Annotated in this window: 41 protein-coding genes (2 of these 41 cut by a window edge); 30 read left to right on the top strand and 11 right to left on the bottom strand. The window is 35.7% G+C overall.

Annotated features, from left to right (window positions below; translation table 11 throughout):
• The 6 genes from FMM05_RS02675 to FMM05_RS02650 form a co-directional block, all read right to left on the bottom strand.
• Window positions 1–349, bottom strand: the start of a protein-coding gene (locus FMM05_RS02675) for an SDR family NAD(P)-dependent oxidoreductase (RefSeq protein WP_143371791.1). The gene continues 494 nt to the left of window position 1, outside the view; 349 of the gene's 843 nt are visible here — the first part of the coding sequence; its start codon is at window positions 347–349; its stop codon lies off the left edge, out of view.
• Between the two features lie 12 nt (window positions 350–361).
• The gene (locus tag FMM05_RS02670; protein ID WP_143371790.1) at window positions 362–1,006 is read right to left on the bottom strand and encodes a putative quinol monooxygenase; all 645 of its coding nucleotides are present in this window, start codon (window positions 1,004–1,006) and stop codon (window positions 362–364) included.
• A gap of 5 nt (window positions 1,007–1,011) precedes the next feature.
• Window positions 1,012–1,656 (bottom strand): SDR family NAD(P)-dependent oxidoreductase, encoded by a 645-nt coding sequence (locus FMM05_RS02665; RefSeq protein WP_143371789.1) that lies wholly within the window; start codon window positions 1,654–1,656, stop codon window positions 1,012–1,014.
• Between the two features lie 217 nt (window positions 1,657–1,873).
• Window positions 1,874–2,797: an AraC family transcriptional regulator gene (locus tag FMM05_RS02660; RefSeq protein WP_143371788.1), complete on the bottom strand. Its 924-nt coding sequence runs from the start codon at window positions 2,795–2,797 to the stop codon at window positions 1,874–1,876.
• A gap of 107 nt (window positions 2,798–2,904) precedes the next feature.
• On the bottom strand, window positions 2,905–3,714 hold the full coding sequence (locus FMM05_RS02655) for an SDR family oxidoreductase (protein ID WP_143371787.1): 810 nt from the start codon (window positions 3,712–3,714) through the stop codon (window positions 2,905–2,907).
• Between the two features lie 64 nt (window positions 3,715–3,778).
• Window positions 3,779–4,174, bottom strand: a complete 396-nt coding sequence (locus FMM05_RS02650) for a GlcG/HbpS family heme-binding protein (protein ID WP_143371786.1) — start codon at window positions 4,172–4,174, stop codon at window positions 3,779–3,781.
• A gap of 349 nt (window positions 4,175–4,523) precedes the next feature.
• Between FMM05_RS02650 and FMM05_RS02645 the strand changes: the two genes are divergently transcribed.
• A complete protein-coding gene (locus FMM05_RS02645; protein ID WP_143371785.1) occupies window positions 4,524–5,462 on the top strand; it encodes a helix-turn-helix domain-containing protein in 939 nt (312 codons plus the stop codon).
• 202 nt (window positions 5,463–5,664) lie between these two features.
• Here the strand turns inward: FMM05_RS02645 and FMM05_RS02640 are convergent, their stop codons facing one another.
• Window positions 5,665–6,231 (bottom strand): VOC family protein, encoded by a 567-nt coding sequence (locus tag FMM05_RS02640; RefSeq protein WP_221932239.1) that lies wholly within the window; start codon window positions 6,229–6,231, stop codon window positions 5,665–5,667.
• A 120-nt stretch (window positions 6,232–6,351) separates the two neighbouring features.
• Window positions 6,352–7,209 (bottom strand): oxidoreductase, encoded by an 858-nt coding sequence (locus FMM05_RS02635; RefSeq protein ID WP_143371783.1) that lies wholly within the window; start codon window positions 7,207–7,209, stop codon window positions 6,352–6,354.
• A gap of 975 nt (window positions 7,210–8,184) precedes the next feature.
• Here FMM05_RS02635 and FMM05_RS02630 point away from each other — a divergent pair.
• From FMM05_RS02630 to FMM05_RS02595, 8 genes are read left to right on the top strand one after another with little or no spacing between them, the layout of a single operon-like run.
• Entirely contained in the window at window positions 8,185–8,676 is a 492-nt protein-coding gene (locus tag FMM05_RS02630) for an OmpH family outer membrane protein (protein ID WP_143371782.1), read from the top strand.
• The gene (locus FMM05_RS02625) at window positions 8,660–9,262 is read left to right on the top strand and encodes a hypothetical protein (RefSeq protein WP_143371781.1); all 603 of its coding nucleotides are present in this window, start codon (window positions 8,660–8,662) and stop codon (window positions 9,260–9,262) included. Before FMM05_RS02630 ends, FMM05_RS02625 begins: the two co-directional genes overlap by 17 nt.
• On the top strand, window positions 9,259–14,865 hold the full coding sequence (locus tag FMM05_RS02620) for a hypothetical protein (RefSeq protein WP_143371780.1): 5,607 nt from the start codon (window positions 9,259–9,261) through the stop codon (window positions 14,863–14,865). The genes FMM05_RS02625 and FMM05_RS02620 overlap by 4 nt, the downstream gene beginning before the upstream one ends.
• 7 nt (window positions 14,866–14,872) lie before the next feature.
• Window positions 14,873–16,636 (top strand): carbohydrate binding domain-containing protein, encoded by a 1,764-nt coding sequence (locus FMM05_RS02615; RefSeq protein ID WP_143371779.1) that lies wholly within the window; start codon window positions 14,873–14,875, stop codon window positions 16,634–16,636.
• A gap of 20 nt (window positions 16,637–16,656) precedes the next feature.
• On the top strand, window positions 16,657–17,382 hold the full coding sequence (locus FMM05_RS02610) for a hypothetical protein (RefSeq protein WP_143371778.1): 726 nt from the start codon (window positions 16,657–16,659) through the stop codon (window positions 17,380–17,382).
• A 3-nt stretch (window positions 17,383–17,385) separates the two neighbouring features.
• The gene (locus FMM05_RS02605; RefSeq protein WP_143371777.1) at window positions 17,386–29,853 is read left to right on the top strand and encodes an RHS repeat-associated core domain-containing protein; all 12,468 of its coding nucleotides are present in this window, start codon (window positions 17,386–17,388) and stop codon (window positions 29,851–29,853) included.
• Between the two features lie 20 nt (window positions 29,854–29,873).
• Window positions 29,874–30,335, top strand: coding sequence for a hypothetical protein (locus FMM05_RS02600; protein WP_143371776.1), 462 nt, complete (start codon window positions 29,874–29,876; stop codon window positions 30,333–30,335).
• 52 nt (window positions 30,336–30,387) lie between these two features.
• Window positions 30,388–31,434: a tyrosine-type recombinase/integrase gene (locus tag FMM05_RS02595; protein WP_143371775.1), complete on the top strand. Its 1,047-nt coding sequence runs from the start codon at window positions 30,388–30,390 to the stop codon at window positions 31,432–31,434.
• A 25-nt stretch (window positions 31,435–31,459) separates the two neighbouring features.
• Here the strand turns inward: FMM05_RS02595 and FMM05_RS02590 are convergent, their stop codons facing one another.
• Together FMM05_RS02590 and FMM05_RS02585 are read right to left on the bottom strand one after the other, a co-directional pair.
• Window positions 31,460–32,143, bottom strand: a complete 684-nt coding sequence (locus FMM05_RS02590; protein ID WP_143371774.1) for a hypothetical protein — start codon at window positions 32,141–32,143, stop codon at window positions 31,460–31,462.
• Between the two features lies 1 nt (window position 32,144).
• The gene (locus FMM05_RS02585; protein WP_143371773.1) at window positions 32,145–33,017 is read right to left on the bottom strand and encodes a hypothetical protein; all 873 of its coding nucleotides are present in this window, start codon (window positions 33,015–33,017) and stop codon (window positions 32,145–32,147) included.
• Window positions 33,018–33,302: 285 nt separating this feature from the next.
• On the opposite strand from FMM05_RS02585, the gene FMM05_RS02580 reads away from it, so the two are divergent.
• The 16 genes from FMM05_RS02580 to FMM05_RS02500 all read left to right on the top strand — a co-directional run bounded on the left by FMM05_RS02580 (window position 33,303) and on the right by FMM05_RS02500 (window position 50,973).
• On the top strand, window positions 33,303–34,094 hold the full coding sequence (locus tag FMM05_RS02580; protein WP_143371772.1) for a toxin-antitoxin system YwqK family antitoxin: 792 nt from the start codon (window positions 33,303–33,305) through the stop codon (window positions 34,092–34,094).
• A gap of 172 nt (window positions 34,095–34,266) precedes the next feature.
• Entirely contained in the window at window positions 34,267–35,298 is a 1,032-nt protein-coding gene (locus FMM05_RS02575; RefSeq protein ID WP_143371771.1) for a polymer-forming cytoskeletal protein, read from the top strand.
• Window positions 35,273–35,614, top strand: coding sequence for a hypothetical protein (locus FMM05_RS02570; RefSeq protein ID WP_143371770.1), 342 nt, complete (start codon window positions 35,273–35,275; stop codon window positions 35,612–35,614). The genes FMM05_RS02575 and FMM05_RS02570 overlap by 26 nt, the downstream gene beginning before the upstream one ends.
• Window positions 35,607–36,107, top strand: coding sequence for a prepilin-type N-terminal cleavage/methylation domain-containing protein (locus tag FMM05_RS02565; protein ID WP_143371769.1), 501 nt, complete (start codon window positions 35,607–35,609; stop codon window positions 36,105–36,107). Before FMM05_RS02570 ends, FMM05_RS02565 begins: the two co-directional genes overlap by 8 nt.
• Window positions 36,097–37,212 (top strand): type II secretion system F family protein, encoded by a 1,116-nt coding sequence (locus tag FMM05_RS02560; RefSeq protein ID WP_143371768.1) that lies wholly within the window; start codon window positions 36,097–36,099, stop codon window positions 37,210–37,212. The genes FMM05_RS02565 and FMM05_RS02560 overlap by 11 nt, the downstream gene beginning before the upstream one ends.
• A 26-nt stretch (window positions 37,213–37,238) precedes the next feature.
• On the top strand, window positions 37,239–37,673 hold the full coding sequence (locus FMM05_RS02555; RefSeq protein WP_185965492.1) for a type IV pilin protein: 435 nt from the start codon (window positions 37,239–37,241) through the stop codon (window positions 37,671–37,673).
• A gap of 494 nt (window positions 37,674–38,167) precedes the next feature.
• A complete protein-coding gene (locus FMM05_RS02545) occupies window positions 38,168–39,565 on the top strand; it encodes a GspE/PulE family protein (protein WP_143371766.1) in 1,398 nt (465 codons plus the stop codon).
• Window positions 39,566–39,570: 5 nt separating this feature from the next.
• On the top strand, window positions 39,571–41,475 hold the full coding sequence (locus FMM05_RS02540) for a type II secretion system protein GspD (RefSeq protein ID WP_143371765.1): 1,905 nt from the start codon (window positions 39,571–39,573) through the stop codon (window positions 41,473–41,475).
• Window positions 41,475–42,656 (top strand): hypothetical protein, encoded by a 1,182-nt coding sequence (locus FMM05_RS02535; protein WP_143371764.1) that lies wholly within the window; start codon window positions 41,475–41,477, stop codon window positions 42,654–42,656. Before FMM05_RS02540 ends, FMM05_RS02535 begins: the two co-directional genes overlap by 1 nt.
• A complete protein-coding gene (locus FMM05_RS02530; RefSeq protein ID WP_143371763.1) occupies window positions 42,646–43,173 on the top strand; it encodes a hypothetical protein in 528 nt (175 codons plus the stop codon). The genes FMM05_RS02535 and FMM05_RS02530 overlap by 11 nt, the downstream gene beginning before the upstream one ends.
• Complete coding sequence (locus FMM05_RS02525; RefSeq protein ID WP_143371762.1) at window positions 43,157–44,122, top strand: hypothetical protein; 966 nt, start codon at window positions 43,157–43,159, stop codon at window positions 44,120–44,122. The genes FMM05_RS02530 and FMM05_RS02525 overlap by 17 nt, the downstream gene beginning before the upstream one ends.
• Window positions 44,123–44,125: 3 nt before the next feature.
• On the top strand, window positions 44,126–44,620 hold the full coding sequence (locus FMM05_RS02520; RefSeq protein ID WP_143371761.1) for a hypothetical protein: 495 nt from the start codon (window positions 44,126–44,128) through the stop codon (window positions 44,618–44,620).
• A gap of 1,230 nt (window positions 44,621–45,850) precedes the next feature.
• Window positions 45,851–46,870 carry a hypothetical protein gene (locus tag FMM05_RS20925; protein WP_185965490.1) on the top strand — a complete coding sequence of 340 codons (1,020 nt, stop codon included), beginning with the start codon at window positions 45,851–45,853 and terminating at the stop codon, window positions 46,868–46,870.
• 19 nt (window positions 46,871–46,889) lie between these two features.
• The gene (locus tag FMM05_RS02510) at window positions 46,890–48,152 is read left to right on the top strand and encodes a hypothetical protein (RefSeq protein WP_143371760.1); all 1,263 of its coding nucleotides are present in this window, start codon (window positions 46,890–46,892) and stop codon (window positions 48,150–48,152) included.
• A 26-nt stretch (window positions 48,153–48,178) separates the two neighbouring features.
• Window positions 48,179–49,732 carry a hypothetical protein gene (locus FMM05_RS02505; RefSeq protein WP_143371759.1) on the top strand — a complete coding sequence of 518 codons (1,554 nt, stop codon included), beginning with the start codon at window positions 48,179–48,181 and terminating at the stop codon, window positions 49,730–49,732.
• 14 nt (window positions 49,733–49,746) lie between these two features.
• Window positions 49,747–50,973 (top strand): hypothetical protein, encoded by a 1,227-nt coding sequence (locus tag FMM05_RS02500; RefSeq protein ID WP_143371758.1) that lies wholly within the window; start codon window positions 49,747–49,749, stop codon window positions 50,971–50,973.
• Window positions 50,974–51,204: 231 nt separating this feature from the next.
• Here the strand turns inward: FMM05_RS02500 and FMM05_RS02495 are convergent, their stop codons facing one another.
• Window positions 51,205–52,053, bottom strand: coding sequence for a helix-turn-helix domain-containing protein (locus tag FMM05_RS02495; RefSeq protein ID WP_143371757.1), 849 nt, complete (start codon window positions 52,051–52,053; stop codon window positions 51,205–51,207).
• Window positions 52,054–52,522: 469 nt separating this feature from the next.
• Between FMM05_RS02495 and FMM05_RS02490 the strand changes: the two genes are divergently transcribed.
• The 5 genes from FMM05_RS02490 to FMM05_RS02470 form a co-directional block, all read left to right on the top strand.
• Entirely contained in the window at window positions 52,523–53,017 is a 495-nt protein-coding gene (locus tag FMM05_RS02490) for a hypothetical protein (protein ID WP_143371756.1), read from the top strand.
• 216 nt (window positions 53,018–53,233) lie between these two features.
• A complete protein-coding gene (locus FMM05_RS02485) occupies window positions 53,234–54,217 on the top strand; it encodes an L-histidine N(alpha)-methyltransferase (RefSeq protein ID WP_143371755.1) in 984 nt (327 codons plus the stop codon).
• A gap of 11 nt (window positions 54,218–54,228) precedes the next feature.
• Window positions 54,229–55,413, top strand: coding sequence for an ergothioneine biosynthesis protein EgtB (egtB, locus tag FMM05_RS02480; RefSeq protein ID WP_235894343.1), 1,185 nt, complete (start codon window positions 54,229–54,231; stop codon window positions 55,411–55,413).
• Window positions 55,414–55,426: 13 nt separating this feature from the next.
• On the top strand, window positions 55,427–56,338 hold the full coding sequence (locus tag FMM05_RS02475) for an ABC transporter ATP-binding protein (protein ID WP_143371754.1): 912 nt from the start codon (window positions 55,427–55,429) through the stop codon (window positions 56,336–56,338).
• Window positions 56,335–57,671 carry the 5' portion of an ABC transporter permease/substrate-binding protein gene (locus tag FMM05_RS02470; RefSeq protein ID WP_143371753.1) on the top strand. Its footprint extends 232 nt past the window's final position, so 1,337 of the gene's 1,569 nt are visible here — the first part of the coding sequence; the start codon lies at window positions 56,335–56,337; the stop codon falls past the right edge of the window. The genes FMM05_RS02475 and FMM05_RS02470 overlap by 4 nt, the downstream gene beginning before the upstream one ends.

The raw sequence follows: 57,671 nt of genomic DNA, 5'->3' as shown, positions 1-57,671 counted from the left end.
GCGTCATCCGTATTGATGCCTCAAAATTAACAGCCATAACTTTAGCCACTTCTTCTTCGGCAGCTTCTTCAACAGCCCCTGCAAAGCCGTAGCCGGCATTGTTTATAAGCATATCTATACCGCCATATTTGGCAGCAATGTTTGCCACGGCATCCTTAACCGCCGTTTCGCTTGTCAGGTCAAGCGAGATGACTTCCAATAGTGGGTTGGTGCGTACTGTGCTATCAAACGCATCGGCGTTACGCGTGGTGGCAATTACAGTCTGCTGTCTGGACAGCAGGTATTTTACCGTGGCAAGGCCAAGCCCCTGCGAGGCTCCGGTTACAAGCCATATTTTATTATTTTTCATGATGAGATGTTTTTAGCTGATGTCTTTAGTGAACAATATAAAGTCTGTAACAGGCGCAGTAACCAGTTGGCTAACGTTTTGCACAAGCCTGGCAGTAGATGCCAACTGATTATGCGCATCAAGGTCTTGCTGGGTTTCCCAACGCTCGTACAATACAAACAGGTTGTCGTTACCCTTAACACTATGAAAGTGAAACTCTACATTACCCGGCTCCTGCCTTACCAGCGGCACAAACTCTTTAAATAGCGCTACAAGGGCATCGCCATTGCCGGGTTTTACCTCAAAAGTTACTATGAGCGTGGTTAACGGCTTATGATCCTGCTTTTTTAAACCTTCGGCTAAAGGCCAAAGATCGGTAAGGTAATTCATCGTAATCGGCTCGTTAAGGTCGGCTTTTTGAAGATCGAATGCTCCGGTAGTATAGGGTTGCTTAAAATGTTCCTCCAAGGCTGCCTGGTCCTGCCAGCGCTCAAAAAGGTAAAAAGCATCCGGTTTACCTTCGGCTTTATACAATTCCATTTTATAGTTGCCGGCTTCGGTACGTGCCCCATTAACATCGGCTAACAAAGCCTCTTTAGCTTTTTGGTTGCTTTGGGGTTTGGCGGCAACCTTAACAAATAAGGTTACCGCATTTAGGTTTTGATTATGTGTTGTCATGATTATTATTGTTGAAATTCTACGGCTGTTCTCTCATTGTACAGGTTCCAGAACAGATCAGCCAAAACAGCCGGCGAATGCGTTGGGCTTTCGGGTTTAATGAAGCCGGCAACGGTTAGGAGCCCTACATAAATGTTATCTTGTTTTAGGCGCTCGTGCAGTTGATAAGCCAGGCTGCGCAACCCTGCTTTACCGATGGAAAGCGACCCATAGTCGGCGCTTGGGTTAACGCTAAGGCCGCCGCCGGTAAGCAAAAAGGCACCCTGTTTTTGTTTAAGCCCCGGATAAGCCATTTGCAAAGAGTGCAATGCATTGGCTACATTGATGGTGAATTCTTCCGTAAGACTTGCTGATGTTTCTTCAAAAATGTCTTTTGCCTTAAGGACGGCTGCGTTGTAAAGCACTACATCAAACCCTGAATTAAATTCTGATAAATTTGTAATTGCTGTACTTAGCTGTTGCGCGTTGCCTGCATCGGCAGCTGCGTAAGTAACTTCTATACCCTTGGCATTTAGCTGTTGCTTGATGTTTTCAAGGTTTTGGGCGTTACGGCTAATAAGGCTTACTGTAAAACCCTGCGCGGCAAATTTTTCGGCTACGCCCTGGCTTAAGCCTGAACCTGTCCCAATAATTAATATTGACTTGCTCATTTTTTGTTATTATTTATGATTTATATATGGAGTTTAAACCTCCTATTTTGTTGATACAAAGTTCTATATAAACCGTGCCTTAGGCTTTACCAATAACAAAGCAGTACTTATGAATTTCAAAGATTCGGATATGCAGATGCGTTTTTTTTATCTGTGCCGGCACAAAAAAGCCCTCCGGTTTATCGGAAGGCTATAGGTATAAACAGGAATGTATAGGTTAAAAACTCTTCCTAAATTCAGCGGGTGTAATGCCGGTGTTTTTTTTGAAAAAGAAATTAAAATTAGGCTGCTCTGCAAAACCTATGCTGTAACTTATATCCTGAAGGCTCCAGTCAGTTTGTACTAACAGTGCTTTGGCTTCATCTAATATACGGTTACGAATGTGCGTACTGGCATTTTGGCCTGTATGTTTTTTAAGCAGCGCATTTAAGTAATTAGGGTGCATTTGCAAATCAGAGGCAAACTCCTTGGCGGTTTTAATACGTATGGGCGTTTCGTAATTAATGCCCGATGTTTCGCGCTCTAAAAGATTAAAAAAGTGGTGTATGTGCGAGAAATCCTCGGTAACCTCATCGGGTTTTGGGTAGCGCGCCACCTTCATGCTCTCTACCATTAACAGTTGCAAAAATGCCTGCATGGCATCTTCTTTATAGTCGGCATTATCGGTATCCTGTTCTTCGGCCTGCATTTTTTCAAAATACTGGGTTATGCGGGGCACTTCGTCTTCGGTAAGACGGATAACACTTTTAGCCTTATCTGAAAACAAAGCAAACTTGTCGATAATTGCTTTAAGCTGTAGATGGTGGCTTACAAACGATTTTTTAAACAACACATAGTAACCACCCGACTCTTCTGAAAGGTTCTTCCAGGAAATAATATCATTTGGGTGGATGAACAACAGCGTAGGTTCCTCTACATAATAGGTATTAAGCCCCATTGTAAATACCCCCGCCCCTTTGGTAATTAATAATATCTTGTAAAATTCCCTGCGGTTGGGCGAAAGGTAGTTGCGGCACTCGTGCTGCTGGCGGTTAAATACCCTGATGGTCCAGTCTTCAAAAAATTCGCGGAAAACCGGTATCATATCCGGCAGGTCGCGCAGGGTGTTTATCTCTTTACTGTCTAACGTATTACGTATCATTTGCATAGCTTATTGGTAGGATAAAGTTAATCAAAAAAGCACCAACTTTAATTAAGTTAGTGCTTTTCTTACAATGTATATTACAGCTGTTGCTGCTCCAATTTTATTTATATGGTAGCTTCCCACGCATTGCGCTGTGATTCTTTAAGCATATCCTCAATAGCCTGTGGCACTACATTACGGAATTTACCGGTGTCAGAAGGCACAATGGCAATCATCGCGTCTATCATTTCTTTAGGGTCAAGGCGGCCCTCCGGCACACCAAGCATAGCATCAAAAGTGGCTTTAAGCTCGGCACGTTTGGTAAAGTTTACGCTGTCATCCAACCAGCGGAAAGCAGTGTCGGCCATATTCTCATTATAACCGGTAAGGTATGGGCCGGGGTTAATGGTTTGCACTTTAATATCAAAAGGTTTAAGCTCCTGTTGCATGGCTTCGGCAACCGATTCTAAAGCATGTTTTGTAGCTACATACGTACCAAAACCTGCCGGGGTAAACAACCCGCCCATTGATGATGTAAACACGATTTTACCGCTGCGTTTCTCATCTATTAGTTTGCGGGCAAAGCGTTGTGCAAAGGCAAGTGGTGCAAAAACATTTATTTCGAAGTTTTTACGTACCAAATCTAATGGTATCTCACTAACCGGGCCGCTCTCGCCATAACCGGCATTGCTAAAAAAGATATCAAAATCCCATTTAAGCCCGTTCTCTACATCGTAATGGTCTAATATGTCCAGTTTTTCTACGCGAAGGTTGTTTAACCCGAGCGCTGCGGCTTTTTCCCTCAGGGCGTTTAATTGTGGTAATATTTGCACTGTGGCAATTACATTATGGCCTTGTTGTGCTAAGCCTATTGCTGCACCTTCGCCAAATCCTGAACCTGCTCCTGTAATAAGAATTGTTTTTGTTGCTGACATGATTTCTAAATTTTAATTTGTTAAAAAATGATTGATTGTTATTGTTTTGAAATTTGTTATTTAATTATTGTATCTCGCTTCCCGCGGTTGCTATTTCAAAGTCCTGATCCGGGCTGCCGCCCGATACGCCTATGTAGGCTATGATACCATTGGCAGATTTTACCGGCATACCACCCTTAAAACCTACCAGGCCACCGCTGGTATTTACCATACCGTAGGTTTTGTTTTCGGGGTTTAAGAATTCGCCCACAGCCTCTGAGTTCATCCTGAACAGCATGGCTGTTTTTGCCTTGCCCATTGCAATGTCAATTGATCCTATAAAAGCTTCATCCATCCTTATAAAGGCTTTAATATGCCCTGCGGTATCCAGCACGGTAATGTTAGCATTTACACCAATTTGGTTTGCTTTATCTATGGCCTGGCCTAAAGATTTAAATGCTTGTTTGTGAGTAGTTTCCATAATATTTTCTTTTTATAATTATGAGGTTGTTTAGTGATTTTCTCTGAAGCAAAGTTGCAACGAAACCAAGAGGTAGGTTATACGAATAACAAAGGCATGATTATGAAAATCAAAGATTAATAAAACGTAATATTTAAACATCTAAAAATCAAAGCTTTAAAAAATATAATATGTTTGATTTTTCAATAATATTTTATTTTTCTTTAGGATATAGGACTTCAAGTCAAAATTGTGTTTGGAAAAAGCTTAATTTTGAATTGGTTAAGGTTTAATTCGGTTATTATTTTATTAGCTTACAAAGGCTGTCTCGGTATGCATCAAACCTGGCCATCTAATTCATTTTAAAGACATGAAGGAGACCACAACGACTAAAACGATTGAAATGCTAAAGGACATCCAGGATATTGTCCCTATACTGCAGCTTCATTTTGAAGACTTTCCCATTAAAGTTGTTGACAGGCAAAAATTTCCCTGCCGCAATTATCTTTCGCCAAACAGGCGTGAGTTTTACATGATAATTATGTTTACTGATAGCAGAGGGATTTTTACCATTGGCTTAAACACCCATTACATAGACAAATCGATGATTTTCTTTGTACACCCAAATGATATTATTTCCTGGCAAAATCTTCAGGAGACACAGTCAGGATATTATGTACTGTTCAAAAAAGATTATATAGAGCAGCATCCTACTTTTAAGTCGACGATGGAAAAGATGGGCATATTTAATGACAAAGCCAAAAGAGGCATCGTACTTGATGATTTATTAGTGCCACGCCTAAATAATTTATGGAAGAGTTTGGAAGAAGAGGAGGGGCGTGTGGGAGGTTTTACCCATGAATCTATCCAGGCTTACCTGCAGCTGATTATTATCGAAAGCTGCCGGATTGCAAATTATTCTGAACCGGATGCTGTAACTGAGGATTTTACACACATCTATAGATTTTTTAATCTTTTGGAAGAGGAAACGGCTGGTATTAATTATGAAAATCCTATACGGCTAAAGACAGCTAAAGAATTTGCGCATTCTCTCTCATTACATCCCAATCACCTGAACAGCCTTGTGAAAAAGCAGACCGGTCAAAACCTGAGTACCCACATAAAAAACCGCATTCTGGAGGAGTCCAAAATAATGTTATTACAGACGCTATGGACCTTACAGGAAATTAGCTACTCTGTTGGATTTGCAGATCAGCCTAATTTTAATTTCTTTTTTAAAAAGAATACCGGCTTTACTCCGAATGAATTTCGAAGGGCATACACCCCTGCGTACAGTGATAAATTTTAATTTTAGAATAATATTCATAAATTGATAACATCTTTGCGGCTGAAGACAACAATTTAATGTGCCAATTGAAAGTGATCAATCTGCAAATGTGTACAGCTAAGCTAAAGATATAGCATTTCGTATCGTGTAGCAATATTGCATAATAACGATGCCTTTGGTTAGACCAAAGGCATCGTTATTATTTAAAATGTATCTGCGTTTTTTATTTCTTAACGAGTTCTGACAATTCGATCATATTTCCCCAGGGATCCTGGAAGAATGCCAATTTACGGCCAATAGCAGGCAGGTAAAATGTTTCGCCAATAATGGTCACACCTCTTTTTTTAAGTTCAGCGACTGTTTTGTCTACATTGGTCACATCCATACAGATGTGGTGAAAACCTGCTTTTTCCAGGCTTTTTCCTAAATCGTCATAAATTATAGGCTCGCTGAGCTTGCCACCGGCGAGGATCTCAATCCAGAATTCATTGGTATTTGGAGGTGCGAGGTAGGCTAATTTTTCATCCGCATAATCCCACTCATGGATAATACGAAAATCCAGTTTTTCAGTGTACCATTTTATAGCAGCCGCATAATCAGGTACCCTTATACCCACGTGGTTTCCACTTAATTCAGCCAGCGGGCTTTTTGGATTTAATGCAGGCATTTTAAATCCGTGTTCATGTTTGTGGTTTTGTGCATTGCTTGAAATTGCAGTAAATAGCGAAAATGCAATGATTGTAATTTTAATTAAATTATTCATGATTTTTAAATTTAAATTAATGATCATTCTTTTGTTTTACACTTCAAAGTGAATAAAACGTTTTTTGAAAGTAGGATGAACTAAAATTAAGAAAGCCTATTTTTTTAAAAGGGCTTTTGCTGTCGCTCTTTTTCTCTTAGCTTTAAACTATTTATTATTCTTAGTATCATCATGATCTGTGCCTATTACGGTATCATACCAATTAGCGATATCATTCTCAAATTTTTTCGTTTTTTCTCTAAACCTTTCCAGAGTATCTGTTCCCAGTGGAAGGTGAACAGGAGGGTTTTCGGAGGCAGCCAATTTTATAAATGCAGCTGCAAGTTTTTTAGGATTTCCAGGTTGTTTTTTATTGGCTGTAGTTGCAAATTTCCTCATTTTACCAACTGTTTCATTATAATCTTCGATTATATTTTCAGTTCTTGTTAATGAAGAATTATCCAAAAAGTCTGTTCTGAAAAATCCTGGTGCCACAACGGTAGCATGAATTCCAAGTGGGGCAAGTTCCATCGCAAGTCCTTCCGTAATTCCTTCGATTGCAAACTTAGTAGCCCCATAAACACCCCACCCGAAATATGCGCTTAAACCACCAATTGAGGAAATATTAATCAAGTGACCCGAACGTTTCTTACGCATATGTGGAAGAATAGCTCTTGTCACATTAAGAACACCAAATACGTTAACATTAAAATTACTAAAGACTTCTTTTGACGTAGCCTCTTCTACAGCTGAAAGTAAACCATAACCAGCATTATTTACCAGTACGTCAATTTGTCCAAATTTAGAAATTCCGGATGCCGCTGCTTCTTTAGCTTGCGTTTCATTGGTAGTGTCCAGCAAAACAACGTGAAGGTTTGGGTTATTGCCTAATTTAGTTGCTAAGGCTTCAGGGTTATTTCGTACAGTGGCTACAACATTATCACCTGATTTTAAAACAGCTTCTGTTATATCCAGTCCAAAGCCTCTCCCTGCGCCTGTAATGAACCATGTTTTTTGAGTTTTCATTATCTTAAATTTTATAAATTAATACTGATACAAAATTGCATCAAAAACACTGGTCACTTTATATGAATAGGAAAGCAATGATTATGAATATCAACTTTTAGAAAATAAGTTTATAAAGATTCCTTTTACCTGCATGTTTTGTCAATCTGAGTTCGATTAGCCCTCACACATTAAATGTGCATGATTTAAACCTAATTTTTAACAGTTAGTAAAACAAACCGCTATAAAATTATCTAAATAATATTTTCAAGTGTAAAGGCATATTTTTAATATAAAAACATGTAAATCAATAGTTTATAGCGCTAAAAACTCATTAAATAGAGTCAGAGCAGGCACAAGGTGTTCGACTGTGATCCTTGACAGCCAAGTTTGAGAGAGAACCGAACTTTAGAGGAATATACTTTCATCTGCATTGATATAGAGGTAAATTTTAAAATAGCGAGAGAAGCTATAAGGACAGGAAATATAAATAGTAGCGCATGCTATTACCCTCCCCGAATTTCTTGATTACAGCGCTCCAACCTTTGCCGACGAAGTGGTTACAGCGCAAGGGTAGATAAACCGGACTTGACTGACCCCTTACACCGATTAGAATTGACTACTATTCTATTGGTATACAGATAATGAGCATCGTCATTAAAACTGGTGGAGAGGGGGCAAAACTAATTAATTTATCCAATTAGCAATGTTATCATAGATGAGTTTATAATCCAAAATGCAATAAATTTTGGAATTATAGGAATAAACATATTTGATATCATTAACATTACGATTACTAACTGAATAATAAAATTAATTTAACTATGATTTTTGTAAGAATTTGTTTAAATAATTACGTTCCAAAACGTTACTGTTACGGTTTTTCCACACTTAACATTTCTTTAACAATTTTGACAACTGCTAATGTTAAAATTTTTAACTTAATTTGATGCATTATCTAATTGAAATATTATTACTCATTTAAGTTTCTGATTAATGAAAAGGAATGTTATTTTGTTAATAACAGGTTTTTTGCTTGTATTGGTTCTTGTTTTTTGCCTTTATATTAAAACTATAACAACTTCTGTTGTTTATGTAGATAATCAAAAAGTTTTTGATGGTTTTAACATGACTAAAGAATTAAAAGTAGTTGGCGAAAAAGAATTAGCAGCAAAGAAAAAAGCTGTAGATAGTTTGTATTTGTTACTTAATGATCCTAATAGTAAGGAAGCGAGTGAGCCTTTAATGAAATTATTTATAGCAGAAAGAGATAAGCTGGAATATTACAACACAGCTTATTCTAACGAACAATCATTAAAGATATGGAGCAGAATAGACAGTTATGGGAAAGATTTTTCTAAAGAAAATCATTACGATATCATACTGGGTGCACAGCCGGGACAAAATTTGATTTTTGGAGAGGATGGCAAAAATGTAACTTCAAAGTTTATTGAATTTATAAATAAAAAATATGAAGGTGCTCAGTAAATTGATGTTGATAATGCTATTGCCATTATTGTTATCTTGTAATAAAGAGGATAAAAAACCGGTAGATGACTCTGAAATAAGATATCGCTATTTTCAGCTTGAAAATAACGGTTGGAAATCCCTTTCGCATACACAAATGGTTGACGGTATAAGTTATACCGCTACAGAAGTACCACTGCCTTATTATATTTTGAAAGATATAGGTAGCGATGACCTTTTTAAAGTAGATTCTATTTATAAAGCAAATAATAAAGAGCGGCTAATAGAATTTGAATTTTTGCACAATGGCGAAAAAGATCTCTTGGGTAAGGAATTTACAAACCTTAATTATAAAGATGGAGTAGAATATATGTCTTTCAATATACAAAAGGATTTCGTTGTTGTTAACCAAAATAATGATACTATACAATGCTCAGGGGTAACCTTTGAAAGAAATTTTAAAGTAGCGCCTTATCATAAATTACTACTGTTTTTTACCGGTATAAATCCCGATGATAAAATACAGCTTGTTTATCGCGATAACCTTCTTAAAAAAGGTACTTTGAAGTTTACATTTAATGAAAAAATCACAAAATTATTATTATGATCCAAAAAATCAGGACTAGTAAAACATCTAAGTTTATTGCTACTTATCTGGCATTAATGATTTTGCTGGAAATTATCGCACCCATGCAGGCTTTTGCATTAACAGAAGGCCCTTCTCAGCCTGAGTTTAATTCTTTTACGCCTATTGGGACATCCGATATGGTTAATCTCGCAGGAGGAGATTTTAATTATAACATACCTATTATGGATGTTGGTGGATATCCTATAAACCTCGCCTATGATTCTGGTGTAACCATGGATCAGGAAGCTTCGTGGGTAGGCTTAGGGTGGAATTTAAATATCGGGCAGATAAACAGAGATGTTAGAGGCTTACCTGATGATTTTGATGGATCTGCAAGTAATGGGGATGCAGATGAGGTGGTATCTGAAAATACTATGAAAGATAACCTTACTGTCGGTGTTAGTGGGTATGTTAATTTCCAGTTAGTTGGTGCCTTTGATGCATTGGGCCTTGGGGCAGGTCTAAACCTGCAATATAATAATTACACGGGCATGACTGCCACGCCAAGTTATGGTGCATCTTTTGAGTTGTCAGACCACGTTTCTGTAGGGATGAAATTAAATACATCATCTACTGATGGGGTTACTATTACTCCAAGTGCCTCTTTGCACACAAAAAAGAGAGAAAAAGATGATATGAGCAAAAAATTTGATGCTTCAATTTCGCCAAGTGTGACGTATAACTCCAGGCAGGGGTTACAATCTTTCAATCTTTCATCATCGGTAACGTCAAGTAAAATTAACCAAAAGACTAATGATGATGGTACAACATCCAAATCTAAAAGCCAGTCAAGTTATGGCGGCAGCGGAAGTATTTCTTTTATAAATAACACTTTTACTCCTACAAAACGTCAGCCATATGAAAATGTGACGGGAGATATTAATGTATCTGTAGGGCCAGACATTTGGTCGGCACACTCAGAGTTTTCTTTTTCGGCATCCGTAGCCCTTCAAAAGTTAAAAGATAAAACGGTACATAATAAAGCGTTTGGTTATGAAAATACTGATAAAGCCTCGGCAGACGGATTGTTAGATTTCAACAGGGAAAAGGAGCAATCAACAGTAACTAAAAATACATTAGTGCTACCAATGACAAATTACACATACGATATATACTCTATACAGGGGCAAGGTATAGGAGGTATGTTTAGGCCTTACAGGGGTCAGGTTAGCAATGTATTTGATCCTAAAATTACAGATACCTCTAATTCATTAAGCTTAGGGGTAGAGATAGAAGCAGGTGGTGGTGTTCATGGTGGCGCAAGTGTTACGTCTTCGCCTACGGTTTCGTACACAGGTAACTGGAACACGGTTGTGTCTCCGTTTTTTAAAGAAAAAATTACAGGTAATCAATACAATTATGAAAAAGTATATTATAAAAGTATTGGCGAAAATCGTGTAGATCCGGAATATACGAGCTTGCTTAATAATCAGTTAGGAGGAACTAAGCCTATTACTTTAAAATTAGATTTTGGAAAAAATGCTACTAACTCTTATTATGTAAAAAATACCGTTGAAGCTTTTGAAAATCAAACTTTAAATTTTAACGGGCCAATTAAAAGAACTAATAGGGAGAAAAGGAATCAGGCTATACAAAAAGTACTTGCAAAGGATATTCAGACTAATTCGTTCTTCCCAACTTTATTTCAATTAAATTCAAATGCAAAACCACACCATACCGCCGGATATAGTGTAACAGATGAAAAGGGCAGCCGATACATTTACGGAATTACCGCCTACAATAAAAAGAAAAAAGAAGTTGCCTTTTCTACCAATAGCGTTGGTAACTGTAAAACCGGAATAGTAACTTACGGTAGTGGCGAAAATTCACTTTCAAACAGCAGCCAGAACGATCATTATTATAATAGTGAAACTACCAGCCCATATGCACATACATACCTTCTTTCTGCGGTTGTTACTCCTGACTACCAAGATTTAACAGGCAATGGTTTTTCTGACGATGATTTAGGAGGGTATACAAGATTTGATTATACCACCATAGACGATTATAAATGGAGAATACCTTATAACACTAACACGGCATCCTTTAACGAAGGGTTAAAAACTATTACAGGAGCTAAAGGAGATCAAAAAGCAAGCTACTTATATGGCGAAAAAGAATTAAAGTATGTACAGAAAATTGTAACAAAAACACATGTAGCATTTATAGACCTAAGTGATCGTAAAGACGGTTGTGGGGTTAGCGGCGAAGTAGGAGGTAACCCTAATAGCGGCACTAAAATGAAAAAAATAAATTCTATAAGGCTTTACTCCAAACCAAAAGTAACTAATGCCGCCGGTGTTATTGTAGATCCCGGAGCCGATAATGCCATAATAAAGCCTATAAAAACTGCGCACTTTATATATAATTATGAGTTGTGTAAAGGAATAGATAATAAAATTAGTGGGTTTACAGCTCCAAACGAAATTTCTAACAATGGGGGTAAACTTACATTAAATAAAGTGTATTTCACTTATGAAGGCTCTAATATGGGTAAATATACTCCATATGTGTTTAATTACGAAGGTTACAATCCTAACTACGATCCTAAAGCCTACGACGTTTGGGGTAATTATATGCCTGTAGATAATACTGCATGTATTACTACTGATACTGCACCTACCACACCTCAGGAGTTTCCTTATGTAAATCAAAGTAACAAAACCACGCAAGACCAATATGAATCGGCATGGTTGCTTTCATCAATAAACTTGCCATCAGGAGGTAAAATAAGCCTTACATATGAGTCTGACGATTATAAATATGTGCAAAACAAAAAAGCTTTGCAAATGTTTAAAGTAGCCGGAGTTAGCCAGGACATAAATAATAGTAATATAAAGCAATCCTTATACGGCTCTAATTACGAGGCTAAATATGTTGTTGTGGAGGTTGATGATAACTTATCCGAGACTCTTACCGACTTAAATGTACGAAGGCTATATTTTAGTGAAATATATGATAAACCTATATATTTTAATTTCCTGCTTAATATGGCGTATGGCAAAAAAGATTTTGTTTCAGGATACTTTAAGATAGACGGTGATGTTAGGGTTTTACCATCAACTACAGGAAAAAAGTACATATACGTACCAATGAAAAAACTAAATAGGGAAGGCAAGGATAATGATAATAACCCTGTAAACCCAATATCATTAGCAGGTTGGTATTTTGGGCGAATGAATATGAACAGGGATGTTTATGGGCAGCCATCTGTAAATGAAAGTAATTTAATTGGGCTTGCAAAAAGTTTGGTTAATAATTTAGGATCAATCTCACAATTGTTTACAGGAGCAAATGGAGCTTTAAAAGACAAGAATGTTGCTAAAGATTTTAGTAAATCTAAATCATGGATACGATTAGAAGAACCATCGGGCTCTAAAATGGGTGGTGGTTCCAGGATTAAAAAAATTGAAATGTTTGATGCTTGGGAAACAATGCTAACAGGAGTTTCATCTACAGATCAGCGTTATAAAAAGAAATACGGGCAGGAGTATGACTATACTCTTGAAGACGGAACATCAAGTGGTGTAGCTACTTACGAACCAAATGTGTGTAAAGAAAATCCTATCATAGAGCCTTTTTATCAAAATGCGCAAAGAATGGTTGCACCGGCAGCAGTAAGTTATGTTGAAAAACCTTTTGGAGAATCTTTTTATCCTTCACCTACGGTAACTTACAGCAAAGTATCTGTTAAAAATATTACCGCAGCAGATGATGATACGGGACAGGCAATAAGCCAAACTAAATCAGGAAAAGTAATAACCAGGCATTTTACAAGTTATGATTTCCCTACAAAATCTGACTTTACCCCAATTATTGACCCTACCAGAAAATGGGAGTCTAATGCAAATGATGTAATATCAAGTATGATAGGCGGATTCATAGGTGTGATAAATACTAATTCTCATTTGGTTTTATCGCAAGGGTTTAGTGTTGAGACCAATGATATGAATGGTAAGCTAAAAAAACAAGAAGTTTATAACCATACGGGTAACTTAATATCAAGTGTAGAATATAAATACAGTACAAAAACAAATGATGCTACAGCTTTAGAAAATCAGGTTCCTGTAATAGATCAAACAGGAATTGTAAGCTTGGATAAAGCTATAGGCGTACACTTTGATGTAATAAATGATTTGAGGGAAAGCTACTCTAATGCCAAAAATATTGGCGTAGATCTTAATGCAGATGCTATTCCGTTTTTCCCGGTGCCAATATTTTTAGGTTTTGTTAAGCCAAGGCGTGCTGTGCATACACAAACCTTGCAAACTGCAGTAACTACAAAAGTTGTTCATAAAACCGGTATTTTAAAAGAAACTATTGCTTTTGATCTCGGATCCCGTGTAGCTACAAAAAATTTAGCATGGGACGCTAATACGGGACAAGTTTTACTAACCGAAACTACTAATGAGTTTGACGATAAATATTACTCATTTAATTACCCATCATATTGGAATTACAATTACATGGGTATGGCTACCACAAACACTGATTTAACGGGTACACTTGTAGCAAGTAGTATATCTGGTGGCGGTACAGAATATTCGGTATCTCAACTTGGCACTAATACAGAACTTGGGCAGTATTTTAAATTAGGCGATGAGCTTCTTTTTGATAGTAAAGTTGTTTGGGTGGCAGGTTATAATACAAATAAAACACGAATTAGATTAATAAATCGTGCTGGTACAAAAACAACAGATACATCTAATTTAAAGTTTAGATTGTGGCGTTCAGGATACAGGAACAACCAAATGGCATCCATGGCAAGTGTAACATCTATGCTTAACCCTATAAAAGATGCTAATGGTAACTATATCAGCCTGCAGGGCGATACATTTACCTATACTTCGAGCCTTAACTCTCAAAGGGTTATTAACGCTAGTGCGATAGAATATAGTAACGATTGGAAATCGCAGTGTGAGAACAGATTACCTTATCCAGATGATACAAGTAAAAATCCTTACCTCTATAATATTAAAGGCCAGTGGCGCCCTATAAAATCATATGCTTACTTAACCGGAAGAAATTTTGATAACACTGCGACCAGAGGTAATGGGTTCTTTAAAGATTTCAGTCCGTTTTACCAGCTATCCGGCGAAGGAGGTGTTTGGTTTATGGATCCTTATAACTGGACATATGCCAGTGAGGTAACTCTTTACAATCCGTATGGTGTAGAAATTGAAAACAAAGATGCCCTTAACCGTTATTCATCTGCCCAATATGGTTATGAGTATAAATTACCGGTAGCTGTAGCTTCTAACTCTGAATATAAAGAGATGGGTTTTGATGGTTTTGAAGATTATAAATATAACAACCTTAATATACCTACAGTTTTAAAACCACATTTTGGATTTAATGAGTATGTAAATATTGATGCTTATGTAACCGAAAATACTTCGCATACCGGCAGGAGAAGTATTGCTGTAAAACCCGGGGCACAAATAAACATCAAGCGCAAGGTAGATGGTTGTCAAACTCAGGTAGCTAAAGAAGTTAAAAATACAGCTACTAAAAATGAGAAAAGCGCCAGTGTTAGTAGTGCTGCCGTAAAGACTGATAAAAATAAAAAAGCCACTAAATAATATAATTATGGATTTTGTAAAAAAACATATAAGGACACTATTTGTAGTTGTATTATCTATAGTAGCAACAAGTGTTTACGCTCAGGAGCCTACAGATAAAGAAATAGGCTTTGATGCAGAAGTTATAAAAAAAGAAATGTATGCGTCGGGCACTTTTATGAATAAATCTTTTGTTGATAACCAGCTTGCCGAAATAAGAAAGCAAATGTTAGAGCGCTATAAGCTGGGATTAGAAAAATGGGTAGATAAACAATTATCTATAATAAACCCGCAGGCTAATAAAGGTTTAGATATTGGTATAGGTACACAAACGCTTAGTGGAGGTCAGTGCGAACTAACCAATTTTGAAGCGACTAATCCTTTGGCCCCTTGGGAACTTAAATACAACATACCCAATGCGAGTGGAAATTATGCGTATTTAACTAATTATACTTCGCAAACCGGTATAACAGGTAATTCTTATAGTTATCAATCAGAGCAGCGCTATTTGGTTGGTACCAGCACAACAATCACAGATCCATATATAAACGCTGTTGCGCAAAATAATCCGCAATTAAATATCGATCCTAATATTGATACAAAATTTATAAAAATCGGTAATTCAGGAGCCGGTTACAAGAGTGAGATTATCAGAAAGACCTTTACAATAAACAGTCCGGACGATTTTATCTATTACAATTATGCCATTGTATTACAGGATCCACAACACAGCTTAAGGCCTTTTTTTAGTGTTAGAATGTACAACAGCAGTGGTGCATTAATACCTTGTTCTCAAATTATTTTTGAGGCCAGGCCAGGTATACCCGGGTTTATAGAAACCACTACAGGTAGTAAAATTTGGGTAAGGCCATGGGCAACTAATATCATTAAACCAAATGCATTTAACGTTACAGGCTCTGTGACATTAGAAATAACTGTTACAGATTGTGGCGCCGGAGGGCATTTTGGGTATGGGTATTTTGATATTAAATGTAAAACGGTAGACGATATGATTCAGGTCGAATCTAATTTATGTGCAGGCAGTAACACGCAATTTACATCTCCAGTAAGTAATTTTAACTCTAACTATCATTGGATAATAAAAAATAGTGCGGGCACAATTGTAGGTGAAGTAGATGGTACAGCGCCAGTGTTTGCTTTTCCAAGTGCAGGCAGCTTTACCGTTACATTACAAATCCCTTACTTTACTACAGATACAGGGTGTAATATTAAATCAGAGTTTACCAAGAGCGTTGTTGTAAACAGTTGTCCTGATTTGCCCTGCCAGGAATGTAGTTCTTTTAACCTTATCAGGGGCGAAAAATATGTAATTAGTGGCTGGGTAAAACAGCGTAGCGCATTAGATCAGGAAATACAGGTAAGAACATATACGGGCTCCTACATTCAGGTATCTTTTGAAGATACAGGTAATGCTATATTATCTACTGTACAGGCAGTGCCAACAGGTGAGATAATAGATGGTTGGCAGCGTATGTATGGCGAATTTACTGTGCCTGCTACTGTAGATGATATGAATATTACACTTAAAAATACAGGCACTAACCTGGCTTATTTTGATGATATACGGGTACACCCTATAAATGGTAACATGAAATCTTTTGTTTACGACCAGCAAACGCAAAAGCTAATGGCAGAGCTGGATGAAAATAATTACTCTACTTTTTATGAATATGATAAAGAGGGGGGACTTATAAGAATAAAGAAAGAAACTGAAGAAGGAGTATATACTATTCAGGAAACCAGATCTTCTAACCCTAAGAAAAGTAACTAACCTACATATTTACCGGCACTATGAAATTCAACGCATATTTAATTGCACTGTTGTTTCCGTTGCTAATTGTGGCGCAACAAAAAAATGATAAAGCAAAACTTTCAGATATAATATCTAAAAGTGCCACATTTTACGAAAAACAAAAATGTTTTGAGTTAAATATTGACTATAAAGTATTTAGTTCTTATACATCATCAAATGTAACAGAAACATATAAAAGTACCTTGATTAACAACAATAAAGATTATTACTATAAACTACACACTACAGAGTTTGTTAAAGTTGGTAATGAAGTACTAAAGGTAGATCATAAAAGCAAAGCGATTGAATATACGGGAGAAATAGATTTACAAGATCAGGACAGTTATTACAATTTAAAAAAATATCTGGATTTTTTTTCTCAGTTTGAAGTGGCTACCGAAGGTGATTTTTTTAAATGTACTCTTTCTACCCCCGAAATTTCAACATTACCATATAGCAAAATTGTTTTGTATATAAATAAAACAAACTATCAGGTAAGTAAACAAATTTTTTACTTTTTGGTTACAAGCCCATATAAAGATAAAAAAGGAATTATAAAATCTGACTATCCAAGAATGGAAGTGACCCAGATTGATTTTAAAAGCGGCATCGGAAAATTTTCCGATAAACTGTTGCTGCAAAATTATGTGATAAAAAATAAATCAAAAGTATCTCCTTCGTCTAAACTGATGGGGTATAAAGTGTTTGACCTTACAAAAAACTAAAATATGACTAAAAATTACTCCTTCTCTTTTAGTATCGTATTAACAGTACTATTGTGCTTATTCTCTGCATCAGCATACTCTCAACATAAGCGTTTTGAGTCTGCTCCCTTAACAGGTGTAGCTATCGCTACAAATACTGCATTTGAATTTTTAGATCCGGAAATTAATACACCCTATCTGTTTTCGGAAACATATAGCACGTTTATAGAGCTAAAGATTGATGATAATGTTGGGCCCTACAATAGGTACATCTATACTCTGAATTTAACGGTTACGCCTAAAAATAACTCTGGAGCGTTAATCACTACAGAGGCATATTCTGTACAATTAAAAGTAGAGAACAATAAAGTTACAGAGAACGCAAACTTTATAGATTTTGCCAAGCACGAAATCGTTAATCGTAAAGGCGCAAGAATTGTTGTTACATCAATAACAACCGAAAATTTAGACACAGGGCTAACTTCGAGTGTAACTCCTGCAAACATCACTTTAAAACTGGCTCTTGAAACGGACAGGTATTATTTATTATCTAACATGATACCAGTTGTTACGGCTACAACTACAGGTACCGCAAGCGGATTTGTTTTATTAGAATGGACTGAAATAGAAGGAGGTTTAGAGTATGAAGTTGAATATACGTGGATAGATCGTTATGGCAATCAGTTAACAAGTTTTTTAAATGCTGCTGATGTTCCTTTAACCGAAAATGATTTTAGGTTAAATAGCACAAGGATTAAAACTAAAGATAACAAGTTTGAAATACCATTGGTATATGCGGATGGTTTTTTAGTATTTAGGGTAAGGGCGGTAGGACGTTTTACAGATAGTACTGATTATTCAAAAAGGCTTTATGGTAACTGGAGCTTCCCTACAACTGCAAAAACAAATGTGTCGCACTGGCAGCATCTTGTTACCACTTCTCACGAAGGTAATAAAAACTGGCAATTTCAATCATCCTTTGCAGAGGACGGCAAGAAAAAAGAAGTTGTAAGTTATTTTGACGGCTCTTTAAGGAACAGGCAAACAGTTACCCGTATAAATACAAATGATAAAGCCCTTATTGGCGAAGTTATTTATGATGAAGAAGGACGTCCTGCAGTAGAGGTGCTACCTGTGCCTACTAATCAGGAAGTTATAAAATATTATCAGGATTTTAACCGTAATATGACTAACAAGGTGTACTCATATCAGGATATGGTGCCTGTAGGTACCGATCCTTGTAATGCAGTGCCCGATGGTATGTCTAATTCATACGGAGCCAGTAACTACTATTCAGCTAACAATCCTTTTGCTAATAGCTTTAAAGATAATATTCCTGATGCTGAAACTTTTCCGTTTTCGCAAACAGAGTATACTAAAGATAATACTGGCAGGATAAAAAAGAAGGGCGGCGTAGGTAAAACCCATCAATTGGGTATGGCTCATGAAATGCAGTACCTGTACTCTATCCCAACTCAGGAAGAATTAAACAGGTTATTTGGGTACAGTGTAGGAAACGTTTCTCATTATAAAAAAAATACGGTTATAGATCCTAATGGGCAAATAAGCACTAGTTATTTAGACCCTCAGGGCAGGACTATTGCCACGGCTTTAACATCCGGAAGCCCGGATAATCTATCTGCATTATCATCAACAGGGGTACATCAGCTTACCAGCGCAGATTTGCTTTCTAAAGTTGGGCCAAATGATTATGATACCGATGTAGATAATAATGATAAATTTGCTACGGGCCGTTATGGTAACTTACAAGACGGTTTGGTTTATGAAGGTAGTAAAGCACTAATAGAAAAGAACACGGTTTATAGTTTTAATTACAACCTTAAAAAAATTAATCCGTTTAATTTTATATGTGATGTAAATAATACGTACACATACCCTACAACTTACAAACTGCAAGTAAATGTGGCAGATGACTGTGGTACAGTAGTTTTTCAAAAAGATCTTAACAAAGCAAATAATACAAGTTTGGCTACTGCCGCTGCGGCGTATCCGTTAAATTTATCAGTGCCTTTTGATCTATCTACATCAACATTAAAACTGGGTACTTATAGCATAACTAAAAAGTTAGTTGTAGATGATGTAGCCCTTGAAACTTATGTAGAAGATTATATTACAAAAGGGCTGGAAGACGGATGTATATTACCGCCTCAGGCACCGCACCCTAATGTTTCAGAATGTTTTCAAACATGTGAGGAGTGCGTTAACTATTATAACAGCCTTCAATTTGCCGGTGCCGCTAATGGGCAGGCGGCTTATATAGCTCAAATGTTGGCCAGTAATTATGACTTGTTACAGCTTACTCCCGGTACTACACCTTATAACGACTTAAAAAACCTTTTAACTGTAAGGTATAAAAGAGAGTTTGAAATTATTATTGAGCAATGTCAAATATCCTGTCAACCCGAAGGGTCGCAGTCAGATGAAAATGAGTTAGGTACTTCTTATTTTTCAGCCTTTGCGGCTAACCTGCTAAATAATATGCTGGACGACATGAAACCGGGCGGACAATACGGCTTAACTAATGTACAAATAGCAGAAGACGGGCAAAGTACTGATGCAGCAGCAGGATTGCCTATAGATCAGCTACCATGGTCTATATACAACGAAAATAATTCACTATACAGTGCTTCAGTGGGTATTATAGATCCAACGCAGGTATCTTGGAGAACACCATATTATTTTTATGAACTTTATACAACAACTGTTTCGGGTATTCTAACAAATTCTCAAACAACAGGTGTTTCTTTAATAGCACAAGGGGATACAAGATACAGGCACTATTTTACAGCTACAGGGCAAATAGATTATCTTGATGTTTTCTGGGATGGCACAGCATGGAGCATTCCATTACAAAATCCTGCCGCGCCAGGAAGTAATTCAGATGTTATACTTGTAGATGCTGCACAGGGGTTATACAAAGTAGAGCCGATTAAATTGGCAAATGTAGCTGATTTTATTGCCAATTTTAGGCCAGAGTGGGCTTACTCACTTGTAAAACATCATCCTGAATATCAATATTTGCTTTATAAACTTAAAGAAGGGGATATTGCTAATCAGTTTACTGCAGTAAGAACCCTTAATGAAGGTACTGCAAGCCAAACTCTTGAAAATGTAAGTGTAGATGTAAATACAGATGGTTTTGATCAGTTTATTACTACTATAACTTATGCTAATGCCATACAAAACGACTACCTTGATTCTAACGGTACCACAATTTTAGATTACGACCCTTATTTTAAAACAACTACAGCCACTCATCCGTTAGATGGTACCACGCTTGCCGCAGGCTCTCAATCAAGTGGAATGACTTTAACTTTGGCTACTACGTTATCAACAATAAACCCACTATCACAATCAAGCGTTAACTATCAAACTTTAAAAAGGCAGTTAATGACTGAAGCCCTTTTTGGAGGAAATGGTAACACCGGAGGTTTTGAAAACTCAGGCATGAATATGGCGCGAAGTATTTATACAACTATTGCGTGTGGTACTCCGGACGGATCTTGCGATTTACCTGCAAATACCCCATTTAATAATGTAATTGCACATATAAACAATACGTTTTCTGATGCAGATAAGGCTACTTTTTGGGATTACTTTAATACATATTACATAAGTGCAAAACAAAGGATACAGCATGTGTTCACTAATCTTTATGCCTATAAGCAAGGTATGTATAATGACTGTATTGGCAGCGAAAACGGGCAAAATGTAAACAGAATTACATCTGTAATAGATTTTTATCCTGCACAGCGTAATGAAATTAAAGCTTGGGTTGACGCTTTTACTCCGGGCAATTCATCATTATTTTATACAACAAATCAAGGCGCTTATTTAACTACAAAAACAAAAAGGTTCCTGCCTTATGATGAGATATATAAATCAGAAGGAGATGCGCAATCTAATTATGATGATATGCTGGCTAACGCCCAATATGAAATATTGATACAGCAAGGTATTTGCCCTATGGTAAATGACTTACAAATATTTTTACACGAAGCGGCTAAAAAGCCAACAATGTTCCCGGTATTTAGAGGGCAGGCATCTAACAGTATAATACCAATGCCTTTTATAACGCAGGGGCTATTTCAGGAACTGGGAGGTGTTTTAAACGGTGCTCCAACTCAACCCTTATCAGTTACAAGTACTATTGTAAACAGTGGTAAAACCCTAATTATAAATTTTTTACAAACTAACAATCCAAGCCCGTTATTTGATAGGGCAGTAACCTTAACAATCCCCACAGGAACAACTTTCCCTGCAGGTGGGGCTATAAGCTGGAACAGCAATTACGGGCAAACATTACAGCAAAACCTTAACGGCTGGACAATAGTACAAATGAAACAACTTGTAAGCACTGTTTATGATGCTAATGAAGAGTGTTACCGATTTAAAGTATTGGCTAAAATTATACACAATCAAAATGCATCTGTAGCTTTTGAAGTTGTTTTAGACGGTACAACCCGTGCAAGATTATTTTGTACGAATGACTTAACTGAGGTTTATGACCCGGAAAGCGGCTCTGAAGCTATTTATCTTGAACCTGTTTATGGCGATGGTGAATGCACCAAGAAAGAAGATTTTGCTACTGCTTTTAAACAATTTTTAACGAGTTTACAATCAGACGGGACAATTAATAATACATCTGTAGATGTAAGCAATCATCCATCATTTGCTCCAAATAGTTTTTTATACAATTTCTTAAGCTTACAATCAGGTGATGTATTAAACTGGCATGGTAACCTTGTAAATAATGGGACAGACTATTATGCCTTATATTTAAATAATGAAATAGTATTAAGTATTGCTAATTTTAATACTCCCTTAAATTTACTTAATCCCGTATTAGATATTAATGTTGGTATTCTTAGCCAAATTACAACTACAAGTAATATATCGCTAGCAACTGCTACGGCTTATGGGCATAAAATAAGTGTTATTTTACAGGTTGGTGGTCAGCCAATCACTTATAACGGTTTTTTGTTTAATGGAGGTAGTTTTAATAATAATAATCCATTTGATTTTTCATGTTGTAATAACTGCGATGAGCAATATACCTGCAGTGCTAATCAGGATTTTGAATCGGGACTGCAAACTCTTATTCAGCAGCTCATATCTGCCCACGTTGTAAATGCTCCTAATTATCCGCTTAATAATCTTCCACAATTTCAACCGGGAGGATACTTCTATGTATATTTGGGTATGACTCCTTCCAGCGTAGCTGCATGGACATATGTTAATGGAGTGTATTCTATTACCATGACTGGTGGGGGCTCGGGAATTGTGATGGAAGCTACCGGACTTGATTTTCAACAGGGTTTAATTTTAACTGATGTAGGCCAGGAGTTCGGAGACTATAATTATTTTAATGTAATTACAAATTTAAATGGCTCTCAGGCTTCCTTCGCCGGCCAGATCTATTTACTAACTGTAGATCCAAGAAAAGGTGAGATAATTCAAACTGCTTTAAATTTTAATTGTTGTAACACAGCTTTCGCAACTGGGCCTGGAAGCTTTGGCAGGTATTTAGAACTAAATAAAATATTATTAAACGAACTTATAGATTTTGCTATTTATAACCTTAATAATAACATAAATGTTTCGACGTATGATTCTCCTACTGTTTGGGAATTAGACAGCTATTTCTATAATGCATTTGGTGTTACTAATTTAACCTATAGTATTCAAAACAATAATTTAGAAATTACTTTTCAAGGTGGAGGGATTGATAACTCGCAAGCTTGTGGCGGACTATATTATTTGAGGGTTCCTTTTGGTGTATATGTTCAGGATATCTACTTAACTTCCGATCAAATGTTTGCTTACTTGTTTGAAAACGAACTTCAAATTTTGAGCTATTATGGAGTAGTTTTAACAAATGGTGACATTATTGGCGATGAAATTAATACACCCACAAATTTCCCAGATTATGTGGGCCATCGAATCGCATGTACACGCAGAGTGGTTGTGAAAAACGACCCTCCATGCGACTGTATACCAAAGCAGCCATTACCCGTTAGCTGTGATGAGAAATATCCACAGTATGTTAGCAAGATTAATAGCTTATATGGTGGCGGAGAGCCTACCTTTATATTTAGCAAAGATGAGTTTTGCTGCCTTAACCTTGCGTACATTTTAGACGCGTGGAATACTTACCTTCAACAATTTAGTATAACATCGGTAAACGATCCAAGGTATATATCATTGCCGGATTTTGGGGGTAATGCACTTGGTTATGGTTACGATGGCTATTATATTGCTATAGTAGAATATAAATTATATTTACAAAATCCGTCATTACCGGAAGAAAGTAAGGGCTGGCCATATTTTATAAATGATGTATTTATGGCTGCGCATCCTGAGATTTGCAAAACTCCACCTATGATACCAGAGTGTGCACCTGTTGTACCTACCGAGAATGGCTGTGAACTTTTCGCTATAAACGTTACAGAGGCTTATAATGCCGATGCATACAATGCCTACCTCGACAGTAAAAGGCAGGAATTTAGGATTGCATACTTGCAGGATGCTTTAACAAAAGCAATTGAAACATTTAATATGCAGTATTATGATAAAGAATATCAATACACTTTGTATTATTATGATCAGGCAGGAAATTTAACTAGAACTGTACCTCCTAAAGGTGTAGACAGGTTTGAAGTTAGTGAGCTTAACCAACAAAATGGTCAGGGTATATCTCTTAATTCCCAAATAAATCAGCACAGGCAACTACAGGGTTTAACTAATAATAGTACTTTGCTGCCACAACATAGTTTAACTACAAACTATCATTACAATACACTTAATCAGTTAGTATGGCAAACAAGCCCGGATGGCGGTATTACACGTTTTGCTTATGATGAACTTGGCCGCATAATAGCTTCGCAAAATGCTAATCAGTTAGCCAATAAAACATTTAGCTATACGCGCTATGATGCCTTAGGCAGGATTTTTGAAAGCGGGCAGATGGTAAAGCCTGTTGTAATGGGCATTGATGATAATGGAAGACTTAAATACTCTAATGGTTCTGCTGTAATTACATCTGATTACCCAACGGTTGTTAACTATCCATATAATGTTTGTGCTAAAACTATGGAGGTTACAAGAACACTTTATGATGGTTATGCAGGGCTGGACGCTTTTACTATTTCTGGACCAAGGAATGTTAGAAATAGAGTGGGAGTTATATTTTACTACGATGAATTAACAGACCCGGTTAACAATGCTAACTATAATAATTACATTGCCTACAATTACGATATTCATGGCAATGTTAATGAAATGCTACAATTTAATAATGATATCTATATTGATTTAAACTCATCGCTTAAATATAAAAGGGTTAACTATGAATACGATATTGTTAGCGGTAATGTTAATAAAGTTACGTACCAAAAAGGCGAAAGAGATCAGTTTATGCATCAATATACATATGATGCTGATAATCGCATTGTTGATGTAAAAACATCTAAAAATGGTGTAATATGGGAAAAAGATGCTGCTTATTATTACTATGATCATGGGCCTTTAGCCCGTACCGAAATAGGTGATAAACAAGTACAAGGTGTTGACTACGCATATACAATACAAGGATGGTTAAAAGCTGTGAATTCAGAAAATATGCGAAACATTGATAGCGATATGGGCCGTGACGGTAAAGCTACATTAAGGCCATTTGTTGCAAAAGATGCTACTGCATTTTCGCTTAGCTACTTTGAGAATGATTATAAAGCTATTACTCCTAATACAAATACCTTTGATGTAACTCCTAATATAACAGGTATGACACCTTTGTATAATGGTAATATTGGTAAAATGATAACTACTTTACGAGGTTTAGATCAGCTGGCACTTGCCTCCCAGGCTAATCTTTATAAATATGACCAGTTAAACAGGATCATGTCTATGAATAGCTCAAGAGTTGTATCGGGTACAGTTACGCCAGATATATCATCAGGATATTCCTACGATAATAATGGTAATATAACCAAATTAACGGCTAAAGCACCTGATAATACAGGTGGTATAATTGATATGGACAGATTAGCTTATAACTATATTAGTGGCAGCAATAAATTAGATTATGTGAGTGATGGTGTTGCCGATAACGTATTTGGCCCTAATGGCGAAAATATAGATATAGATAATCAGCAACCTGGTAATTATAAGTATGATAATATTGGTCAGTTAATTATAGATAATAAAGAAGGATTAACTATTGGCTGGCGTGTGGATGGTAAAGTTAAACAGGTAAAAAATTCAACAGGAAGAACTATTAACTTTCAATATGATGGTTTAGGTAATCGGATTTCTAAAACTGTTAGAGAAACACCAGAGGTTAACGATAAAAAAGTTACCCAATATTCAAGAGACGCCCAAGGTAACGTATTGGGAGTATACACTTATACTACGACAGCAAGCGGATCTAAAACATACTATCTTGATGAACATCATATTTATGGTAGTAGTAGGTTAGGCTTGGAGCAGGAAAATACTTTAATGGCTAAATCTTCATCATTAGTATTTTCATCAGCGCTCACAACCCCTCAAACAAATCAGGATACACAGTACACAACAAATGATGTAAATCCTGGTGAAGTAGTTGAAGTATTTGAAGATTATTCATTAAATATAACACCACAAACTCAGGGAACCTGGTCTGAACCTTCAGATCCAACATTAAGCGACAAGCTGTTATCTAACTTTAGTTTTAGTACAAAGGTTAAGTTTGATGCTGCTACACCTGTTAATTCTGATGTATTGATAGGACAGGTTGAATCTAATATTCCGGAGCCGAATCCGCTATTTACATTACGTGATAAGACAGCAGGATTTGTTAGTGGCAGTACATTTACTGTAGATCCTGCATTTATAACATATTCATCATCTACTTTAAATAAAATTTCCGGAGGTACTCTTTGGAAAAAAGCTAACACGACATCGGCAGTAATTGTAGGTAATGGTTATATTGAGAGAACGATCAATAGCCTGCAGGAACTTAATTTTGGTTTGTCTTATACTATTGCGGCTGTTGCAACAGGTGGTTTGGATATCGACTATGGTTTTAAAACGTTTACAACAGGAAGTGTAATTCTTTACAATAATGCTTCGCCTACTGCTTTAGCATTATCCACAAATAATAGTATTGTTCAAACAGGTGATAAGCTGCGTGTGGAGCGATATAACGGGCATGTTTACTTTTATAGAATTAGAGGTACAGAAACTTTATTATTAAAAAGTATAGCCGAACCTACTGCATCTGTTGGTCAAAACATGTATGTAGATGTTAATATGTTAACATTGGGAGCAACACCGATAACTATTGCTACCGGAATATCTGCCCCAACATTTAATGCAACTGATGGCCAGGCAATACAACTTATAAATGCAACGGGCCTTGTTATTAATAACACAACAAAAACCATCTCAAAAGTTGGTTTAGGAACATTTACACAGTCTTTAGCATATAATGTTGGAGCACGATCTACTCAGACAATTAATGGTGCGGGTAAACTTGAATTAACTGTAACAGATATTTCCAGTACAAATGCTGCTTATGTAGGTTTATCTGAAACCCACACATTTACAGGTGCATTAACAGATTATGGTATTACAAAACCTACATATACTATTAGGATATCCGGTACAAATGCAACTTGCTATAAAGGTACATCGCTAATTACGTCGACAGTTATTGCGGTGAATGACAAATTATCTATTGAAAGGGTTAATGGAAAGGTGCGATTTTTAAAGAATTCAGCGCAAGTTGGGGCATCAACTCCCGAAGTTACGCCAAATGCACCACTGTTTTTAGATTTCGGACTTGGATATTATGGAACACATATAGATCAGGTAAATTTAACAAACTACCAGGAAAAATCTACCATGCAGGTTATAGTTAGAAAAGACGCCAGTAGTAAATATTATCCAATAATAAAAATTAAGCATACTATATCTACCGGAATTAAACAGGAAATTACACTTACGCCGGCTGCAACATCAAATGATAGTAAAATATCACAGGCGGTAATGACTGCCGACGGTATGGATATTGAATTTAATGCGAATATAGATTTTGGTCTTTACAATACATCACCACTGATTATAGCGGATTACGTATTTAAAGTAAATGGGCTAAATGGACTATTTGATACTACAATTACTCCTCCAACAGTAGGCACTGAAGCCTTTAGTGCTACAAGTAATTCATTTATTAAAAATACTTTAGCAGGTACAACCAACCCGAGTTATAGCATGTGTAATTTTAATTATGGTATGGTAAATTCTGCAGAGGTAGGATTTTATAGATGGATTGGTTTTGATGTCCCTGGAGGCCAAAGTCCTGCAACATATGGGGTGTTTTCGGATGATAATATTATAACCATAAACATGAATATCCTTAACAGAACACTCGGGCCGTGTTTGGCGGATTCTGATGGAGATAAAATATTTGATCTTTACGAGGATATTAACGGTGATGGTAACGTTGCTAACGACGATACAGACGCTGATGGTATACCGGATTATTTAGATACTGATGATGACGGAGACACCATACTTACAAGTTATGAAATAGCAGGGCAAACAGTGGTTGGCTTTACTGATGGCGCTCAGAATACTGACGGTGATGGGCTGAAAAATTATCTGGATGCTGATGATGATGGCGACGGATATCCTACCTTACAGGAAAGTCCTAATGCTTATGCAAATGGATTGCCGGGTGTGCCCGTTAATCCTTTAGATAGTGATAGTGATGGCACTCCGGATTATTTAGACCCTAATAATACAATTGTAGCCGAAACGTCAAGGCCTATAAGTAAAGTTAATTATACTAATACAATAGGAGATAAGCGTTACGAACTTTCTAACCATTTAGGAAACGTATTAAATGTTATTACCGACAGAAAACTGGTAGACAATAACCTTATTTTAACATACAATAACGAGTTTCAAACCAGTACGGGCTTCACCAATATACCTACAGCAACTAATAGTATTGTGAGTGGTAGAATGAGGGTAAATCCACAAACTAACGGTAGTGGTGTGTATAGGTCGTTTACATTTACAGCCGGAGTAGTGTACTCTATCCAGATGTATATAGATCCGGGTACATTACCGGCAGGTACACCAGTACGTTTTTACGTAAGGAACAATACATCAACACTGGTATATACAGAGCAGCAGGTTTCAACTCCTGGTGTATACACACTAAGGTTTGAATGTCCTACAACAGCCGCTTACCGGGTGTCACTAACAGTAGATGCGCCACCGCTTAGTCTGTTATTTTTCTATGCCGATAATTTATTTATTTATACATTGCCGGCAGCGCCTGCAGGAGACTTTGCAACCCTGTTTAAACCAGACGTTACAACCTTTAACGATTACTATCCTTTCGGGATGCTTGTGCCTAACCGCCATGGCAACACTCCTGACTACAGGTATGGGTTTAATGGACAGGAAATGGATAATGAAGTTAAGGGTGAAGGGAATTTATATCATGCTGACTTTTGGAAATATGACCCTAGAATAGCCCAAAGATGGAATCGTGATCCAGTCAAAAAAGATTATCTTTCACCTTATGCAGTTTTTGGCGGAAATCCTATATTGTTTGTTGATCCTGATGGGGCTGATTGGTATGAGAATAATAATTATAATCCTAAAGATAAAGAAAGTAAACAATATCAATGGTTTGAGGGAAGTGATCAAAAAGATGGATTTACTCATTTAGGAGAATATTTAGTTACTATGGCAAAAGGAGAAAATTCTATCACTATTCAATATCAAAATGAGAATAAAAGGAGTATCACTTTATCAACAGACTTAGGTAAAAAATACAAAATGTTGCTCGCAGAAGGTGGATTCAACAGTAAAAAAGCATATGGTATTGATAAAACAGGTAGGGGTGTTAACGCCAGCAATAATACACATAGAGAAACATTTTATGGCTTGCTCATAATTTCAGCTTCGATGGATAATCGTTTAAGAACGGCAGGTATTGCAGAAAACGATAAGGCTTTGAATGGAGCATTTGGAGATGGTAAAACTTATGAGTCAATGTTTACAAAAAGCCAATATAATGGAGCTAGTGAAGCGGCTTATAAAGATTTTTGGACATGGGAATCAAGTTTAGCATCGGGTGGGATATCTAAAAAAGATAAATTTACATATTTCGGAAATGCGTTTGCTGCTTTAGAAAATCCTGCACAAAGGTTGTTAAACTTTAAATCTATAGGAGTTAAAGCATATTCTATATTAGCATATAGTCATAATGGTGTTGGGAATTTACTATATTCGCCGGGAGTAATATCATTTAATTCTGTTGGAACATTGCTCACTAACGTAGAAAGTAAATCCAATATTTTATTATGGGGAGATGTTAAATTTGGAGGTGAAGCTGAATTTTTCGAAAGTTTGAAAGCCTATAAAAAGCCTTATCAAGATAAAATCATGGAATATTTTGGTTTAAAATGATAAAAAATATTTTCTATATCATGACTATTATTTCTTGTTGTATAATAAAATTATTTATTACACAACAAGAAATAAATGCTAACTATACTTCATGGGCAAAAGCAGTTAGTAATGAAATCATTCCAAAAAAATATTTAATAAAAAATAGTTTGGGAAATTTTATTAAAGATGTTGACGTATTTGTAAAAATGGATAATTCGATATGTATATATAAGTGTCCAAATGATATTTTTGTTGTTATTGAAAAAGACGATAGTTTTATTAAAAAAGGTGTAATATTTTATCAAAACATTTATATAATGGAAGGTAATAAAGTATCTATGACTGCATATCCATGTAGCTACAATTATAAAATAATGGTTGAAAATAATCAAATCAGTATAAATCTTAATTATATATATAGAACAAAATTCAGCGTAAAATTATCATATCAAAACCATAAGATAATTTTGGTTAATCAAAAGGGAGCTTTCACACATTAAGAATTTAAAATCTGTTCTAAATATTATATTTTCTATATTTGGTAAAAACATAATGAAAAAAGTTTTACCATTAATACCATTATTTAAACAATTTATAAAAGATACCGAAACAGGTAAAAGGTTAAAAAAAAATGGAGAAAGAATAAAGCCCCAATCTATACAAAACTATTATTATGTTTTACAAAATTTGGTACAATTTAGTACTGAACAAAAATTTGAATTACGACTATGTGATGCATCAAAACTTAATGCAAGGGAATTACAATCTGAAAAGAATTACTGGAAAAAGTTTTATCAAAAATTTACCGATTTTTTATATAAAAAAGGTTGTTACGATAATTATGTAGGTAATAATGTGAAGACTATCAGGGTGTTCTTTAATTATTTAAAAAATGATAAAGATTTTAATACCGGCGATTTTCAACGTTTATTCTATGTTCGAAAAGAAGAGATTGAAATATTTGTACTTTCTCCGGAGCAACTTAAATTTTTAATACATAATAAAGAATTTGAACAAAGCCTTATTCCTTCATTAAGACGTATAAAAGATATTTTTATTTTTGGCTGTACAACCGGATTACGATTTTCTGACATTTTTTCATTAACAAATAAAAATTTTGAACAAACCGGAGATGACTGGTATATAAAATTAAAATCGCAAAAAACTAAGGTTTTTAGTTATATTAAATTACCAGGATATGCTATAGATATTTATAAAAAGTATAAGGCGGCCAACAGTAAACTTCCTGTATTTGGTACAATTAGTCTTTTTAATTTCAATAAAAGTTTAAAACAAATTGGCGAGCAGGCAGGGTTTACAAATGTCGTAGAAGTATCCCGAGAAAAACAAGGCAAGACAAAAAAAATCGCTCTCAAAAACACAGTCGCCAATAATCGCTTTTGTGATAAAATGAGTTCGCACATGATGCGGCGCACCGCAATAACCACGCTTTTAATTTTAGGAATGCCGGAGCATTTGGTACGAAAAATAAGTGGGCATAGTACAGCAAGTAGTTCTTTTAACCGTTACGTGCACTATGCCCAATCCTACATGGATAATGAGGTTGAAAAGGTGTACAATAAATTAAATTTAATTTAACAATTCATTTTATTTTTCATAAAGTTTACTTTATTTTCTTTATATAGCGAAATATGCAATCCGAAATTATAAATCCTTTAGGATTTATTGGAACCTCAATAAATTTAAAAAATTTGTAACTATAGTAGAAATAATTATTGTTAATTTTAATTCTTATGCTTTTATTACTATCATTTATATCCATAATTTCTAATGTATTTGCAAAAGTGTCAATTACTTCATTTGTAATAATTCCACTTGAAGGGTTTAAAAATATATATCTAAAAGTATTCTCATTTTTAGAATAGTCAAAATATTTTAATTCGAACATATATAGTTCGGAATTAATTCTGAAAAAATTCGTCACATCTGCCAGATAATTTATCTGGACCCAACTTTTAGAGATTTTTTTGTCATTAAAATAAAATATATAATTACCAACTTGTACATCATTGTACATAATTAGCAAAAAAGAATTCTCATCTATGGTATAAAATAAGTAATTGCACTCAGAACAGTCTTTTTTAATATCGTCATAATACCAATTTTCAGGAAAAAAGTAATTATTATTTTTAATTTTAATGGTCAATTTTTTTTTAACTTTTTTCCCAAAGCTTTTTTTAAATAATTTTTCCCATGCTACTTTAGATAAAGTATCAGGAGTAAGAATTGTTTGACCTCCAATATGCCAAGTGATAGCAATAAAAAATAATATGTAGATGTATTTCATATTATTTTTTATTATCCAACGTGTTCATATATGTTTTATCACCTTGTACACTAACAAATCGATGTTTTATGTTTGTAGGTAAAACAAGATTAAACGCTGGTGAGCTTTGAGGATGCCCACCTGGATGGGAATAATATAATATATAATTTGCCTGTTTCATTTGAAAGTCAGTTTTAAGTTTTGTTACAGGGGAATCAAGTGCGTTATAAACTGTAGATAATGATAAATGTTCGCCCCACATATTATCATTAAATCTTTTTTTGTTTCCCTCAGAAAAATCTTTATAAGCCTTAGTTTTTTTCGCATGGTAACCGATATACGCCTGACCTTTGTAAGATGCAAAACCGTCATTTCCTGCATCGCTAACTTTTTGTCTGTTATCAATTGAGGCTGATATAATTAGTGGATCGAAAAATGGATCCTCATCCATAATATTTACTCCTCCGCTTTCAGCTGACAACATTGAAAATTTTGCGGCTCTATCGTCTTTAAACTTAACAAACTCGTTTTTGTCATTTTTAATCACATCCATATTAATACTTTCTTTAAATACAGAATTTTTACCCTCATAAACATTAACTGTATTTTTTGTTCTATCATATTCTACTTTATAATTTCCAGCATGACTATATCCTTTTTGCTTGCCATTACCTTCAAACCATTTATATTCGCCAGTTTTTTTCCCAGATTTTGCTATATACCAGTCATCTCCATTAGGATCTATCCTCCAAATAGGATTTCGGCCAAAAACAGAATACGAACTTTCAAAATGTTTTACAACGGGATCTTTATTCCATCTAAATGCAATCCTTTCATCGTATTCCCAAAATTGTGCTGTTGTATGATTTCCCTCTCCAGATATTTCATCAACCATTTCCTGTCCATTAAACCCATACCTGTAGTCAGGAGTGTTGCCATGGCGGTTAGGCACGAGCATCCCGAAAGGATAGTAATCTTATTACGATAAAGCCCTTTATTTATATGACTTTACAAAAATTATTTATATATCAAAAAATGCATATTATCGTAAAATGTAGCACTTTTTGTAGTGTAAAAATTACGAAAAAAATGTGCGGTTTACTAAGTGTTAAAGTACCTAAAACTTTGTTAAATCTCGTTAAAAAAATGTTATATTGCCCATACTAAATACGGTTTTTATATGCGTAAGTATTTTCTGTTACTGGGAGTTTTTGCCCTATTTTCGTTTAGTGAAACATCCTTAAAAAAGCGCATTTCGGATGAGTATTTCCGGTATGAATTTTTTACAACCGATAAGGATATTACACCCAAGGAGGGTAAAACATATTATTGGTTTAAAGGAGGAACTATACATAGTAGCGAGCATGGTGTTGGCGGTGAACTCCTTCAAGACGATTTCTTAAAATATTATCATAGTAATCAGCTCGCCGAAGCCGGTAAATATAAAAAAGGCCTAAGAGAAGGTTATTGGAAAACCTGGTTTGAAAATGGTACGCTGCAATCAAAGACCTATTATGATGATGGACAAAAAGACGGAAGTTATTTTGCGTATGATAAAACCGGTTTTTTAACCGAAACAGGTACTTATAAAAATAGTTTAAAGCATGGCCGTTGGATTAATTTTATAAACAAAGATACTCTTAAGTACCGCGAAGGTAAAGTTGTTGTTAAAAAAGTTAAGCCTGTAAAAGATACGCTTCAGCCAGCTAACGGTAAGCCTGGTTTTATAAAAAGAGTGTTTTATAAAAAGGACAATAAAAATAAAGTAGCTGTACAGGAAAATTCTGCTAATCAAAAAAAGCCGGGGTTCTTTAAACGAATTTTTAAAAAGAAAGACGCGCCAATTAACGATACTGCAGAAGTTAAAGCCGTACAACAGGCTGAAACAGTTAAGCAGCGAAAGGAAAAAAAGCCTGGCTTTTTTAAAAGATTATTTTCTAAAAAAAATAAAGAGAATCAAAATAATGGTTAAAGCCCATAGTTTACTATATGCCATATATGTTTGCCTAATAGTGTCTTTACTATGTGGTTCATTGTTATATATAGCTAACTTATACAATCAGTTAAATCTGTATTATGTTACCCACGAAGAGCTCTATGTGCACAACCAATCTTTAGTGAATTTTGCTTTGGGCAATATGGATATGGAAAATACTGAACCCGACCCCCAAAATGGTATAACTGATGAATATGATATCAAACAATTTGGTTTGTTTACAGTTATTACTGCAAGATCATTTGTTAAGAATGATACTGTTGCATCGGTTCATTTTGCAGGGCAGTATGATAATAATGCTACCTGTTTGTATTTAACCGATTTTGGTAATAGTCTATCATACTCCGGTAGCGTAAAGTTAGTGGGAGAAAAGAAATTATCATCAGAAGACATCAGGGCACTTTACATTGATAGTAAGCCTAATTTGCTGACATTAAGCGGTGGTGTCTCAAAATCACTAAATTACCTTCCTGAAATTAACAACAGATTAGAAGATGCATTTCAGCAAAACTCGGGTGTTAATAGCAACTTGGCTAACGTGGAAAAGATAAATGATTCATTATACTTTAACTCTTTTTTTAATGAGACAAAAAATATTAATATAAGTGGGTCGGTTTTATCTAATGTGAATATTAAGGGCAATATTGTGCTTTATTCGGCAGACTCAGTTTATATAAAAAATACCGTTCATCTTGAGGATGTTATAATTAGAGCTCCGATAATTGTTTTTGAAGATGGATTTAAAGGTACTGTACAGGCACTGGCTACCAAAAGATTGCAAATAGGTAAAAATTCAGAATTTTTATATCCTTCAGGAGTAACGATTTTTAACGATACGTTAGATGAGAGTACTATAATTATTGGCGAAAACACTAAAATTTTAGGAAATATTATACTTTTTGGATTTCCGGACAGAGCATTAGATAATAATAGTATTGATATTGATAAGGGTGGTTATATAGTTGGGGATATATATTGTAAAGGTAAGCTGATGCTTAAAAGTGATGTTTTTGGCTCAGTTTACACTAACAAACTTTCGCACAAAACAGCCGTATCTAATTATGAAAATTGTTTGGCAGATGTTGAAATAAATAGTAAAAAAAGACCCAGCTATTTTATTGGAGTGCAGGTTTTTAATGAAAAGGAAGAGAAGTATGGGCTTATTAAAAGATTACTGTAATATTAAAGCGAACTCATTGCTGGAATCTGTAGTGGCATTAAGTATCATATCAGTATGTTTATACATAGCGGTCATGATATATTCGGCTGTTTTTACAAGCAAAACATCTTTAAAATTTTATTCATCTAAGAACAAAATATATGAAGCCTTTTTTATGGCTCAATTACAACAAGATTCAATATTTGAAGAAAAAGGCCAACAAAATTATAACATAGAAACACAGATTGTAAATAGTAATCTTAGTAAAACTATTGTAAAATACAGAGACAGTGTGCAGGATTATCCTGAGCAGTTTTTTTATACAAATAATGAATAATAACGGCTACAATATAAAAGCATTTACAATAGTTGAAGTGGTTGTAGGCCTTGCAATTACAGCAATTATAATTGCTATAATTTTTGTAATATTTACTGTGAGTTCTGAAAGATTGTTTGATTTTAAAAAGCAAAATCAACAAATTAATGATGTAAACAGGCTTACCTATAGCTTACAAAAAGGTATTTATGATAGCGAATTGATGATGCTTTTAGATGATGATGCTCTTATTTTTAATAACTATGATGGTAGTAAATCACGATATAATTATACAGCAGAATATTTTGTATTAGAGCGTGAAAATCTTACAGATACATTTTTTGTAGCCGTAACAAAAGTAAAAATTGATACTATAAGCAGTGAGTCAAAAAAAAATATTTATCAAAGGTTGCAGTGTCATTTAAATATTGATAATGTAGAAACACAATTAAATTTTTATAAAAAAATATACGCCGATCAACTTTTAAAAGTAAAAGATAAAAATGAGTTTTGATTTAAGCACATACAAAAAGACTACGCCCCAAAAGAGTTTAAATCTTAATTGGGAAATTAACTTTAATAAAAAATTTTCCGATAAAAAGAAGGAAGTTTTTTATAGAGAGTTGGGTATGTTGCTTAAAGCAGGGGTTGATTTTAAAAAAGCGTTAGAAATTTTAGCAAGACAAACTAAAGATAAATTAGAAAAAGAAATTATACAGGAAATTAAAGATAAAGTTGTTGAAGGTAAAACTATTTATGAAGCAATGATGGTATCGGGCCATTTTTCGGCTTATGAATATTACAGTATACAAATAGGTGAAGAAACCAGGAAACTGGAAGAAGTGCTTTTAGAGCTGCAAAAATTTTTTAGCAGAAAAATACAAATGAAAAGGCAAATAGTTTCGGTACTTACTTACCCATGCATAGTGCTTATAGTTACATTTTTAGTGCTATACTTTATGCTTACAAAAGTAGTACCCATGTTTAGCTCTGTATTTAAGCAGTTTGGTAGTGAGTTACCTAAAAGTACTCAGTATATAATAAAAATATCAAATAACTCTGGCATTGTGTTTAGTGTTTTAGCTATTATTATTATTGGTTTAATTTTTATGCATTATAGTATGCGTAAAAAAAATGGCTACAGAAATTTTTTAGCAGGCATGGTTTTAAAAATTCCTTTTTTTGGGCATCTAATACAAAAAATTTATATTTCGAGATTTTGTCAATCTATGAATCTTTTAATTACATCAAAAACTCCGTTAATAACGTCACTATCACTTACTGCAAAGATGATAGGATTTTATCCTATAGAAAGTTCAATCGAACAAATTAAATATGATATTACACGCGGTGCATCTTTAAGCGAATGTTTAAAAAAACATAAAGTATACGAAGATAAATTAATATCTATGGTTGAAGTGGCAGAGCAGGTTAACCAATTAGATATAATGTTTGAGCGGCTAAGCGATCAGTATAACGAAGAAATTAGCCATCAAACAAAAATGATAGGGGTAATATTAGAGCCTCTTATAATAATAATAATCGGCTTAGTTGTAGGTGTTATAATGATATCTATGTATGCACCAATGTTTGATTTAAGTAAAATCATTAATCACTAAAAAAGTATCAAAATAACATTTTGAATATGAAAACCAATCTAACTAAAATTACTAAACAATTTAAAAAGGGCAATCTTAAAGCTTATTCATTAACAGAAATACTTATTGTTTTATGTATTATAGGTATTTTATTGCTAATGGTGTTACCCAACCAAACATCGGTTATAGGCCAGGCAAAAGCAATTGAGGCACAGGCAATGCTTAATCAGGTTTATGGGCTTCAGAAAAGTAATTTTTATAGGTATTCTAAGTATTCCGGCAGTCTTGAAGAACTTGGTTTTGAACAGGAGCTAACTGTTGAAGAAGGGGGGCAGGCCGTGTATAAAATTGAAATTGTAGAATCATCAAATAATTCTTTTCTTGCCAGGGCAACTTCTGTAAGTGATCTTGATGGCGATGGGAGTTTTAATACATGGGAAATTGACCAAAAGAAAGTATTAACTGAAGTTGTTAAAGAATAAATGATACTCAGTATTATAACTACGCTCCTTTGTCTTCTTATAATGTTTTATCAGGATGTAAAATACAGGCATATACATATACTTTTGCCTATAGTCCTTTTTATTTCAGGATGTTATTTAACCGGTGTTTACCTAAATAACTCAAATTATATTATCTTAATTTATAATAGTTTATTTTTTGTTTTAACCTTTTTAATTTTATTTGGTTATATGAGTTTTAAAAATAAATCGGTAACAAATCCTTTTGAAAATTATTTTGGCATAGGTGACCTGATATTCTATCTGGCTGTAACACCATTTTTTGTTTTTAATAATTATATTTTATATTTTATTTTTTCGCTAGTGTTCTCAATTGTTTTGTACTATATATTTAAAAAGATGTACAAATCAAACGCTACGATACCTTTAGCCGGATATGCCTCTCTCTTGCTTACTGCTATAATAGCTATAGATCTATTAACGGATAATTATAACCTAACTTTAATTAGATAACTATGGAAATTATTGTCCAGCAGGAAAATCATCATCTTATTTCTGGTGATATGGCAAATCATTATAAAATACTTCCTAAAGGTAACGAAGCCGGTATGCTTAGTTTTTATGCAGATGAAACAAGCTCAATAGATGATTTAAAAGATGAACTCGAATTATTATTAGGTGGTAAGGTTAATTTATTGCCTTACTCATCTATAGAAATAGAAAAAGCACTTTCTGTATACTATAGGAAAGAGAGAGCTGTAGAGACAGAAAAATCTTTAAATATAGAGAATACTGATTTTCTTGATACACTTTTGCGCGAAGCTAAATCGCTTAAAAGCAGTGATATTCATTTTGAAGTGTACGAAGAAAGTGCGCGTATACGCTTTAGAATAGACGGCCAGCTTATAGAAAGATATAAGGTAGAACAGGATAACTATTTAGAGCTGGTAAATAAAATTAAAATTAAGGCAAAACTTAATATTACCGAAAAGAGGCTGCCGCAGGATGGCAGGATAACAAATAATAATTTTGATATAAGGGTTTCTATTTTGCCAACACTTTTTGGCGAAAAAATTGTAATGAGGCTTTTAGGACAAGATGCTTCTAATATAGATCTTAAAACATTAGGACTTAAAGACCAGGAGCTGTATGATTATCTTGAAGCTGTTAAAAAGCCGCACGGTATTATACTTATTAGCGGTCCAACCGGTTCTGGTAAAACCACCACGCTATATGCCACGCTTAAACTTTTAAACGACAGTAAACGAAATATTGTTACTGTAGAAGATCCTATAGAGTATACACTTAAAGGCATAAACCAGGTACAGTTAAAAGAAGATATAGGTTTAACTTTTGCCACTGCATTAAAGTCTTTTTTAAGGCAGGACCCCGATGTAATTATGTTAGGAGAGATAAGGGATCCCGAGACTGCTTTAATGGCAATCAGGGCATCGTTAACAGGGCATTTGGTTTTATCTACAATTCACACCAACTCTGCTACAGGAACTATTTCAAGATTAATAGATATGGGAATACCATCATATCTTATAGCCGAAACACTTAATCTGTCTGTAGCGCAGCGCCTTGTTAGAAAACTATGTGATAATTGTAAAAAAGAAGTAAACTATGCACGGGAAGATTTCCCTGTAAGCTATAAAATTCCTTACGAGCTTACAAAAATTTATAAAGCCGGCGGGTGCAATTCGTGTTACCATACAGGCTATAAAAGCAGGATTGCAATTTATGAAGTGCTTAATATTGATATGCCCACAGCAGAAGCTATAAAAAATAATTTTATAAGTAAAATAAATACAATTGAAGGTCATAAAAGCTTATCAGACAAGGCTTTTGATATACTCGCGGAAGGCGGTACTTCGCTTGAGGAAATATATTCTATATTGATAAACATCTAACTAAAATGCTAAAAAAAATACTGTTCATTATAATATTAACCATGGGTATTCCTGCTTTTGCCCAACAAGATCTTGCACAATTAAGTGCCAGGCTTGATGAATTTTCTAAGCAAAAACCGGGCATAAATGAAGTTATTAAAATAGATGTTTCTGGCCTCACATTGCATGATTTTATATCTACCATTGCCAGTGAGCATCAATTAAACATGAGTGTTGATAACGACCTTAACGATATCATTGCAAACAATTTTTATGATGTTACCGTAAAAGACGTTATATTATTTCTTACCGAAAAGTATGATCTTGACGTTTCTTTTATGAGTAATATTATTATTGTAAAAAAAAGAAAAGCAGTTAAGGTAGTTGAAAAAAAACTTGCTAAAATTATTGATGTAGACTATAGTGCCCAAAATGATTTTTTATCTGTTAGGCTTCAAAATGATACCCTTGTGTCTGTGGCGCAGGCAATAATAGATAAATCGGGTAAAAATATTATACTTTCTCAGGATGTTAAAGGATTGCCTATAACATCTTATATTCTTAACCGCCCTTTTGATCAGGTTATAGATATGATTGCAAAATCAAATAATTTAGTGGCTACTAAAGATGAAAACGGTTTTTATTTTATTGAGAAAAATCTTCAACCTGTAACAGCTATCCCGGATAAAACCAGCGCTAAGAATAAGATACTGAAATCTGAATTTGGTGAGGTAGGATATTTTGAAGTGGGCACAAACAAATCGGGCTTTCTTACCATACGTGCTAATGAGGCAGATGCGGCTGCCTTACTTATAGATGCTGCAGATAAATTGCATATCACATATTTTTTGTATAACAAGCCGGAAAACGAAAAGACAACCTTAGTTGCTGATAATATAACATTCGATGATCTTTTAGAACATATTTTTAAAGGGAAAAAGTACACCTATAAAAAAGAAAATAATTTTTATTTGATAGGAGAACAGGTAACGGAGGGTTTAAGGGCGACCGAAATAATTGCTTTAGAAAATCGCTCAATAGAATCGGTTTTGCTTGCGCTTCCTAAAATATTTCAGGATAAGGTAGAGATAAAAGAATTTGTAGAATTAAATGCACTTATAGTATCAGGCGCTAAAACTACAATAGATGAAATGAGGCTTTACATTCAGCAAATAGATAAAGTTGTACCATTAGTACAAATAGATGTAATGATAGTGCAGTACAATAAATCGTACGATTTGCAAACAGGTTTAAAAGCCACATTAGATAAAGAAAATACTGTAAAAACAGGTGGTACCATTTTTCCATCCGGAGATGTAAATATTAATGGATCATCGGTTAATAGCCTTATAGATGCGTTTAATGGCCTTGGTGTTGTAAAGTTGGGTAAGGTAACCGAAGCTTTTTACTTAAACCTTAAATTTTTAGAAGATAACTCTATAATAAAAATAGAATCTACCCCTAAAATTGCAACCCTTAGCGGGCATGAAGCAAAACTTGCCATAGGAGAAACAAGTTATTATTTTGAGCAAAATAACCAACTACTAACAAATACACTTAACAACAGTGTGTTACAATCAGGTACATGGAAATCTACCGAAGCTAATCTTAGCGTTTCTATTAAACCTAATGTATCTACAGATGAAAGTGTTACACTAACAGTATCTGTAGAAAAAAGTTCGTTTTTAGCTAGAGTAGGAGAAACTGCCCCTCCGGGAAAAGCTACGCAAAAATTTCAGTCTTTAGTACGCGTTAAAAATAACGAAATGGTATTATTAGGAGGACTTGATGAACTAAGAAAGGAAAATTCGGGTTCGGGAGTGCCACTGATTTCCAGGATACCTATTTTAAAATGGTTTTTTAGCAGCAGGCGCAAATCTAAAAGTAATTCTAAACTGCATATATTTATTAAACCAACAATTATTTACTAATGTTATCTTTTTTATCTAAAATAATTAAGTTTAATAATTTGTTAGTGCTGGGCATATCCAGGACTGATAATGGCAATATATATAATGTTCTTAAAATAAGCAAGAGAAAAAATAAAGTAGATATAATTTCAGCGGCAACCTACACTAACAAGGAAGAATTAATTAATAGTGCCGATTTAAAATTACCTGTATTATTAGTAATTGACGGTAAAGGTATTTTAAATAAAAAAATAGACAGGAAAAGTGAGCAGGATATAGCATGGCGTAAAAATATTGATTATGATAATATTTATTATACCGAATATAATATTGCAGGCTATGACTTTATGACTTTTTGCAGGAAAAAGGCAATAGATGATATAATTCAATCTTTACAGCAAAAAGGTTTATTAATAGTAGATTTTTATATTGGTCCATTGTTGGCAGCGCTATTACAACCTGTTCTTAATACTAATATAATCATATCTAATGATGTGGCATTAAGCTTTGATAAAGGGCTATTAACAAGTGTAGAAAAATATACAGTAAATGCGGTTAATTATACTTTTGGAGATAAAATACTTTCGTCAGATTTTATACCCCTTTATGGAGCAGCAATTCAGTTTTATGTAGCACATCCTGAATTTTTAAAAAATAGCTCGGATAAGATAAATCAGGAAAATATTATCTATCAAAGGAGTTTTAATTATCTGGGATTAGCAATCCTGGCAACTTTTTTTACCATGCTTTTGTTTAGCTATTTTCTTATAATGTATTATTCTTCTAAAAATGCCGAATTAAATCAGCAAAATGTTTATTCGAGCCAAACATATAAGCATATTATTGAGCTTGAAAAGCAAAAGGAACTAAAACTAAAAATATTAAACGAAACCGGGCAGTTATCTAAAAATTTCCTTAGTTTTTATGTATATCAACTGTCTAAATCTGCACCATCATCAATTCAGTTTAGCGAACTTAATTTATCTCCTATTCTAGGAGAAATTAAAGAAAATAAAAAGATAGTTTTAGAATCTAGTATTCTTGTTATTAAAGGGTCTACTACAAATGAGTATATCTTTAATGAGTGGCTTAGTGGTTTAAAAAATGTTAGCTGGATTAAAAAATTTGAAATAGTATCATTAAAAAAAGACAAAAAATATATTCAGCAATTTGAAATTAAAATTCTTTTAAATGATTTTTGAAAAATATTCATATAAAACTAAATTTATAGCGTTAGTGTTGATTTCCCTAATGCTTGGCTATACTGCCTACAAAAGGTCTTTTAGTACATTAATAAGCCTTATTAAAGAAAATAAGTCGCTTACAAGCACTATTAACTCTCTAAAAAATTCATCGGGTAATGAAGACGTTTTATTGGACCAAATAAATTCTATTGATAAAATAATAGGAAAAGAAGGCCTCAGTAAGGAAAGAATACAGCAGGATATAATAAATTTTGTGGCTAAATACAATAAAGGTGTATCAATATACAATATGGAATCTATACATGAATTTAAAGACGATAATAATACCGTGTATACTAATATACTTGATATTACAGGTAGTTTTAACAACTTGCTGGAAATCTCTTATAACTTCGAAAAAAAGTTTGATTCTTCGCGATTAATTAGCCTTAATTTTTATTCAACAAAAAAAAATAATAAACCGGATGCTTTGCATCTTAAAATGATTTTTCAAAATTATGAAAACAATAAATAAACTTTTTTTAGTAATAGTGGCTGTTATTTTGTTATGCAGTTGTGAGGATATTCTGGAAGAAGACATATCTGATGATACCGTAAGTATTATTTCTCCTCAAAATAACCAGCAAATAGAAAGCAATGTGGCAAATTTTCAGTGGAATGAAATAGACGGGGCTGACGATTACAGGGTACAAATTTACTCATCCAGCCAAGTAATGGTGTTAGACTCTTTAGTAAGTACAGTGAATTTTACGTTTGCTCTAAACGCAGGATCATATCAATGGCGTGTGCGGGGTGAAAATTTTGCTTATGAAACGGCTTATTCTTTCCCGGCTACTTTTACAATGATAGAAAGTTCAGATCTAACCAACCAGCATGTACAGCTTGTTAGCCCTGCGTCAGGATTATATACAAAGAACACTTCTTTAACTTTTTCCTGGGCATCTTTATCTGCCGCAGAGCATTATGAACTTCAACTTATAAATGTTACCGATAGCAATACAATTATTCATCAGGAAACAGAATTGAATGGAACATCTTTTACTTTAAATACAGGTGTTATAACTCAGGATGCACAATACCAATGGAAAGTTAAAGCAGTTAATGCAGAAACGGCTACTGAAACACAATACAGTACCAGAAATTTTTATGTAGATACAAGTGTGCCTAATCAGGTTCAAAACAACTCTCCCTCAAACAACTCTATGGCTGATGTAGGTGATGAAATAAATTTTGAATGGACAGCTGCCACAGATACAGGAATTATTGTTTCGCCTATAACTTTTAATATTCAAATAGCTACAGATCAGGCTTTCAATAACATAATACAGTCACAAAACATATCTGTAAATAATTATGATTACACTTTTACTGCACCAGGAAATTATTACTGGAGGGTTAGAAGTACTGATGAAGCCGCTAATGTAGGTAGTTACAGCAGTGCCTTTAAGATAGAAATACAGTAAATTATGACTAAAAAAAGCATAAATATAATTTTAATTATTGTTGTATTAAGTCTCTGGGGAACTGCTGGCTATCGTTATTTAAGCAATTTTTTTACAAGTGATACCTTAAAGGCTGTTAACAGCCATAAAACTGATATAAAATTTAAGGATGTTAAAAGAGATACTTTTTTATTGCAGCCATTAGCCATTGATCCTTTTTTGCATGATGCCTACGCAATACCAAAACCACCGGTAATGCATATTAAAACCACTACAATTAATTTTAAAACAAGGAATACAGAAAAAACTCTTAAATCAGTTATTTCTTGGCCGGATATACATTATTATGGTTTTATACAGTCGCAAAACAAAAATCAGGTTGTACTTGTAAAAATCGATGACAAGCTATTTAAAATGCATAAAGGCGAAATCATTAATGGTATTTATATTAAAGAGATGTTTAAAGATTCTATAAGTTTAGTGTTTAATAAAGAAAGAAAAGTATTTAAGCACATATAATTTATATTTTTGAAATATTGTTGAATACTCCGAAAATTGACATACTAAAACCGTGAGGTTTTCGACCTGTTTGTGCTCGACTGTGTCGCGGTTATTGTCTAATCAAATAAACAATTAATTAACCTATTTCGCAAAATAGTATTGACCCCTATTTTTCTATGAACTGAAAGATGATTAGTAGTGTTACTAAAATTGATGGAGAGGTGTCAACGTAATAAATTAGCCCACTAAACAATAGTTCCAAAAATTTAATTAACTATTTCTGCTAAATCCCCGACCGGATATCTAAACCGCCTTAAGTGAAAAATATCTTACAAATTATATCGAATAATAGGCTAATTTCTTCAAATCGTGTAAAAAATGGTTTGAAATTTGTCCTGTTGGGGTCACAAACGGTTCAACAACCCAATCTATCAAAGCTTATTAAGCCCAGTATTTACTGGATTTAGTAAGCTTTTTTGCTATGCCCCAGTTAGTTAAAAAAAGATGGAAAATATGTTGAATTATCGCATTTATGACACGCAATCTGCCACGCAAAAAAGTTACGTATCAAATACCACCGAAACTTTAGATTAAAGCTTGTGATTTATCCCAAATAGTTAACTTAAATCTGACTAGCCTTGTTGAAAATGCTGTACTTAAAAATACCCCATTTATAGGTATAAAATAATTATGACAATAAAACACAATTGATTTACTGGCGAGGTAGGATAACTTAGTACTTTTATCACTATCTATTAAAGTCCTATAGCTTCAAATCCTGCATAAAGTGGTTTTAAATTTTAGGCTCAAGGTTACCAAACAAAAGGAGCTGTCTCAAATAGAGACAGCTCCTTTTGTTTTTTATATCACTTAGCTGGACCACAAATCACACTTCAATTTTTTACTGCTATGAGTTAAAAGTTTAATCGGTTTTAACACATAGTTGCTGCACCTTTTAGGAGACATAAACTGCTAATTACATAATAGGTATAAACTCCTGAAATAAAAGTCAGGTATTTCTACCTGACTTTTATTCTGTATTTATTTTTAGGTTTACACTAATTAATAAGTACTAATGCTTCATTATATAGCCGCTTCCAGATGTACATATTACACTGTCATCTTTGTTTTCTACTAAGTAGGATTTAATTCATATGATATAGAAAAACAATACTAAACGTGCCGGTTAAGTAAGTAATTAATAACGCATCCAATTAATAATTATAAATACTAAAAACAATGGAAACAATGGAAAAATTTGCTCCTCAACACCCAAATGGTAAGATTGTTAAACTAAACACAGAAGAAGATTGTTTAAACTATTTTAAAAATGATAGCCTTCTGAAGATAAACAACACTTTACCTGGTAATCAAAAACTTACTGACTTTTTACCTTTCTTTATTGAATATGTAGAAACAGACACTTATACTGTAAACTCAGATATTGTATTTTCTACTATCCCGCAAATAATTAATTGTGATAGCCTGGAATTTAATGCAGGAAGCATCACTTCTTACGTGCAACTGTCTATCAACGCTACTACCACTAAATTGATAAATCCAAGCAGCACAAATAATTATCAGATACTTATGGCGGGATCTAATGGTACTGTGGGGCCTAACGGTGCAGGTGGTGGTTCGGGCACTAAAGGCCAGGATGGGCAATCTAAAAGTTGTGCAGATGCCGATGCAGGTAAAAACGGAGGAACCGGAGATCCCGGTACTGATGGAACTGCCGGGCAAAATGGAGGGGGTACACCTTTATCCAGTTTTACTTTAGGATCAATCCAACTAAGCGGCACTTCACTTTTTACTGTTTTAGCACAAGGCGGCAATGGTGGTAATGGTGGCACAGGTGGCAGTGGCGGCACCGGCGGCAGCGGCGGCAATGGCGGTAATGCAACAAGCACAGGATGTACCTGTTATAATAACGGTGGCGATGGCGGTACCGGTGGTACCGGCGGCACTGGCGGAAAAGGCGGAAATGCCGGAAACGGAAGCAGCGTTAATCAGGCAATGACAATTACTGTAAATACCAAAGCAGACAAAGCTAATATCTCTACAAATGCCATTGCAGGTAGTTCTGGGCAGCCAGGTGCCGGTGGTTCTGGCGGAAGTGGTGGTTCTGGCGGAAGTGGCGGTTCAGGCACTAAACACGGTCATGACGGTAGTGACGGCTCTAAAGGAACTACGGGTACTGCAGGCGGTAACGGTAATGGCGGTTCTAACGGATCTATGCCTCAAATAACTGTAATTAGTAATACTTAATACTCCTAATACCTGTGCTATGGAAAATTACATTGATACAGTAACTAATACAGGTAGTAATGCATTGGCCAATTGTAATGCTGATATTAAATACATTCTTATACCAACGGTTGAAGAAGCTAAGAAATTCTTCGGTCCTATAAGTTTGAACGAACGCAAATGGCGTAGTAAAATTTACTTTGATGATCTGCAAAAATCACCACGCTCAAAATTGGGTATTGGAGAACATGATAGGGCTGAAGCATACATTTTTGGCAACGGTAGTTTTCCTAATACAGATTTAAATGCTCATCAAAGCCATTTTCCGGTCTCGGTTAAAGTAATGCAAATAGAAGAATTGTTTCTTTTTCCGGGCAAAACGCTCGATCTAACTGCATATCCCGATGAATTTCCGTGGGATACAGGAGATTCAGAAATTTATTTGGTTTTAACCGTAAAACGGTTAATAATCCGTAGTCAAAGTAAGCTAATGGTAAAAGGCAATGTATTTATACTGAATTGTGAAGAAGCTGTTGCCAATAATTTAAATGATGGGCATGCAACAATAGAATTGGGCACTTCTGATTTGATACAACAACGCAGTTTTTCTCGTGTAAAGCCTGTAAACGAAGAGCCACTTCATGGAATGATGGGTACAGACGGCTCTGATGGTTTTGCCCTTATTACAGAATCTACGCCGCTGGGCATGCGGGCTCTTGATGGAGATGAGCTGTGCCATGGCGATAACGGTACCAATGGTTATAACGGGTTAAAAGGATGTGCAGGCAGAAATGGCGCAATGTTATTTTTATCGGATCTCCGGTTTGGCAGTTTAACAGGATTTGGGCCGCATAGCATTCAACTGAAAGCCGTCGCGGGTGCAGGTTTCCCGGGAACTGATGGTGGAAACGGGGGCGATGGCGGAAACGGGGGTAATGGTGCCGACGGACTGGCAACTTCGTTTGGCATTGTACCCGGTTTTCCCGGAGGGCATGGTGGCCATGGCGGAAATGGCGGCAATGGTGGCCAAGGCGGCAATGGCGGAATGTGCTGCGATATTTTTATATCTGTACCCCCTATGCAATCAGCTGTTTTTAAGTCAACAACTTTTTCTTCAAGCGGAGGTAATGGCGGTAAAGGCGGCAAGGCAGGAAACGGCGGTTTAGCCGGTACTAATGGTTTTTTATATAAAAATAAAACCGGGGTACAGATAGAAAATGGAAAAGATGGCCAGGATGGTCTTACCGGTAAAACAGGTAAGACCAGAGAGGCACCTAAAGTTCATATATATGAACGAAAATGAATTTTATAAATACAAAATGAATTATTATGACTAACGGATTTTTTACTAAAGAAGAAGTGTACGATATATTAGATAACTCTGGAAACAAGATCGGGGTTGATATCGTAACCTACAACATACTAAAAGTAGTAGATACAAAAAATTTAGATTGTTTAAATACTTATTCTGTAACAGTTAAGCATCGCATATTGGTTAGCGGATTAAATTGGGACTCAAATACAAATTATCAATCTGTAGGGTTTAACAATTATCCTGCTCTAATCAATGTTCAATCGGGTATTACAGCAATAAGCCAATCCGGTGCAGATATAATCCTAAAAAGGATTTTCCCAAAAACAATAAACGCAAGTGTTGAGCAGAGCACTAATACCTCTACAGGAAGTTCCAGTTCTCAAACTAATCAAACCTCATCCGGTTCCAGTTCATCTAACGTTAATACTTTTGGTGTTGATTTATCTGCCGGCTGGTTTGTAGATGGTCCCGTAGCAACGGTTGGTGTAAATTATTCTCATAGCTGGGAGCATGGCACTTCTCAGGCAGCAAGTGTATCTCGTTCCGGTGCTACAAACCAACAAATTGCATCCGGTAATGAAATGAGTGTAAAAGATTGGTCGGCTTACGCATCAATACAAAATTTTAATAATGCTAATAATATTTTTGTTGGCGAATTTGTTCAGTGGAATTGGGGCCAAACCTATCCGTGGAGCATTTTTGAATATAATGAGACAGGTTCGGGGTCAAATATTTTATTACCTCAAAGTGTAGTGGCTAACTTACTATATTATGGTGGAGCCAGCCAGGGTTCAGATAGTAATATCCTTTTACCTCCAAGCGATCTGTCTCTTTTTGGGTTAGATTTTACAATGGCTTCAGAATGGTTAGTTACATTCCCACAAAATTTAACAGCTATTGAAACACTAACATTTCAACATGATGTAAGTATTGCACAGGCATCTCATTCTATGACCATTCCTGCCGGGGGCGGCCAGGCATCGCTAATTGCATCTGTTTCAAGTGCATTTAATAACGTAATGCAACAAAATGCTCCTCTTCAGTTAAGTGAATATGCTCTCATTCCTTTGTCTGACAATCAAACTACCGGGGTAGGTTTTCAAAGTAACCTTTTTGATATTAGCCCGAGTACTCCGGCTATTACATTTAAAATACGTTCCAGAGGTAATGATCTTTTGGTTACCGGTTCAGGATTTTCACCGGGGATGACTGCAGATTTTCCTGCCAGTTATAGTGGAACAGGTGCAACTGTAACTGTGGCATTTAAAGTAGCAGATATTAATACACAATATTCTTTTATTTTAAAACACTGGAAGGGTCAAAATAGTGGCAATATTGTATTATCGTGCTCCATAAATGGAAATGAGACTATTATTAATGTTACCGATCAGGAAGGGCAGGGCTCTTTAAACAATACCAACCAGCTTGACCTAAGGAATTTTGATTTAAAATCTGCTAATTTCCATGACTTCTTAGTATTAGGCTGGAATGAGATTACCATTACGGTACAACCTCAGGACAGTTCAGTAGCGTCTCAATATGTTTTGTTGGCATTAGCTATGGAATAATAAAATGGTGCAGTTTGCAAAGTTATCTTAATAGTAAAATTATGGGATTAAAAAGGCTTAGGGAGTGGGATGATGATGACGATGAATACTCGGAATTCTTGAATCCACGTAAAAGGCTAAAGGTTTCTGATACACGTCCAAGAGTTTCTGCTCGTGAACCTAAATTGAAACCAAGGCCAAGGTTAAAGCGGTCAAACAGTATAGACCGTAGCGGAGGGCAGCTATCAATTTCAGATAGGCATACGGCAAATACCGGCCTAAAAAAAGAAAGCATGAAAGATTATAGTGTGATAACTATTTTTTCGCGTGAGGCTTTTGAAAATTTTGGAAGAACATGGAAATCTAAAATGGGCGTTGATACTTTAAACCTTGCTACTTCAAGCTCAAGGAAAGGTGTTAGTGATGCCGATGCTAAAAAAATGCTTTCCCTACAGTCAAAAACTACATTGGGTGCAGATTTTCAGGCCCATGTTCAGGCCTTGCTGGAAAACAAAACAATGCCCCATGTAATTGCTGTAATTGAAGGAAAAGAGGAAAAGCCGTCTTTACAACTAAAAACTGAAGTTGGAACAGAAACTCTGGATGTTCAATATACAAGAAAACTCTACATTCAGGGAACAAATGCCAAAGGCAGCTCTGATAATAAGCAAAGTATGAGCATTTATGTTAGAAATGATATGTTAGGTGTTTATACTGTTACCCAAGAAACGGTTACCCATTTATCTACCAGGAAAAAAATAAATACCGCAGCACTAAATTATGAAACAACAGATGGAAGCAGGTACAAAACACTAATGGTACACATACCCAATGAGTTTATTGGAACAAAAACCAAGGAATCAGGAACACATGCATCATTCCAAAGTTATGCTGATGAGCAAAGAAAAGGAACAACCCCGGTAATTGTAACAAGTTATGTTGGTGATACTAATTATTCATCTGCAATGAGTGAGTATTCGCTGCCCTCTATGGGCGGACATTTGCCAAGCGGTGAAACCTTGAACCCTCAAAGTAGTGGTGCTAAAAAAGAGACACATTTTATGCAAAGTGTACCTTTAAGTGATGGACATAGCAAACATAGTGTATTGCAGCCATCTACAACAAACTATGTCTTTGTAAATCCTGATGACACAAATCGTGAAGCTACAGATCATCCCAGTGTAATACAATATGTAGCACATGATAGCGAACTGAAAGGAAAAGTTGAAGGTAGTCCGTTAGCTCTCCTGGATGGAGTATAATTGGGGGCATCTGTAAATTTAGATTAAATTTTTAGGCCTCTGCATGATAGAAAGGTGGCTCGCATTGTTGCTAAGCCACCTTAAACTGCTTATAAATAAAAATAATCTAACCTTTTTTAAAATGATCTATTGCTCTCCCAATATCCTTATCGGAAAGTGACATTAGCACAACACCATTTTTACAAGGAGATTGTATATATCTATCTGATAAAAATTTAGTTTAAAATACTACTACTTTAATTTTAAGCGATAGTTTGTTGGCGTTACATTAAATTTATCATGAAAGCTTTTAGTAAAATTTGCAAGGTCATTAAAACCACAATCAAAAGCAATATCTGTTATACGCTCATCAGATACAACAAGCAGTTCGGCTGCCCTCTCAAGCCTTTTAGTTTTGATGTAATTGGCAGGGGAGTCGTTGTAGAGTTTTGTAAACTCCCTTTTAAAAGACGAGACACTTAAATTTGTTTTCTTTGCAAGCTCTTCAATACCAACTTGCCGAAACATATTGGCATCTATAATTTGCCTGAAAGAATAAGTGGCTGGCGAAAAAAGCTGTGATAAAATTACCCTGATGGTTTCTGCATTTTGGGTTTGTGACAATAACAAAATGATTTCTTTTAATTTAATAATTAATAAGTCTTCATTTACTAAAGAAGGATTTTCAAAGTAGAACAACAAGCCTTCAATGTACTTTTTTATCAAAAAATCATTATTTATCCTTTCGGCGGATTGATTAGATATGTTATTCTTTGGTTTTTGAAGGAGTAATGGAAGGTCTCTTTCGTATATTTTTTTTAACGTACCGGGGTAAAAACTAATAATTATCAATTCATTTTGAGTGCTATTGGCAGAATTAATTATTTTTTTGCCGTTGCTTATACAAGTTAAAAGCAGTGAATAATTGCTATGAACAACAAATTGCTCTTGCTTATCATAAAATTGAATATCACCTTCCAAAGAAAATAAAAAGCAAGCTCTGTCTGATACTGGAAAAGGAAATTCAAAAGGTGGCTTTAGTACTATTTTTTGAATTAAAGTTTCTCCAAATAAATCCATTTTTTTATAGTCGGTAACCATGAATTTTGAATATTTTTTGTAAAGTGTCGCTAAATAAAATATGAGTAAACGTAAAAAATTATTCGATGGCAATATACCAGTAATTATCTAATAATTTTAGTTAAACCTCTATACTTAAAGGAAACTCTATAAATATGAAGATTTTATCCGGTATTATTTGTTGCTAATTTCTTTGGCTATTGGGCAAGGTTCCAAGTTGAAATCAATATATATTATTGTATAACAGCTAATTATAGCTGTATTGTCGGGTCTTGCCATTTCGAAATTATACCGTTAAACCATATTGAGTAAAGCTTTCTGAACTTACAGCAAAAAGTTACTTCTAAATATTATACTTAAAGGATAAGAAAGTGCGTGGCATTTTCGAACCAAATTGCCAAATATTTGAGCTGGTTTAACAAATTCAGATTTTTCTTTAAGACTACGTTTGTTAAGTAAAAAATGACAATTAATTAAATCAGAAAAAATTATGACATTATCAAATTTAGGAATTTTTCATACCATAATAGGCCTTGCTGCCATTATTGCCGCACTTGTATCATTTGTAAAGTATGGTAAAATCAATTTGGCTAAACTAACCGGTAAAATTTATTTTTATGGTACTTTAGTAACGTCGTTAACAGCATTAGGTATCTCTAAGCATGGCGGATTTAATCCGGGGCACGCTTTTTCGATATTAATTGTTATATTAATATCGGTGGCCTACCTTCTTTATTGGAGAAAGAAAGGAAATACCAGGGCTCGTTATTTTGAAAACTTTTGTCTTTCTTTTAGCTTTTTCCTGTCATGGGTACCAACTGTTAATGAAACCTTTACCCGGGTTCCTGTAGGGCATCCGTTGGCTAAAGATATAAAGGATCCGGTAATTGCAAACACCCTGCTAATTCTTTTGTTACTGTTTATTGGCGGTACAGTGTATCAAATTATAAAACAAATGAAAATTAATAAAGCAACATCTATGTAAAGTTTTGCCAAGTTAGATTTTGCAAAATTGGTATAGATGGGGAATTTTTCATGAATTTGTTAAAAAAATTTAAAATGAAATTACCAATCCCATTATCGGGCGTACATTTAATATAGCCAAAGTAGCAGCCGCATACCACTTTATGGAAACCGATCATGGCGGTGGAATATTGTAATGCTTACCCAGGCATTAAATATTACTACAACTATGATAGCTATGCCCGAGAGCAAATTGCCTAAAGAGCAAATTTTAAACGATACAAAGCAATTTCGTGCCGATGTTTTAAAAGGTTTTAACAATAACCCCAAAACATCGCAATCTAAATATTTTTATGATGTTATTGGCGATGGCCTCTTTCAGCAAATTATGGCAATGCCGGAGTATTACCTTACGCGCAGCGAAATGGATATTTTTAAGAACAGGACACAGGATCTTGCCAACATTTTAATGGCCGACGGTACTGCGTTCGACCTGATAGAGCTTGGCGCAGGCGATGCTACAAAATCGTTGTTCCTGCTAAAGCATCTGTTAAACAGGCAGGCAAATTTTACGTACATGCCCATAGATATTTCCGGGCACATACTTGATGTTTTAGACGATAAGCTGAGCGTTGAAATGCCCGAATTAAATATTGTGTGCCTTGAAGGCGACTATTTTGATATGCTAAAGCGTGCTGCAAACCTTTCGTCAAGGCGCAAAGTGGTGATGTTTTTAGGGGGTAATGTGGGGAATATGGAAGCTGCCGAAGCAGTATCTTTTTGCCGTGAGCTTCGAATGAACCTTTCACCCGGCGATATTGCCCTTATAGGCTTCGACCTTAAAAAGAACCCGCAAACCATACTGGATGCTTATAACGATAAGGCCGGTATTACCGCAGCCTTTAACCTTAATCTGCTAACCCGTATTAACCGCGAGCTTGGTGCCGATTTTAACGTAAGTAACTTTAGTCATTATCAAAACTATGACCCGCTTACAGGGGCTTGCCGCAGTTATATCATCAGCCTTAAAGAACAGGATGTGAGCATTGATGGAACCATAATACATTTTGATAAGGATGAGGCCGTGTATATGGAGGTGTCCCAAAAATTCTCGCAGGATGATATTGAGCAGCTTGCGGCCACGTCCGGCTTTGCCATAGCAGGATCGGTAACCGATTCTAAAGGCTGGTTTACCGATAGTTTATGGGTTGCCAATAATTAGTATCTTACCGTATGGAAAATAATATAGCCAAAGCCAACATTGCAGGGATGCTTTTACAGCAGTATAGTAGCATACGAAGGCATTCTGAAACGATTTGCAAACCACTGGAAATAGAAGATTATGTAGTACAGCCCATAGCCGATGTTAGTCCGCCTAAATGGCACCTTGGGCATACCACCTGGTTTTTTGAAACGTTTATATTAAAGCCCAATTTTAAAGGCTACGAAGAATATAACCCGAAATATAACTTTGTGTTTAACAGCTATTACGAGAGTGTGGGCGCAAGGGTAGTACGTACCGACCGCGGCAACCTCAGCCGCCCATCGGTAACCGATGTGTACCGATACCGCGCCTATGTAGATGAACAAATGGAGGCTTTTTTGCAAAGTGATTCAATAGCTGATGATGTAGCTGCCCTTTTAGAGCTGGGCCTTAACCACGAGCAGCAGCACCAGGAGCTTTTGTATAGCGATATAAAATACATACTGGGGCACAATCCGCTTTTCCCCGTTTACAGCACAAACAACGTTTTTAATGAAAGTATTACGCCAAGTACAGATTTTATTGATGTGCAACGCGGTGTTTACCAAATAGGCTATAATGGCAACGGCTTTTGTTTTGATAACGAGTTAGGCCGCCATAATGTATACCTTGACGATTTTGAAATTGCAGCAAACCCTGTTACCAATGCCGAATATTTATTGTTTATAAAAGACGGCGGTTATACCAATTTTAGGCACTGGCATTCGGAAGGGTGGGACTGGGTACGGCAAAATGCTGCTCAAGCCCCGTTATACTGGCACTTTATTGATGGTATGTGGATGCACTACACCTTAAACGGTTTGCATGAAGTTGACCCTAACAGTGCCGTTTGCCACATCAATTTTTACGAAGCTTCGGCTTTTGCATCCTGGAAAGGTATGCGCCTGCCTACCGAAGCCGAATGGGAAGTAGCATCAGGCTTATTTAACTGGGGCGACCGCTGGGAGTGGACCAATAGTGCCTACCTGGCATATCCCGGGTTTAAAAAAGAAGCCGGTGCCATAGGCGAATACAACGGCAAGTTCATGGTAAGCCAAATGGTGCTGCGTGGTGCCTCTGTAGCTACGCCGCCGGGACACAGCCGCAATACCTACCGTAACTTTTTCCATCCGCGCCACCAATGGCAGTTTACGGGCATACGCCTTGTAAAATAACACCGCTAACGCTATGATTACTTTAAGCGGTGTCTCTAAAAGTTTTGGTACACATAAAGCAGTAAATAATATTTCGTTACAGGCAAACGATAAAGAAATATTGGTGCTTTTAGGCACGAGCGGCTGTGGCAAGACCACCACCCTAAAAATGATAAACCGGCTCATAGAGCCCGATGCCGGTACCATACTTATTAACGGTAACGACATAAGGAACAGCAAGCCCGAGGCACTGCGAAAAACCATAGGTTTTGTAATGCAGCATGCAGGGCTTTTTCCGCACTATACAGTGGCACAAAATATTGCTGTGCTGCCCGCCCTGCTTCAATGGGATTCCAAAAAAACCAAAAACCGAACATCGGAACTGTTAGAAAAACTCAACCTGCCTCAAAACATAGTAAGCCGTTATCCGCATGAACTTAGTGGTGGCCAACAGCAGCGGGTGGGCATTGCGAGGGCATTAATAGCGAATACTCCCGTGTTGCTAATGGATGAACCCTTCGGCGCATTAGATACCCTTACCAAGGCCGCGATACATAACGAATTTAAATCATTAGATGAGCTTACCAACAAAACCACGGTTTTGGTTACACATGATGTTCAGGAAGCTTTTGAACTGGGGCACCGCATTTGCCTTATGGATAAAGGGCAGATAGTGCAAACGGGTACCCCGGCAGAGATGCTGTACCATCCGGCAAACGATTTTGTGAAAGACTTTTTTGCCTCCAGCCGCCTGGTTTTGGAGTATAAAAGTGCTACACTACAAGACATCCTACCTTTTTTAAAAGAAGCATTACCACCAGAGGTTAAAGGTGCGGCAAATGTGTGGCAGGCGCTTCAACTACTAAGTTCAGAAAATAAATACTCCATGCAGTACGATGCCGTTATGCAGGCATTTAGCCAGTACAGAAAACTACAAACCGCATGACACAGGAGCAAACCCTTTGGCAATTTATAGCCAGCCAGCAGGATAAGCTGCTGGCTCAGGTAGGGCAGCACCTTGGGCTTACCTTTCTGTCATTATTGCTGGCTATAGCAGTGGGTATTCCGTTAGGGATACTCATATCGCGCAGGCGCAGGTTAGCCACACCGGTGCTGGGTATTGCGGGTGTATTGCAAACCGTGCCCAGTATTGCTCTCTTAGGGTTTATGATACCTGCCTTTGGTATAGGAGCAACTCCGGCTATTGTAGCACTGCTTATTTATGCATTGCTGCCCATAATACGCAATACCTATACGGGCATAACGGGTGTGAACCCTTTAGTTACAGAGGCTGCCACCGCATTAGGAATGAGCAAAAGCCAACGGTTGTTTAAGGTGGAACTGCCTCTGGCAATGCCGGTTATCATCGCAGGTATTCGCACGGCCGCGGTTATAAATGTGGGGGTTGCAACACTGGCCTCTTTTGTAGCAGCCGGAGGTTTGGGGGAGTTTATCTTTGGCGGGATATCACTTAACAACACTAATATGATACTGGCCGGTGCCATACCCGCAGCGCTGCTTGCAGTAGTTCTTGATATGGCTATTGGCTACGTTCAACGATCAGGGCTGCGGTCGTTTCGCAAATTATTATATGCGATAATAGCAATTGCCGTTGCTTTAGCAGCCTACTTTTTATGGCCATTGGGAACAAAAAACAAACTAAAAATTGGCTTTACGCCCGAGTTTATGGGCAGGCAGGACGGCGACCTGGGGTTAAGGCAGGTGTATGGCATGCAGTTAAGCCCGGTTGTGGTTAGCGATGCCATAATGTACAAGGCAGCACAGGAGGGTAAGTTAGATGTTATAAGCGGATATTCTACCGATGGCAGGATTAAAGCGTTTAACCTCGTGGTGTTGCAGGACGATAAAAATATTTTTCCGCCCTATTATGCCGCGCCTATTGTAAAGTCTGAAACCCTTACCAAATTTCCCGGGCTTAAAGAAGCCCTTAACCTTTTGGCGGGCAGGATAAACGACAGTATTATGACAAGCCTTAATTATAAAACCGAACTGCTTAACCAAACGCCGGAACACGTTGCTAAAGATTTTCTATTGAGTGCAGGGTTGTATAAGGCATCTAAAAATGGCACCAAGGGTACGGTGCGCATAGGGTCTAAAATTTTTGGAGAACAATACATACTTGCCGAAATGTACCGTATACTCATTGAAGGCAATACTGATTATAAGGTTGAAACCAAAACCGGTCTGGGTGGTACTAAAATTTGTTTTGATGCCTTAATGAACAACGGGATAGACCTGTACCCGGAATATACAGGTAC

The organism is Flavobacterium zepuense (assembly GCF_007097145.1).
Taxonomy (GTDB): Bacteria; Bacteroidota; Bacteroidia; order Flavobacteriales; family Flavobacteriaceae; genus Flavobacterium; species Flavobacterium zepuense.
This window is presented reverse-complemented; position numbering and strand designations above follow the sequence as displayed.

Excerpts from the sequence above, each read along its gene's own strand:
- FMM05_RS02670 (WP_143371790.1), bottom strand. The coding sequence starts at position 1,006 with ATGACAACACATAATCAAAACCTAAATGCGGTAACCTTATTTGTTAAG.
- FMM05_RS02665 (WP_143371789.1), bottom strand. The coding sequence starts at position 1,656 with ATGAGCAAGTCAATATTAATTATTGGGACAGGTTCAGGCTTAAGCCAG.
- FMM05_RS02660 (WP_143371788.1), bottom strand. The coding sequence starts at position 2,797 with ATGATACGTAATACGTTAGACAGTAAAGAGATAAACACCCTGCGCGAC.
- FMM05_RS02655 (WP_143371787.1), bottom strand. The coding sequence starts at position 3,714 with ATGTCAGCAACAAAAACAATTCTTATTACAGGAGCAGGTTCAGGATTT.
- FMM05_RS02650 (WP_143371786.1), bottom strand. The coding sequence starts at position 4,174 with ATGGAAACTACTCACAAACAAGCATTTAAATCTTTAGGCCAGGCCATA.
- FMM05_RS02645 (WP_143371785.1), top strand. The coding sequence starts at position 4,524 with ATGAAGGAGACCACAACGACTAAAACGATTGAAATGCTAAAGGACATC.
- FMM05_RS02640 (WP_221932239.1), bottom strand. The coding sequence starts at position 6,231 with ATGATCATTAATTTAAATTTAAAAATCATGAATAATTTAATTAAAATT.
- FMM05_RS02635 (WP_143371783.1), bottom strand. The coding sequence starts at position 7,209 with ATGAAAACTCAAAAAACATGGTTCATTACAGGCGCAGGGAGAGGCTTT.
- FMM05_RS02630 (WP_143371782.1), top strand. The coding sequence starts at position 8,185 with ATGAAAAGGAATGTTATTTTGTTAATAACAGGTTTTTTGCTTGTATTG.
- FMM05_RS02625 (WP_143371781.1), top strand. The coding sequence starts at position 8,660 with ATGAAGGTGCTCAGTAAATTGATGTTGATAATGCTATTGCCATTATTG.
- FMM05_RS02620 (WP_143371780.1), top strand. The coding sequence starts at position 9,259 with ATGATCCAAAAAATCAGGACTAGTAAAACATCTAAGTTTATTGCTACT.
- FMM05_RS02615 (WP_143371779.1), top strand. The coding sequence starts at position 14,873 with ATGGATTTTGTAAAAAAACATATAAGGACACTATTTGTAGTTGTATTA.
- FMM05_RS02610 (WP_143371778.1), top strand. The coding sequence starts at position 16,657 with ATGAAATTCAACGCATATTTAATTGCACTGTTGTTTCCGTTGCTAATT.
- FMM05_RS02605 (WP_143371777.1), top strand. The coding sequence starts at position 17,386 with ATGACTAAAAATTACTCCTTCTCTTTTAGTATCGTATTAACAGTACTA.
- FMM05_RS02600 (WP_143371776.1), top strand. The coding sequence starts at position 29,874 with ATGACTATTATTTCTTGTTGTATAATAAAATTATTTATTACACAACAA.
- FMM05_RS02595 (WP_143371775.1), top strand. The coding sequence starts at position 30,388 with ATGAAAAAAGTTTTACCATTAATACCATTATTTAAACAATTTATAAAA.
- FMM05_RS02590 (WP_143371774.1), bottom strand. The coding sequence starts at position 32,143 with ATGAAATACATCTACATATTATTTTTTATTGCTATCACTTGGCATATT.
- FMM05_RS02585 (WP_143371773.1), bottom strand. The coding sequence starts at position 33,017 with ATGGTTGATGAAATATCTGGAGAGGGAAATCATACAACAGCACAATTT.
- FMM05_RS02580 (WP_143371772.1), top strand. The coding sequence starts at position 33,303 with ATGCGTAAGTATTTTCTGTTACTGGGAGTTTTTGCCCTATTTTCGTTT.
- FMM05_RS02575 (WP_143371771.1), top strand. The coding sequence starts at position 34,267 with ATGGAAAATACTGAACCCGACCCCCAAAATGGTATAACTGATGAATAT.
- FMM05_RS02570 (WP_143371770.1), top strand. The coding sequence starts at position 35,273 with ATGGGCTTATTAAAAGATTACTGTAATATTAAAGCGAACTCATTGCTG.
- FMM05_RS02565 (WP_143371769.1), top strand. The coding sequence starts at position 35,607 with ATGAATAATAACGGCTACAATATAAAAGCATTTACAATAGTTGAAGTG.
- FMM05_RS02560 (WP_143371768.1), top strand. The coding sequence starts at position 36,097 with ATGAGTTTTGATTTAAGCACATACAAAAAGACTACGCCCCAAAAGAGT.
- FMM05_RS02555 (WP_185965492.1), top strand. The coding sequence starts at position 37,239 with ATGAAAACCAATCTAACTAAAATTACTAAACAATTTAAAAAGGGCAAT.
- FMM05_RS02545 (WP_143371766.1), top strand. The coding sequence starts at position 38,168 with ATGGAAATTATTGTCCAGCAGGAAAATCATCATCTTATTTCTGGTGAT.
- FMM05_RS02540 (WP_143371765.1), top strand. The coding sequence starts at position 39,571 with ATGCTAAAAAAAATACTGTTCATTATAATATTAACCATGGGTATTCCT.
- FMM05_RS02535 (WP_143371764.1), top strand. The coding sequence starts at position 41,475 with ATGTTATCTTTTTTATCTAAAATAATTAAGTTTAATAATTTGTTAGTG.
- FMM05_RS02530 (WP_143371763.1), top strand. The coding sequence starts at position 42,646 with ATGATTTTTGAAAAATATTCATATAAAACTAAATTTATAGCGTTAGTG.
- FMM05_RS02525 (WP_143371762.1), top strand. The coding sequence starts at position 43,157 with ATGAAAACAATAAATAAACTTTTTTTAGTAATAGTGGCTGTTATTTTG.
- FMM05_RS02520 (WP_143371761.1), top strand. The coding sequence starts at position 44,126 with ATGACTAAAAAAAGCATAAATATAATTTTAATTATTGTTGTATTAAGT.
- FMM05_RS20925 (WP_185965490.1), top strand. The coding sequence starts at position 45,851 with ATGGAAAAATTTGCTCCTCAACACCCAAATGGTAAGATTGTTAAACTA.
- FMM05_RS02510 (WP_143371760.1), top strand. The coding sequence starts at position 46,890 with ATGGAAAATTACATTGATACAGTAACTAATACAGGTAGTAATGCATTG.
- FMM05_RS02505 (WP_143371759.1), top strand. The coding sequence starts at position 48,179 with ATGACTAACGGATTTTTTACTAAAGAAGAAGTGTACGATATATTAGAT.
- FMM05_RS02495 (WP_143371757.1), bottom strand. The coding sequence starts at position 52,053 with ATGGTTACCGACTATAAAAAAATGGATTTATTTGGAGAAACTTTAATT.
- FMM05_RS02490 (WP_143371756.1), top strand. The coding sequence starts at position 52,523 with ATGACATTATCAAATTTAGGAATTTTTCATACCATAATAGGCCTTGCT.
- FMM05_RS02485 (WP_143371755.1), top strand. The coding sequence starts at position 53,234 with ATGCCCGAGAGCAAATTGCCTAAAGAGCAAATTTTAAACGATACAAAG.
- egtB (WP_235894343.1), top strand. The coding sequence starts at position 54,229 with ATGGAAAATAATATAGCCAAAGCCAACATTGCAGGGATGCTTTTACAG.
- FMM05_RS02475 (WP_143371754.1), top strand. The coding sequence starts at position 55,427 with ATGATTACTTTAAGCGGTGTCTCTAAAAGTTTTGGTACACATAAAGCA.